The organism is Desulfotomaculum copahuensis (assembly GCF_001655685.1).
Classification (GTDB): Bacteria; Bacillota; Desulfotomaculia; order Desulfotomaculales; family Desulfovirgulaceae; genus Desulfotomaculum_G; species Desulfotomaculum_G copahuensis.
This window is the reverse complement of sequence record NZ_LYVF01000137.1, coordinates 173,014-213,728: the sequence shown is the minus strand read 5'-3', so window position 1 is coordinate 213,728 and position 40,715 is coordinate 173,014. Positions and strand designations below refer to the sequence as shown.

The 40,715-nt window shown below is 56.6% G+C and carries 33 protein-coding genes (1 of these 33 running past the window's edge); 26 read left to right on the top strand and 7 right to left on the bottom strand.

Annotation, left to right across the window (positions count from 1 at the left end; all coding sequences use genetic code 11):
• Together A6M21_RS09090 and A6M21_RS18400 are read left to right on the top strand one after the other, a co-directional pair.
• The coding region (locus A6M21_RS09090; protein WP_066668026.1) for a sigma factor-like helix-turn-helix DNA-binding protein at positions 1-342 on the top strand (342 nt) is incomplete at its 5' end.
• A gap of 149 nt (positions 343-491) precedes the next feature.
• Entirely contained in the window at positions 492-839 is a 348-nt protein-coding gene (locus A6M21_RS18400; RefSeq protein ID WP_151191870.1) for a hypothetical protein, read from the top strand.
• A gap of 91 nt (positions 840-930) precedes the next feature.
• Here the strand turns inward: A6M21_RS18400 and A6M21_RS09085 are convergent, their stop codons facing one another.
• Positions 931-1,971, bottom strand: coding sequence for a DUF4179 domain-containing protein (locus A6M21_RS09085; RefSeq protein WP_066667969.1), 1,041 nt, complete (start codon positions 1,969-1,971; stop codon positions 931-933).
• Positions 1,964-2,521, bottom strand: a complete 558-nt coding sequence (locus tag A6M21_RS09080; protein WP_066667967.1) for an RNA polymerase sigma factor — start codon at positions 2,519-2,521, stop codon at positions 1,964-1,966. The genes A6M21_RS09085 and A6M21_RS09080 overlap by 8 nt, the downstream gene beginning before the upstream one ends.
• A 446-nt stretch (positions 2,522-2,967) precedes the next feature.
• Between A6M21_RS09080 and A6M21_RS09075 the strand changes: the two genes are divergently transcribed.
• Positions 2,968-3,300: a nucleotidyltransferase domain-containing protein gene (locus tag A6M21_RS09075; RefSeq protein ID WP_066667966.1), complete on the top strand. Its 333-nt coding sequence runs from the start codon at positions 2,968-2,970 to the stop codon at positions 3,298-3,300.
• Positions 3,297-3,692 carry a HEPN domain-containing protein gene (locus A6M21_RS09070; RefSeq protein ID WP_066667965.1) on the top strand — a complete coding sequence of 132 codons (396 nt, stop codon included), beginning with the start codon at positions 3,297-3,299 and terminating at the stop codon, positions 3,690-3,692. Before A6M21_RS09075 ends, A6M21_RS09070 begins: the two co-directional genes overlap by 4 nt.
• A 107-nt stretch (positions 3,693-3,799) precedes the next feature.
• Here A6M21_RS09070 and A6M21_RS09065 read toward each other — a convergent pair whose 3' ends face one another.
• Positions 3,800-5,185 (bottom strand): alpha/beta hydrolase, encoded by a 1,386-nt coding sequence (locus A6M21_RS09065; protein ID WP_066667963.1) that lies wholly within the window; start codon positions 5,183-5,185, stop codon positions 3,800-3,802.
• A 219-nt stretch (positions 5,186-5,404) separates the two neighbouring features.
• On the opposite strand from A6M21_RS09065, the gene A6M21_RS09060 reads away from it, so the two are divergent.
• From A6M21_RS09060 to glmS, 18 genes are all read left to right on the top strand, one after another.
• Entirely contained in the window at positions 5,405-6,649 is a 1,245-nt protein-coding gene (locus A6M21_RS09060) for an MFS transporter (RefSeq protein WP_066668024.1), read from the top strand.
• Positions 6,650-6,899: 250 nt separating this feature from the next.
• Positions 6,900-8,282 carry an argininosuccinate lyase gene (gene argH / locus A6M21_RS09055; protein ID WP_066667961.1) on the top strand — a complete coding sequence of 461 codons (1,383 nt, stop codon included), beginning with the start codon at positions 6,900-6,902 and terminating at the stop codon, positions 8,280-8,282.
• Positions 8,283-8,322: 40 nt separating this feature from the next.
• Positions 8,323-8,520 (top strand): hypothetical protein, encoded by a 198-nt coding sequence (locus tag A6M21_RS09050; RefSeq protein WP_066667960.1) that lies wholly within the window; start codon positions 8,323-8,325, stop codon positions 8,518-8,520.
• A gap of 648 nt (positions 8,521-9,168) precedes the next feature.
• Positions 9,169-10,050 (top strand): branched-chain-amino-acid transaminase, encoded by an 882-nt coding sequence (gene ilvE / locus A6M21_RS09045; protein WP_066667958.1) that lies wholly within the window; start codon positions 9,169-9,171, stop codon positions 10,048-10,050.
• 34 nt (positions 10,051-10,084) lie between these two features.
• On the top strand, positions 10,085-11,749 hold the full coding sequence (ilvD, locus tag A6M21_RS09040) for a dihydroxy-acid dehydratase (RefSeq protein WP_066667956.1): 1,665 nt from the start codon (positions 10,085-10,087) through the stop codon (positions 11,747-11,749).
• 17 nt (positions 11,750-11,766) lie between these two features.
• Positions 11,767-13,422, top strand: coding sequence for a biosynthetic-type acetolactate synthase large subunit (ilvB, locus tag A6M21_RS09035; RefSeq protein WP_066667954.1), 1,656 nt, complete (start codon positions 11,767-11,769; stop codon positions 13,420-13,422).
• A gap of 68 nt (positions 13,423-13,490) precedes the next feature.
• The gene (ilvN, locus tag A6M21_RS09030) at positions 13,491-14,012 is read left to right on the top strand and encodes an acetolactate synthase small subunit (RefSeq protein ID WP_066667952.1); all 522 of its coding nucleotides are present in this window, start codon (positions 13,491-13,493) and stop codon (positions 14,010-14,012) included.
• The gene (gene ilvC, locus A6M21_RS09025; protein WP_066667950.1) at positions 14,012-15,010 is read left to right on the top strand and encodes a ketol-acid reductoisomerase; all 999 of its coding nucleotides are present in this window, start codon (positions 14,012-14,014) and stop codon (positions 15,008-15,010) included. Before ilvN ends, ilvC begins: the two co-directional genes overlap by 1 nt.
• Before the next feature lie 210 nt (positions 15,011-15,220).
• Positions 15,221-16,888, top strand: coding sequence for a biosynthetic-type acetolactate synthase large subunit (gene ilvB / locus A6M21_RS09020; protein ID WP_066667949.1), 1,668 nt, complete (start codon positions 15,221-15,223; stop codon positions 16,886-16,888).
• Between the two features lie 315 nt (positions 16,889-17,203).
• Positions 17,204-18,736, top strand: a complete 1,533-nt coding sequence (locus tag A6M21_RS09010; RefSeq protein ID WP_066667947.1) for a 2-isopropylmalate synthase — start codon at positions 17,204-17,206, stop codon at positions 18,734-18,736.
• Positions 18,737-18,738: 2 nt separating this feature from the next.
• The gene (leuC, locus tag A6M21_RS09005) at positions 18,739-20,001 is read left to right on the top strand and encodes a 3-isopropylmalate dehydratase large subunit (RefSeq protein WP_066667945.1); all 1,263 of its coding nucleotides are present in this window, start codon (positions 18,739-18,741) and stop codon (positions 19,999-20,001) included.
• Positions 20,002-20,511, top strand: coding sequence for a 3-isopropylmalate dehydratase small subunit (locus A6M21_RS09000; protein ID WP_066667937.1), 510 nt, complete (start codon positions 20,002-20,004; stop codon positions 20,509-20,511).
• A 186-nt stretch (positions 20,512-20,697) separates the two neighbouring features.
• Entirely contained in the window at positions 20,698-21,771 is a 1,074-nt protein-coding gene (gene leuB, locus A6M21_RS08995) for a 3-isopropylmalate dehydrogenase (RefSeq protein WP_066667935.1), read from the top strand.
• Positions 21,772-22,039: 268 nt separating this feature from the next.
• Positions 22,040-23,635, top strand: coding sequence for a citramalate synthase (cimA, locus tag A6M21_RS08990; RefSeq protein WP_066668022.1), 1,596 nt, complete (start codon positions 22,040-22,042; stop codon positions 23,633-23,635).
• Positions 23,636-23,846: 211 nt separating this feature from the next.
• Positions 23,847-24,668, top strand: a complete 822-nt coding sequence (gene cdaA / locus A6M21_RS08985) for a diadenylate cyclase CdaA (protein WP_066667933.1) — start codon at positions 23,847-23,849, stop codon at positions 24,666-24,668.
• Positions 24,669-24,707: 39 nt separating this feature from the next.
• A complete protein-coding gene (locus A6M21_RS08980) occupies positions 24,708-25,694 on the top strand; it encodes a CdaR family protein (RefSeq protein ID WP_066667931.1) in 987 nt (328 codons plus the stop codon).
• Positions 25,695-26,034: 340 nt separating this feature from the next.
• Complete coding sequence (glmM, locus tag A6M21_RS08975; protein WP_066667930.1) at positions 26,035-27,369, top strand: phosphoglucosamine mutase; 1,335 nt, start codon at positions 26,035-26,037, stop codon at positions 27,367-27,369.
• Between the two features lie 731 nt (positions 27,370-28,100).
• Positions 28,101-29,930, top strand: a complete 1,830-nt coding sequence (glmS, locus tag A6M21_RS08970) for a glutamine--fructose-6-phosphate transaminase (isomerizing) (protein WP_066667929.1) — start codon at positions 28,101-28,103, stop codon at positions 29,928-29,930.
• 66 nt (positions 29,931-29,996) lie between these two features.
• On the opposite strand, the gene A6M21_RS08965 is transcribed toward glmS, so the two are convergent.
• Positions 29,997-31,907, bottom strand: coding sequence for a methyl-accepting chemotaxis protein (locus tag A6M21_RS08965; protein WP_066667928.1), 1,911 nt, complete (start codon positions 31,905-31,907; stop codon positions 29,997-29,999).
• Between the two features lie 476 nt (positions 31,908-32,383).
• Here A6M21_RS08965 and A6M21_RS08960 point away from each other — a divergent pair, with 476 nt between their 5' ends.
• The 4 genes from A6M21_RS08960 to A6M21_RS08945 all read left to right on the top strand — a co-directional run bounded on the left by A6M21_RS08960 (position 32,384) and on the right by A6M21_RS08945 (position 38,906).
• Entirely contained in the window at positions 32,384-37,057 is a 4,674-nt protein-coding gene (locus A6M21_RS08960) for an AAA domain-containing protein (protein ID WP_078060529.1), read from the top strand.
• Positions 37,058-37,264: 207 nt separating this feature from the next.
• On the top strand, positions 37,265-37,786 hold the full coding sequence (locus A6M21_RS08955; protein WP_066668020.1) for a nucleotidyltransferase family protein: 522 nt from the start codon (positions 37,265-37,267) through the stop codon (positions 37,784-37,786).
• Entirely contained in the window at positions 37,783-38,196 is a 414-nt protein-coding gene (locus tag A6M21_RS08950; RefSeq protein WP_066667925.1) for a HEPN domain-containing protein, read from the top strand. The genes A6M21_RS08955 and A6M21_RS08950 overlap by 4 nt, the downstream gene beginning before the upstream one ends.
• Before the next feature lie 92 nt (positions 38,197-38,288).
• Positions 38,289-38,906 carry a nitroreductase family protein gene (locus tag A6M21_RS08945; RefSeq protein WP_066668018.1) on the top strand — a complete coding sequence of 206 codons (618 nt, stop codon included), beginning with the start codon at positions 38,289-38,291 and terminating at the stop codon, positions 38,904-38,906.
• A 119-nt stretch (positions 38,907-39,025) separates the two neighbouring features.
• Here the strand turns inward: A6M21_RS08945 and A6M21_RS08940 are convergent, their stop codons facing one another.
• The 3 genes from A6M21_RS08940 to A6M21_RS08930 form a co-directional block, all read right to left on the bottom strand.
• Positions 39,026-39,751 (bottom strand): carbon-nitrogen hydrolase family protein, encoded by a 726-nt coding sequence (locus A6M21_RS08940; protein WP_078060528.1) that lies wholly within the window; start codon positions 39,749-39,751, stop codon positions 39,026-39,028.
• Positions 39,752-39,820: 69 nt separating this feature from the next.
• Complete coding sequence (locus A6M21_RS08935) at positions 39,821-40,285, bottom strand: AAA family ATPase (RefSeq protein ID WP_201721858.1); 465 nt, start codon at positions 40,283-40,285, stop codon at positions 39,821-39,823.
• 268 nt (positions 40,286-40,553) lie between these two features.
• Positions 40,554-40,715: the final stretch of a J domain-containing protein gene (locus tag A6M21_RS08930; RefSeq protein WP_066667922.1), read on the bottom strand. 1,101 nt of this gene lie beyond the right edge of the window; the window shows 162 of its 1,263 coding nt (coding positions 1,102-1,263); the start codon falls outside the window, past its right edge — the gene reads right to left on this strand; its stop codon occupies positions 40,554-40,556.

The following is a 40,715-nucleotide window of genomic DNA, read 5'->3' as shown; positions in this document are numbered from 1 at the left end:
GCCAGGTTGGCTAAAAAGCGTCGTCGGTTGATGGAACATGAACGCTTAATTCTGGATGCTCCGGCTGATGTTTCTGACGGGGAAGTGGTAATGGTGGATACTATTGCCGCCGCGGTCGATGTTGCAGGCGAAGCGGAAGGAGCTGTTTTTATTCAGGATGCCCTCTCGTCGCTGACCCTGCTACAGCGGGAGATTATAACGGCTACGGTCCTGGAAGGCGTTACTGAAAAAGAAACGGCTGTAAGATTAGGGATATCGCAGCAGGCGGTGCACAAGGTAAAGGAACGGGCGTTGAAGAGGTTGAGGAAGCATATTGTCCTGGACGAGCCCACCGGCAGGTAGAGACTCATCCAGGAAGAGGGTAATCGTCCCGGTACCTGAAGGCAGAGAGGATGCTATTATAAACTGCTGACGCCAAATTGGAAATATCAGGGGATAGAACTTATATGAGTAGTTTTACCAAACTTAGTAAAGATGGGAGGTTTTGATCCATGGCTTATTTGTCTTATAATTTTAGTGGTTTGCAGAGTTGGATCTACACTAAAAACAGTTTTGCCGTTTCAACTACGGAAAATGTTAGTGTTGTTCTGGTGCAATACGCGACAGGCTGTGTGCTGGGTAATTGTGCGGTCGATCTGACTTATTCGCTTGTAAAATCTAGTTTAAATTGTGCAGAATGTGATTGCCCTGATTATGGACCTATTGAAGTTAATGGTGAATATAATAGTCAAAGTAATACAATTGTATTTCACAATGTATCACCAGGTACTTATAGGTTGTGCATATACAATAAAAACTATGATACACCAGCAGATGGAAACGGGTATATATATTATTAGATAAATAGGAATGAAGAAGGGGGTGTCAAGCACCCCCTCTTACTACTCAAGTTACTGTTTTTAAAATTAAATAAAGTTTGGTTTGATATTTTTAGTTTAACAAGACTTTTATTTTTTTAGTTGGAAAACCAGAATTAGATGTAGTAGGCACAAGAATAAGATATTTGGGAAAAATCTTTGGTGATTCAAATAGTTCTCGAATTGTTTCAGTTATCATGTCACCGTCAACGTGTTTGTGCATTACATATCCGCTTATAGGTCGAAAGACGTGTCCTTTGTCATCAATTGTTGTCCAACTAAGTTTTTCTTTAATAGGATGGGTTAAAACAGATTCAATTATAGTGCTCGATGGGGCAATTTCTACTTTCTTTATCATAATAGTAGTTTGTCCAATTGTCTCCGCCTTCATTGGTAAAAATACCTTAGTGGCTGTATCTGTATGCTGCCTCGATACAGGAACTGTAAGCAGCCATTGTCCTTGTTGCTTTCCAATCTGATGAATTGCAATCTGTAAGTTAAATGTTTCAGGTAAATCACCACGAGGGTAGATTTCCACGAGACCAACACGACCGTTACCCATCCTTTGTTCCGTCCCTTGTGCAGTGTCATGGATAGGCTTATTGTTGGCAAAAAATTGCATTCCCGGTGAGTCTAGTGGAATAGTCATATCCCCAGGATAATTATTGGGACTGAGGTCGTGTCTGGAAGTTGTCACTTGATATCCAATATCAAGTCTGCCTTGGTCATATAATACATCTGTTATGGTGACGGAAATACCTTTGTCTGTCGCCGTTCGGTTTACTTTTGTGCTAAACCCTTTGTCGATAGCGTTTTGCAGGCCTTTGTCTCCAACAAAATTAAAAATTGCCTTAATAACAGGGATCCGTTCAAGTGTTTTGGCCATGACTGGAGAAACAAAACCAGAGGCAATCAGTAATCCGCCAACTATTAATGCGGCAGCAAAGCCGTAACAGATTTTGCGGATTATTGTATCCCATTGGAGAGGCGTATTAGAGATTGCATTGTTTAGGGATGTGAATTTATAGCTCTGCTTTACTTGTTCCCATGTCTTTTGAGGTACATTAATGCGAGCAGCATCTTCCATCAATGCCTCTCGGAATATGTCAGACATGATGAATACCTCCTTTGGGGTTAATCTTGCTATTAATTTCCCCATTAATTGCTTGTTCAAGAATATATCGCGCACGGTTCAAACGATATTTTAGTTTGCCCCGTGTCCATCCGGCGATTTTGGCAGCCTCGGCTTCTGTACAACCAATGAAATGAACGAGGACGATAGCGGTTCTTTCATCATATGAGAGATGTTTCATCGCCTTGTCAATGATTATTCGATGTTCAGCTTGTAGAATATCGTTATCCTGGTTGGCCAGGCTAACTTCGTCTATGTTAACGGCAGCCTTTCGTTTACGTACTTGGTCTAATGCTGTATTTACTAAAATCCGGTAGAACCAGCTGCGGAATGCATGTGTATTTTGTAAGTGGTGTCGATGTATATAAAGCTTAATAAAAGCATCTTGAGCAGCCTCCTCCGCATCATGAAGATTTCTTAGAATCAGCCAGCAGGTGCGAATAGCTTGATTCCAGGTAAGTTGGAATAATTCTTCGTATGCTTGTTCGTCTTTAAGGCATACTCTCTTGATAATTTCTTCCGGTATTTCCACTTGATTCACTCCCCTCTATAAGTATTGACGATCGAAACAGGGAAATTGTAGGATTTTTATTGAAATATTTTTCAGGGTTTCAGGGATTTCTTTTGTTTTCGTCATTGGGGTTATGTATTAGGACCACGATTAAGGCTTCGGTGCCTTGGGGTGCCGGTACGCGGGCGCCATCAGAAACGGGTGCGGGAAATCATTAGTGGACGGTGTGAGCGTGAGTTGTTTGCTGAAGTGGGTCCCGGTACGGCGGATGTGCTTGGTTGCCGGCGGAAGGACGCCCGGCAGTGGTATAAGGAACCGGCTAGCCAGGCATATGATCGGGCCAAACCGTAGCAAGTGAGCCGGTTGGTGATCAGGGAGGTATGCAAAAAGCCCACCGCATGGATTGCTCCTGCTGACAGGATATGGTATAATCAATTTAATAGCTTCACAAAGGAGCGCAGATTATTATGCCTTATTTAAATTTGTCAGAAGAAAAGGCACTGAACGAATTTTCCTCAAAGGTAAAAGGGGTTCTTGGTAAGAACCTCTATGAGCTTAAACTCTTTGGTTCAAAATCAACCGGCGGCTTTCATACTGAATCAGATATAGATGTCTTGATCATCGTTAATAAAAGAGATGAACAAACTTTAGATGCAATTAGTGATGCTCTCCTGGATGTTGAACTGGAATACAACTCCAGAATTTCCCCCGTGGTTTTAACTATTGTCGAATTCCTGCAAAATCAAAAACATCAAACCCTGTTCTACCATGAAGTGGAGCGAAACGGGGTGACCTTGTGAGCCAGATTGGCGACTTGGCCAATTACCGTCTTAAAAAGGCGCGCGAACACTTAAAATCAGCTGAAATACTTCTGAATAACGGGATATACGGCGACTCGTTAAGCCGCTCGTATTATGCCGTTTTTACCGCTGTCAGGGCGCTTCTGGCGACAAAGCAGCTTGACAGCAAAAAACATAGCGGCGTGATTTCCTTGTTCAACCAGCATTTTGTTAAACCTGGCATCGTCGATCGGTCAATGGGCAAGGAACTAAGCAAGGCCCGGGTGAGAAGAGAGTCATCCGACTATACAGATTTCTACCTCGTGAATAAGGAAGAAGCCGTTAGTCAACTGGAAACCGCCAAAAAATTCATTTTGGCTATCGAAAGCACCTTGGTGAAAGAATCATTGTAAAATAACAAAATTCCACACTATTATTAAGCATTAGCATTGTCATGATTCAAGTTTGACGCTGATGGTGTATCACATAGGCTTCCGGGACACCTTTCCGCCATCCTTTTTTATGGCTGATACCAGATCTGGTTACCATACGAGATGAAGCCGTAAAAACCGAAGGAGCCGGCATCCGGGTACTCTGCAGTGAGCGGGCCGCAGATTTTGGCAGGCTCTCCTCCGGCAGCGTCAATCAGCCAGAGGGAATTGTCTCTTACATACAGGATGTGGCGCCCGTCCCTCGACCAGATGGGTTGGTAGATTCCCCGGCCGGCGGACGGTAAGGGATGCGCTCCAGAACCATCCGCATTCTCTACCCAGAGGGTACGGGATGCCACCCAGGACGCCAGGTCCCGGGCATTATTAAAGCCCCAGACCTGATCGCCGAGGTCCCTGGCGGCCACGAAGGCAATACGCCGGCCATCCGCCGAAAGGGATGGGTCGATAGCTACGCAGCCGGTGGGGTTTGGGAGCTTCTGGACCTGACCCGATTCCATGTTGATCAGCGCCAGGCTCTTATTCGCCCAGATAATCCGCAAACCACCGGTTACCATCAGCAGGCGGCCCTGCGGCGCCAGGGAGAGCCATTGCGGATTAGTAAGTCCGTGGGCCAGGGATTTCGGTTTATCGCTTCCCAACTGGAGACTATAGAGGTTCAATCCGTCAGCTGCCGCGGACAAGCCATGCCAGGGGTCCAACCAGTAAAGCAGGCCTTTGCCGTCAGGCCACCAGCCGGCCCCGGCCAACCATATGCCTGCCCGGGGCGCCACCAGGCGCCGGGTGCCCGCTTGCGGGCGCGGCTGGCCGCCATTGATGCCGATTGTATAAAGGGCGTCGCTGCGGTCTTCCGGGTGCTTGCTATCATACGGCAGGGTGACAGTGTATGCCAATTGCTTGCCGTCCGGCGACCATACCGGGGCGCTCGTAACGACATCCACCAGTTGATAAGGCTTGCCTGTCAGCGGTACCAGCCAGATGCCGTTTTGCCCGCCTACTGCCAGGAGATCGTCTGCAGGCGACCAGGAGAACTGGCAGTAACTACCCGGGATATGGTGGGCCTGGGTTCCGTCCTGTCGTTCCAGCCACACGTCGAACGTCTGCGAATCTGTAGCATGCATGAACGCCAGCCATTTACCGTCGTGAGACCAGGCCGGGTTTTTCGCGGTACCGTCAGCGGTCACTTGCCGGACGGTTCCCGTACGGCCATCCAGCACGTAAAGTAGGCCATCTCGGACGAAGGCCAGGCGGCCCTGTCCTTTGAAGGCCGCAACATTGACATCCGGCGATGCCAGCGGGGTTTTGGATGATGGCGCCTTGCTAACAGATTCAGTCTGATTCATATGGGCTGGTAGAAACCCTGCCAGCCGTACCGGGAGAAGCAGGCTGATCACTGCAACAAGAATGATCACGGCGCTAGCGAAGGCAAGAATCACCTTTTTAGTACCAAGCTTCATCTGTGGTTCTCCTTTTAATTTTCTTTCTCCCTATAAATTAGACGTATGGGAAAGATATTTTGTTCCAGATAAATATTCATTAAGGACGCAGAAACAATATTGCGTCCTTAATGTTCTGATAGTATACTTTTTAGGCTTGTAAAACTTTCGAGGACGAAGATTGACCTTTTGGTCAACGTGAGGTTGTTCGGGCAAGACAGTGAGGGGTGTGATGGGGGCATGGTAGCCAGGCGGTCGCTGGGGAGGCAGTTCGGGTGGCTTTGGGCGGCGTATGCGGTCAGCACGTTCGGCACGTGGCTCGCGTTCGACGCGTTCCCTTTGATCGCGATCCTCGTGCTGCACGCTGGGCCGACCGAGGTGTCAGTGCTGGCCGCGGCCGGGCTGGCGGTGGGGGCGGCGGTGGCGGTGCCGCTCGGCCCGTGGGTGGAGTTCCGACGCAAGCGGCCGGTGATGGTCGCAATGGACCTGACCCGGTTCGCAGCGGTGATGAGCGTCCCCGCCGCGTTCGCGCTCGGCTGGCTTAGTTTCGCCCAACTCCTGGTCGTGTCGGTCATTGTCGCCGCAGCCAACATCGTCTTCAAGGCGGCTAGCGGCGCATACCTGAAGGCGCTCGTGCGGCCGGAGGACCTGCTTGTTGCGAACGGGCGGTTCGAGTCCACGACCTGGACCGCCACCGCGCTCGGACCGCCGCTCGGCGGGGTTGCGATCGGGCTGTTCGGTCCGGTGACGACCGCAGTGGCTGATGCGGTCAGCTACCTGCTCTCGGCGGTAGGGATCCGTGCGATCGGCGGGAGGGAGTCGCGCCCCGTGCGAACCGGTGCACCGCGGATGCGAGCCGGCGACCTGCTCGAAGGGTGGCGGTACATCCTGACTCACCCAGCGCTGCGTCCGCTGTTTTTTAACACGATGCTGGTCAACGGCCTGATCATGGCGACCTCGCCGCTGGTCGCCGTCCTGATGCTCGGCCACCTCGGGTTCGCACCGTGGCAGTACGGCCTCGCGTTTGGAGCGCCCTGTGTCGGCGGCATCATCGGCTCACGACTGGCCCAACGACTCGTCGCGCGGTTCGGGCAGCACAGGGTCATGCTCACCATCGGCGCACTACGCGCGTGCTGGTCGCTCGGGTTGGCCTTCATCCGCCCCGGCGCTGCCGGGATCGTGCTCGTCATCACCGTCCAGCTTGGCTTGGTCACCTGCATGGGCGTGTTCAACCCGGTGTTCGCCAGCTACCGGCTCGAACAAACCGGGACGGACCGGGTTGCCCGCACCTTGTCCGCATGGTCGGTCACCAGCAAAGCCACCATTGCGGCCCTGACCGCCCTGTGGGGCCTGCTGGCCGGCATCACCAGCCCACGCACCGCGATAGCGATCGCCGGTGTCCTCATGCTGGCCACCCCGCTCCTGCTCCCCCGGTACGACTACGCACCACAGCATGAGCGGCAACCGGCCCGGAGCCACACATGACACACTGCAACTCGCCACTGACCCCTGAAGACAGACTGCGGCTGGTCAGTTCGGTGACGGTCTATAACTTATGGCAATTATACCAGCACCTGGTTGATATAAGATCCATTTCAAAGGAAAGACTGTTATCATGTTTGGGTACGGTTTCCCAAGCTACTATGGCGGCAGAGGAATTTGAGGGATTGCTCTTTTCATGTCCGCCGCCGGGTGATATGATCTAGACAAGTTTTCAAGCGAGGTGTTGTGATTAATGAAATTATGGGGAGGCCGTTTTCAAAAAAATACCGATGAACTGGTGGATGATTTCCAGTCATCCATTTCCTTTGACCGGCGCCTGTACCGTTACGACATCCGGGGCAGCATCGCGCACGCCCGCATGCTGGCCCGCCAGGGGATTATCGGCAACGAGGAGGCGGCGCAAATCGTGCGCGGCCTGGAGGATGTGCTGGCCGACATTGAGGCCGGGCGGGTGGAGTTTTCCGTGGCGGCCGAGGACATCCACATGAATGTGGAGCAGTTGCTCACCGCGCGCGTCGGACCGGTGGGCAAGAAGCTGCATACCGCCCGCAGCCGCAACGACCAGGTGGCCCTGGATATCCGCATGTATGTTAAAGATGAAATTGATCAGATCCGGCGCCTGCTCGGCGAACTGCTCACCACCCTGCTGGATCTGGCCGAAGCCCACGTGGATACGGTGATGCCCGGTTACACCCACCTGCAGCGGGCGCAACCGGTCACCCTGGCCCACCACCTGCTGGCCTATGTGCAGATGTTCGGCCGTGATGCGGACCGGCTGCGGGACTGCCGCCGCCGGGCCGATGTGCTCCCCCTGGGGGCCGGTGCGCTGGCCGGCACCACTTTTCCCCTGGATCCCGGCTTTGTGGCGGATCAACTCGGTTTTGCCGCCGTCGCCCAGAACAGCCTGGATGCCGTCAGCGACCGGGATTTCGCCGTGGAGTTCACTGCCGCCGCGGCGCTGATCATGGTGCATTTAAGCCGCTTTTGCGAGGAGATCATCCTCTGGTCTTCCGCCGAGTTCGCCTTCATCGAGCTGGACGACGCCTACAGTACGGGCAGCAGCATGATGCCTCAGAAGAAAAACCCGGACGTGGCCGAGTTGACCCGGGGCAAATCCGGGCGCGTATTCGGCGACCTGATCACTCTTTTGACCATGCTCAAGGGCCTGCCCCTGGCCTATAACAAGGACATGCAGGAGGACAAGGAAACCCTTTTCGACGCGGTGGACACGGTGAAAAAGTGCCTGCTCATCTTCCGGCCGATGGTGGCCACCATGAAAATCCGGCGGGAAAAAATGGCCGCCGCGGCCAGAGGCGGTTTCACCAACGCCACCGACCTGGCCGATTACCTGACCGGCCAGGGGGTGCCCTTCCGGGAGGCGCATGCTTTGGCCGGCCGGCTGGTTTATTACTGCCTGGAACAGGGCAGGTCCCTGGAGGAACTGACCCTGGAGGAATTCCGGCAGTTTGCCCCGGCAGTGGCGGAGGATGTTTACCGGGTCATCGACATCCGGCACTGTGTGGACGCCCGGCGGGTGCTGGGCGGTCCGGCGCCGCAGGCGGTGCGGGAAGCCATTGACCGGGCGCGGGCTATGGTGGCCCAGGTGTGCCGCTGACGCCCCGCCGGGCACCTGTATTTAGATTGCGGTTGTACCCGTGAATTTAGTGCCGGAGTGGCGGCAAATTTTTACCGTGATCATTGTGAAGCGCCAACGGTTAACGGGTACCGGCCGGATTGCGCTCAAAAGTAATCCGGCGGTTGCCGCCGGGCCGGTTTATCTGTTAACGGAACTTGAACCTGTTCTTAACGAAAAATTCCTTGACACTGTTGCATTAAGTCTGTATACTGGATAATAAGTTATTCACCGCACAGGCCATGAAGGGGAACAAGTAACCTGTCTGCCAGGCCGCAGAGAGCCGGGGTAGCTGCAAACCGGTGCCGGTAGAGGTGAAAAGGATCGCCCCGGAGCCGCCCGCTGAAAATGTCCGGATGGGCATTGTGTAGGCCGGGACGGGTTGGTCGACCCGTTATCAAAGCCGTGTCCTGATGGGGACACAAAGGGGCTCCTGCCGCGAGGCGGGGGCAAGCAGGGTGGTACCGCGCGAGGATAAGCCTCTCGTCCCTGGCAGCTTTAGCCGGCTGCCGGGAACGGGAGGTTTTTTGTTTTTATTTATTTCAAATTCAACAAGACGGTTTTTAGAGGGAAGTGTACCTAGGGTTCCGCCTCCGCCGGAGGGACTGGACCAAGCGGTACAGGCCGCCGGGGGCGGTTACACCGTGGGGATAAAAGACCCGAGCGGATAGGTTCCACTCTTGGAATTTATCTGCCGGGTCTTTTCATTTTCACACTGCACAACAGGCCGGGGGGTGAAGTTAATAGTGTCAATTGTAGTGATCCCCCGGGAAGGGGGCAGTAAAGCAGGGCTATAAGCAAAAAGCAGACGGCGTGACGCCATAGAAATGAAAAATCCGTATATACAAAAGATTAAGGAGTGTGGGCAATGGGCTTGATTATTTATCTGAATGGTCAATATGTGCCGGAGGAACAAGCGGTAGTTTCCGTTTTTGACCACGGCCTGCTTTACGGCGATGGCATTTTCGAGGGCATCAGGGCCTACTACAACCACGTGTTCAAGCTGGAGGAGCACCTGGTGCGGCTGTATGAGTCGGCCCGTTCCCTGGGCTTGAACATCCCCATTTCCAAGGCTGAAATGGAGGAAGTGGTGCTGGAAACCTGCCGGCGCAACAACCTGAAAGATGCCTACATTCGTCTGGTGGTTACCCGGGGACGGGGCGATCTGGGACTGGATCCGCGTAACTGCCCAACGCCGACCATTTTCTGTATCGCCGCCTCCATCCAGCTTTATCCCGACGAGCTGTATGAAAGGGGTATGGAACTGGTCACCGTGCCCACACGGCGCAATTTGACCGAAGCCTCCAACCCGCAGATCAAGTCGTTGAACTACCTGAACAATATTTTCGCCAAAATGGAAGCCAGCTTGATGGGCGCGCCGGAAGGGCTGCTGCTCAATCAGGAGGGCTATGTGGCCGAGGCCACCGGCGACAACATTTTCATCATCAAGAACGGCGTGCTGATTACCCCGCCGCCCTTTGCGGGCATCCTGGTGGGTGTGACGCGGAACACGATCATGCAAATCGCCCGGGAGAAAGGTATGCCCGTGGAAGAAAAGCTGTTTACCCGCCACGCTATTTATACGGCAGACGAGTGTTTCCTCACCGGTACGGCGGCCGAGGCCATTCCGGTGGTGAAGCTGGACGGGCGGGAAATCGGCAGCGGCAGGCCGGGTGAAATGACCTGGGAACTGATCCGCGCCTTCCGGGAACTGACCAAAGTGGACGGCCCGCTGATCTTTAAAGATTAGTCGTCCGGACCAAAAACAAGGGAGGTTTTTGACCGTGCGCAGCGACGCCATCAAAAAAGGACTGGAAAAAGCCCCTCACCGCTCCTTGCTCAGGGCGCTGGGTTATGTGGACCAGGAACTGGAGCGGCCGCTGATCGGGGTGGTGAATTCTTTTAACGAAATCGTGCCGGGGCATATGCATTTGAATGAAATTGCCGCCGCGGTCAAGGCCGGCGTGCGCCTGGCCGGCGGCACGCCGGTGGAATTTCCCTGCATCGCCGTTTGCGACGGCATCGCCATGAATCACAGCGGGATGAAATATTCCCTGGCCAGTCGGGAGCTGATCGCCGATTCGGTGGAAGTAATGGCGCAGGCGCACCAGTTTGACGGCCTGGTGCTGGTCACCGCCTGTGACAAGATCGTGCCCGGCATGCTCATGGCCGCCGCCCGGCTGGATATACCGTGCATAGTGGTCAGCGGCGGCCCGATGCTGGCCGGCCGCTACCGGGGGCGGGATGTTTCTTTGAGCAATATGTTTGAAGCGGTGGGTGCGGTCAGGGCCGGGCGCATGAGCGCGGAGGAACTGGCCGGGCTGGAGGATACGGCCTGTCCGGGCTGTGGTTCCTGCGCCGGCATGTTCACCGCCAACTCCATGAACTGCCTCACCGAGGCGATCGGCCTGGCCCTGCCGGGCAACGGCACCATTCCGGCGGTGACGGCCGCCCGGCGCCGGCTGGCCAAGTTGACCGGCATCCGCATTGTGGAGTTGGTGCAGCAGGATGTACGTCCTTCACAAATCCTCACTGCGGCCGCCTTTGAAAACGCCCTGGCGGTGGATATGGCCTTGGGCTGCTCCACCAACACGGTGCTGCACCTGCCGGCCATTGCCCGGGAGGCCGGAGTGGAAATAAACCTGAACATGATCAGTGAAATCAGCGAAAAGACGCCCAACCTGTGCCGCCTGAGCCCGGCGGGACCGCATTTCATGCAGGATCTGGACGAGGCCGGCGGGATCCCGGCCGTGATGACCCAGCTGGCCCGCAAGGGTTTGTTGCATCTGGATGCGCCGGCCGTATCCGGGAAAACAATTGGCGGGCAGATCCAGGGGCGGGAAGTGTTCCGTCCGGAGGTCATCCGCAGTGTTGATGATCCGTACAGCCCCACCGGCGGCATTGCCATTTTGCGGGGCAATCTCGCCCCGGACGGGGCGGTGGTGAAAAAATCCGCGGTGGCCCCGGAAATGCTGGTGCACCGGGGGCCGGCGCGCGTGTTTGACGGTGAGGAAGCGGCTGTGCAGGCCATATTGGGCGGAGCGATTAAGAAGGGCGATGTGATTGTCATCCGCTACGAAGGTCCGCGGGGCGGCCCGGGCATGCGTGAAATGCTCACCCCCACTGCGGTGGTGGCCGGCATGGGGCTGGATAAGGATGTCGCCCTTTTGACCGACGGGCGCTTCTCCGGAGCCACCCGCGGCGCCTCGATCGGCCATATCTCCCCCGAGGCGGCCGACGGCGGTCCGGTGGCGGCGGTGCGGGAAGGGGATCTGATTGAGATTGACATCCCCAATAACCGTATAAACGTAGCATTAAGTGACGAAGAGTTGCAGTCCCGCCTGAACGGCTGGCGACCGCCGGCGCCGCGGGTGACCAGGGGATACCTGGCCCGCTACGCGCAGCAGGTCACTTCGGCCAGCAGCGGGGCGGTATTCAAGCAGTTATGAACCGGAGGTGAGCTGTGGTGAAGAAGTCAGGCGCGCAAATCCTGGTGGACACTTTGCAGGAGCAGGGTGTGGATACCATTTTCGGTTTTCCCGGCGGCTCGGTGCTGCCCATTTACGACGCCCTCTATGACGCCGATATCCGGCATATTTTGACCAGGCACGAGCAGGGGGCGGCTCATGCGGCCGACGGCTATGCGCGTGCCTCCGGCCGGCCCGGGGTTTGCCTGGCCACCTCCGGACCGGGGGCGACCAACCTGGTTACCGGCATTGCCAACGCCTACATGGACTCCGTACCCCTGGTGGCCTTCACCGGCCAGGTGACCACCGGCCTTTTGGGCCGCGATTCCTTTCAGGAGGCGGATATCACCGGTATTACCATGCCGGTGACCAAGCATAACTATATCGTCAAGGATACCCGGGAACTGGCCGGGGTGATCCGGGAGGCTTTTTACATCGCCACCACCGGCCGGCCGGGCCCGGTGCTGGTGGATATACCCAAGGATGTGGCCAGCAACGAGATCGAGTATCAGGATCCCGGTCCGGTGAACCTGCCCGGCTACCACCCGCAGCCGGTGCCGCCGGCGGAGCAGTTGAACCGGGCGGCGGCGGCCATCCTCCGGTCGGAGCGGCCGGTGATCTACGCCGGCGGCGGGGTGGTCAGCTCCGGGGCGCACCGGGAACTGCGCCAACTGGCCGAAATGCTGCTGGCCCCGGTGGCCACCACGCTGATGGGTCTGGGCAGCTTTCCCGGGGATCATCCCCTTTCCCTGGGCATGCCCGGCATGCACGGCAGCAAGTATGCCAACTATGCCTTTTGTGAGTGCGACCTGCTCATTGCGGTGGGCGTACGCTTTGACGACCGGGTGACGGGCAAGATCGATTGCTTCGCCCCGCGGGCGAAAATCCTGCATATAGACATCGACCCGGCGGAAATAGGCAAGAATGTGCGGGTGGATATTCCCCTGGTGGGGGATGTGCGGCAGGTGCTGGCCGCGCTTATTGAGCGTCTGGAAGCCAAACTGCCCGGCGCCTGGCAGGAGAAGATCGACACCTGGAAAAAGGAATATCCGGTTACCTATGAAGAAAACGGCCACCTCAAACCACAGCAGGTGATCCGGGAAATTTACCGGGTGACCGGCGGTCAGGCCAGAATCACGACCGAGGTGGGCCAGCACCAGATGTGGGCGGCCCATTATTATACTTATACCCGGCCGCGCTCCTTCATCTCCTCCGGCGGGCTGGGCACCATGGGCTACGGTTTTCCGGCCGCCATCGGCGTGCAGGTGGCCTGTCCCGGTGAAACGGTCTTTGATATCGCCGGTGACGGCAGCATCCAGATGAACATCCAGGAACTGGCCACGGCGGTGAACTATGAGCTGCCGGTAAACGTGGCCATCATGAACAACGGCTTTCTGGGCATGGTGCGGCAGTGGCAGGAGTTGTTCTACAACCGGCGCTACGCCTACACCGAGCTGGTCAACCCGGATTTTGTCCGGCTGGCCGAAGCATACGGCGCCGCCGGCCGGCGGGTGACCACGGCACGCGAAGTGGCGCCGGCGCTGGAAGAGGCGGTGGCCGCACAAAAACCGGTGATGCTTGACTTTGTCATTGAGCGGGAGGAAAACGTGCTTCCCTTCGTGCCTCCGGGCGAATCACTGGACCACATGCTATAAAAAGCAAGCGGCGGGAATGACTGGCTTTTGGATCAAGTTAATCCCGGCCGGCAAGGAAGGTGTGGATTATGCGTCATACACTGGCCGTGTTGGTGGAAAACAACCCCGGCGTGCTGGCCCGGGTGGCCGGGCTGTTCAGCCGGCGCGGGTACAATATCGACAGCCTGGCGGTGGGCCGCACCGAAAACCCTGCTGTTTCCCGCATGACCATCGTGGTGGAAGGGGACGACCGGGTGCTGGAACAGGTGACCAAGCAACTGCACAAGCTGATCGATGTGATTAAAATAAATGATGTCACCGTGGATGAATATGTGGACCGGGAACTGGTGTTAATAAAGGTGAGCGCCGATTCCGGCCAGCGCGGTGAAATCATGCAGATTGCCGATATCTTCCGGGCGCGCATTGTCGATCTGGGACGGCGCACGATCACCCTGGAATGCACCGGCAACGACGGCAAGATCAATGCTTTTGAGGAGTCCCTGCGCCCCTATGGCATCAAGGAGCTGGTGCGTACCGGCAAAATCGCCATGCTGCGGGGCAACAGGTTCACCAATTTAAATACCAATGGAAACCGGGAGGATGAACAGTAATGGTCAAAGTGTATTACGATCAAGACGCGGATTTGAACGTACTCGGGGGCAAAACCATCGCCATCCTTGGTTACGGCAGCCAGGGCCACGCCCAGGCGCAGAACCTGCGGGACAGCGGCATGAATGTAATCATCGGCCTGCCGGAAACCAGCCGCACCCGCGAGCGCGCCAAAGCCGACGGGTTTGCGGTGTTCACGGCGGATGAAGCGGCGTCCAGGGCGGACATCATCCAGGTGCTGGTACCCGACGAGATCCAGGGCCGGCTGTACCGGGAAGCGATCGCCCCGCATCTGGCCGCCGGTAAGGCGCTGATGTTCTCACACGGTTTCAATATTCATTTCAACCAGATCGTGCCGCCGGCGGATGTGGATGTGTTCATGGTCGCCCCGAAGAGCCCCGGCCATATGGTGCGGCGCATGTATGTGGAAGGGCAGGGCGTGCCTTCGTTGATCGCCGTGTATCAGGATGCCGGCGGACGCGCCCGGGAAATGGCCCTGGCCTATGCCAAAGGCATCGGCAGCACCCGGGCGGGCGTGTTTGAAACCACATTCAAGGAAGAAACGGAAACCGACCTGTTTGGCGAGCAGGCGGTGCTCTGCGGCGGCGTCACCGAGCTGATCAAGGCCGGTTTCGACACCCTGGTGGAGGCCGGCTACGCGCCGGAAATGGCTTATTTCGAATGCCTGCATGAAATGAAGCTAATCGTGGATTTGATCAACGAGGGCGGGCTGGGCCTGATGCGCTATTCGATCAGCAATACCGCCGAATACGGCGATTACATGGTGGGCAAACGCATTGTTAATGAAGACACGCGCCGGGAGATGAAACAGGTTTTAAAGGAAATCCAGAACGGAAAATTCGCCCGGGAATGGATGCTGGAGAACCAGGTCAACCGGCCCATGTTCAACGCCATGCGCCGTCAGGAGGCGGAGCACCCGGTGGAAAAAGTGGGTGCCGAACTGCGCAAAATGATGCCCTGGTTGAAGAAGGACAAATAGTGTCATAACACCTGTTTTGCGACGATTGGATGGCGTGGCTCGCATGGCTAAAGCGGCATACAAATTTCCAACACCGGTTGACTGCGGGACGGTCCGGGGCGGGAGGCAACCGTGCCCCGGTTCTGACCGCAATTGACCGACATAAGGTTACGCTGGTCAAAGGATGATGTTTTTTGACGGACCGTACCCGGTTGAAAGGGGGGAAACGGTATGAAAATGAAAGTGGCGGATGCTTTAATCCGCTGCCTGGAACTGGAAAACGTGCGCATCGTCTTCGGTTATCCGGGCGGGGCGATGCTCCCCGTTTACGATGCCCTTTACCATTCCTCCGGCATCAAACACGTGCTGGTGCGCCACGAGCAGGGGGCCGTGCACGCGGCCGACGGCTACGCGCGAGCCTCCGGCGAGGTGGGGGTGGCCATGGCCACCTCCGGTCCCGGCGCGACCAACCTGGTCACCGGCCTGGCCAACGCCTATATGGATTCCGTGCCCCTGGTGGTATTTACCGGCCAGGTACCCACCAGTCAGGTGGGTACCGATGCTTTCCAGGAAGTGGATATTACGGGCATTACCCTGCCGATCACCAAACATAATTATCTGGTTAAAAACCCGTCTGATTTGCCCCGGGTGGTCAAGAACGCCTTTCACATCGCCTCCACGGGCCGGCCGGGACCGGTGTTGATCGATCTGCCCAAGGATGTGGCCCAGACGGAAATTGATTTCGACTATCCGGAAACGGTCAACCTGCGGGGTTATAAACCGACTTTCCGCGGGCATCCCAACCAGATCAACGAGGCGGCGCGTTTGATTGCCGCCGCCCGGCGCCCGGTTATTTATGCCGGCGGCGGCATCATCAACGCCCGGGCGGGCGGGGAACTGTTGGAACTGGCCGAAAAGATTGCTGCTCCGGTGACCAATACATTCATGGGACTGTCCGGTTTTCCCGGGGATCACCCGTTGTTCCTGGGCATGCTCGGCCTGCACGGCACCCGCTACGCCAATCTGGCCGTAACCGAATGCGATTTGCTGATAGCTCTGGGCGCGCGCTTCGACGACCGGGTGACCGGCCGGCTGGACGCCTTCGCGCCCAATGCCGCCTTGATCCACGTGGATATCGACCCGGCGGAAATCGGCAAAAATGTGCGCATCAACGTACCGATTGTGGGCGATGTCAAACAGGTGCTGCAGGCGCTGCTGCCGCTGGTGGAAAAAACGGACCGGGCAGCCTGGCTGGCGCGGGTGGCGGAATTAAAAAGCGCCTATCCGTTGAGCTACGGGCGGGAGAACGGCCTCAAACCGCAGTATATCATTGAGGAGCTTTACCGCTGCACCGGCGGCGATGCGGTGGTGGCCACCGACGTGGGCCAGCACCAGATGTGGGTGGCCCAGTACTACCCCTTCAAGCGGCCGGGGACGTTGATTTCCTCCGGCGGCCTGGGCACCATGGGCTTCGGCCTGCCGGCGGCGGTGGGCGCCCAACTGGCGCTGCCGGACCGGCAGGTGGTTTTGGTCACCGGCGACGGCAGCATCCAGATGAACATGCAGGAACTGGCCACCGTGCGGGAACAGGAATTGCCCTTGAAGATCATTTTGTTGAACAACCATGCCCTGGGCATGGTACGGCAGTTGCAGGAATATTACTGCGAGGGGCGCTACATGGCGGTGGACTTCAAATTCCACCCCGACTTCATTGCTTTGGCCCGCGCCTATGGCATAGCGGGGTATACGATCAGCGACAGTGCAGAGGTGGCGGAAGTGCTCACCCGGGCGCTGGCCGAACCCGGTCCGGTGCTGGTCAACTGTTTGATCAGTACGGAGGAGAACGTACTGCCCATGGTGCTGCAGGGACAGGGCATCGATCAGGCCGTAAGCAGGTAGCAAGTCCGCATCACAGCGCCATGCAACATTATTATGTGAAAATGGCCACTCTTGAAGGTGGTGGCCGTGCCGGAGCTTTGGAGCGACGAGGCACGGCCGCCAAACTTCGGCCACCAGCCTTTTCATTCATGAGTTGTGTTCAAAAAATCATGGCTATTAGACAGAAACCGGGGAATTTACAGCCCCGGAACACCTTTGCCGGCAGAAAAAAACGGCCGGGATTTACACACATTGACAAGCAGGGCGGCTTGGTCCGAAATATGGGGGCGACGGGGGACCGGCCGCCGGATTTGATTCGCAAAAGGAGGAAGTAAAATGACCCGCCGGATTTATATTTTTGACACCACCCTGCGCGATGGCGAGCAATCCCCCGGGGTCAGCCTGAATACGGGCGAGAAATTGCAAATCGCCCGCCAGTTGGCCCGGTTAGGCGTGGATGTCATTGAAGCGGGCTTTCCCGTCGCCTCCCCGGGTGATTTCGAAGCCGTCCGGGCGATCGCCCGGGAAGTGCGGGGCGTAACCGTGGCCGGTTTGGCGCGTACCAGTTTCCATGATATCGACCGGGCCTGGGAAGCTTTGCGGGAAGCCGAACAGCCGCGCATCCACACTTTTATCGCCACTTCGGATATCCATCTGCAGCATAAATTACGCATGAGCCGGGAACAGGTGATTGAAGCGGCGGCGGCGGCGGTGAGGCGGGCAAAAGGCTATGTGTCCGACGTGGAATTTTCGGCCGAAGACGCCTCGCGCTCCGAACCGGACTTTCTTTGCCGGGTGCTGGAAACGGCCATTGCCGCCGGGGCCACGGTGATCAACATCCCGGATACGGTGGGCTATGCCGTGCCCGGTGAGTTCGCCCGCTTCATCGGGGAAATCCGGCAGCGGGTGGCCGGGATGGAAAAGGTGGTCTTAAGCGTGCACTGCCACGATGATCTGGGCCTGGCGGTGGCCAATTCCCTGGCCGCGGTGGCGGCCGGCGCCGGCCAGGTGGAAGGGGCGATCAACGGCATCGGCGAGCGCGCCGGCAACGTGTCCCTGGAAGAGGTGGTCATGGCCCTGTACACCCGCCGGGACCAGTTCGACTGCACCACCGGCGTGCATACCGAGGAAATTTACCGCACCAGCCGCCTGGTGTCCAATCTGACCGGCATGCCCGTCCAGCCGAACAAGGCCGTGGTGGGCAAGAACGCCTTCGCCCATGAGGCCGGCATCCACCAGGACGGCGTGCTCAAGGAGCGGACCACCTACGAGATTATGAACCCGAAAATGGTGGGGATCAGTCAAAGCAGCCTGGTGCTGGGCAAACACTCCGGCCGCCATGCCTTCCGGGACCGGTTGGCCGAACTGGGTTACGATCTCTCCGGCGACGAACTGAACAAGGCCTTTGGGCGCTTTAAAAACCTGGCCGACAAGAAGAAGGACATCACCGACGCCGACCTGGAGGCAATCGTCGAGGACGAACTGCGGCCGGTGCCGGTGACCTACGGGCTGGATTACCTGCACATTTCCAGCGGCACCACGGTGGTGCCCACGGCCACCGTGGGGTTGAAAAAAGGAGACGAACTGTTGGAGGAAGCCGCCTGCGGCAACGGACCGGTGGACGCCATCTGCCGGGCGGTGGACAAAGTCACCGGTGTGCCCTGCACGCTGGTCAGTTGGGGCATCAACGCGGTAACGGCCGGCAAGGACGCCATCGGCGAGGTAACTTTGAAAATCACTGAAAACGGCGGCAAGCCGTATATCGGCCGCGGCATCAGCACCGACATCCTGGAGGCCAGCGCCAAGGCCTATGTAAACGCGGTAAACAAACTGCTCTGGGAAACCGGCAGAGTGAAAGGTGAGAATTGAGCATGCCCATGACGATTACGGAAAAGATCCTGGCCGCGCACGCCGGCCGGGACGAAGTGTCCCCCGGCGAACTGATCAACGTGAAGGTGGATCTGGCTCTGGGCAACGACATCACCGCTCCGGTGGCAATCAAGGAATTCGGGCGTACCGGCGTGGCGGAAGTGTTCGACCGGGAGCGGGTGGCCCTGGTGCCCGATCACTTTGTGCCCAACAAGGACATCAAGTCGGCGGAGCAGGCCAAACTATTACGGGATTTCGCCCGCCGGCAGGGGCTGACCAACTACTTCGAAGTGGGGCGCATGGGCATCGAACATTGCCTGCTGCCCGAACAGGGCCTGGTCGGGCCGGGGGATCTGGTCATCGGCGCCGATTCACACACCTGCACCTACGGTGCACTGGGCGCCTTTTCCACCGGGGTGGGCAGCACCGATCTGGCTGCGGCCATGGCCCTGGGGGAAACCTGGCTGAAAGTGCCGGAAACGCTGAAATTCGTCTATCACGGGGCACTGCCGGCCTGGGTGGGGGGCAAGGACCTGATTCTATATACCATCGGTCAAACCGGCGTGGACGGTGCTTTGTATATGGCCATGGAATTTACCGGTCCGGCCGTCGCAAGCCTGTCCATGGACGGCCGGCTGACCATGGCCAATATGGCCGTGGAAGCCGGCGCGAAGAACGGCATCGTGCCGCCGGACGAAATCACCCGGCGGTACGTGGAAGGACGGGCCAAGCGGCCGTACCAGTTCTACGCCAGCGATCCCGGTGCCCGTTATGCCCGGGTGTACGAATTTGACGTGAGCAAACTGGAGCCCCAGGTGGCCTTTCCCCACCTGCCCTCAAATGTACGTCCGGTCAGTGAGGCCGGGCGGGTGGAGATCCAGCAGGCGGTAATCGGCTCCTGCACCAACGGCCGCATGGAGGACCTGCGTCTGGCGGCCAAAGTGCTGCAGGGCAAAAAGGTGCATCCGGATGTGCGCCTGATCGTCATTCCCGGTACCCAGGAAATCTACCGGACGGCGCTGAAGGAAGGACTGGTGGAAATCTTCCTGGACGCCGGCGCGGCCGTGAGCACGCCCACCTGCGGCCCCTGCCTGGGCGGCTATATGGGTATCCTGGCCGCCGGCGAGCGCTGCATCGCCACCACCAACCGCAATTTCGTAGGGCGCATGGGGCACCCGCAGAGCGAGGTTTATCTGAGCAATCCGGCGGTGGCCGCGGCTTCCGCCATACTGGGGCGCATTGCCGGCCCGCAGGAGGTGTGTTGAATGAAACTGCAAGGGAAAACATGGAAGTTTGGGGATGACGTGGATACCGACGCGATCATCCCGGCCCGCTACCTGAACACCTCCGAACCGGCGGAACTGGCCGCCCACTGCATGGAAGACGCCGATCCCGCCTTTGCCGGCCGGGTGCGGCCGGGGGAAATGATCGTGGCCGGCAGGAACTTCGGCTGCGGCAGTTCCCGGGAACATGCGCCGATTGCGATCAAGGCGGCCGGCGTTTCGTGTGTGATCGCCGCTACTTTTGCCCGTATTTTCTACCGCAACGCCTTCAACATCGGCCTGCCCATTTTTGAATCGCCGGCAGCGGCGGAAAAAATTCAGGCCGGGGACGAAGTGGCGGTGGATGCGGCGGCCGGTACCATTTACAATCTCACCCGCGGCGAAGAATACCGGGCCACGCCCGTGCCGCCCTTCATGCAGGAGATCATCGCCGCCGGCGGCCTGATCGACTACGTGGCCCGGCGGCTGACCCGGGAAAAGAACGGGATGTAAGGGCAGCAGGCATGAAAGGATGGCGGCTGTACCCCGCCATCCGGTGTCCCGCTCCAGACGGAACATCCGCCCGCTTCCGGGTGAACCCGGCAGTGCTGCATATTGCGTATGATTCGAGGGCAACTATCCGGTACGGCCGGGTTACTTGAAGTTTTTTTGAACATTAATGAAGAGGACTGAACATCCATGTACAAGATCACTGTTTTACCCGGTGACGGCATCGGCCCGGAGGTGACCGCCCAGGCCACCCGGGTGCTGGCGGCCTCCGGCCGGCGTATGGGAGTCGAATTTTGCTTCCGGGAAGCTTTGATTGGCGGCGCCGCCTATGACGCCGCCGGCCATCCGCTGCCGGAGGAAACCCTGGCCCTCTGCCGGGAAGGTGACGCCGTGCTGCTGGGTGCGGTGGGCGGCCCCAAATGGGATCAACTGCCCGTGCACCTGCGCCCCGAGGTGGGCGCCCTGTTGCCGCTGCGCAAAAAACTGGGCGTCTACGCCAACCTGCGGCCGGCGCGTGTTTTTCCCGCGCTGGCCGGCGCCTCCACCCTGAAGCCAGAGGTGGTGTCCGGCCTGGACATTCTGGTGGTGCGGGAACTGACCGGCGGGCTGTATTTCGGCGAGAAGAAGCGGGAGGACATCCCCGGCGGCCAGCGGGTGACCGAGACACTGGTTTACACCACGGAGGAAATCCGGCGTGTGGCCCGGCGGGCCTTCGAACTGGCCGGGAAGCGGCGCAAAAAGCTGACCTCGGTGGATAAGGCCAATGTACTGGAGAGTTCCCGTTTATGGCGGGAGGTGGTCACGGCCATGGCCGTGGACTATCCGGATGTGGCAGTGAACCACATGCTGGTGGACAACTGCGCCATGCAGCTGGTGCGCAACCCGCGCCAGTTCGATGTTTTACTTACAGAAAACCTGTTCGGGGACATTTTGAGCGACCAGGCCGCCCAGCTCACCGGCTCCCTGGGCATGCTGCCCTCGGCCAGCCTGGGCGACGGCACGGCGCTGTATGAACCGATCCACGGTTCGGCGCCGGACATTGCCGGCCGGCAACTGGCCAACCCGGTTGCGGCCATCCTGTCCGGGGCGATGCTGCTACGCTATTCCTGCGGCCTGGAGGAGGGAGCGGCGGCAATTGAAAACGCCGTTACGGCCGTACTGGAGCAGGGCTACCGTACCGCCGACATCATGGAACCGGGCAAACGGCAGGTGGGCACGGCCGAAATGGGTCGCCTGATTGCGGAACTGGTGGGGGAGAAATAAGTGTTCTGCACCGGGTGGCCCGGTCAAATTTTTCAACCGGTTGCCCGCATCCGCCGGAAATGGGGCGTTTCAGTGCGGGTTTGCCGGCCGGGCGCGCTTCCAGGAAGGGCCATCAGCACACCGACGGTGGTCGGGACGGAACAGGAAGCCGGCCGGCGCCGGGGCGTCTTAAAACAAAGTGTGTTCTTATACCGGTGGACGGGTGAAAGCTCCGGCCGGGGGTATACCCGGCAGTACGGATACCACGTATGTTACGGGGGGAGAAATCATGGCGGCAGTGGAAATCTACGACACCACCCTGCGGGACGGCACACAAGGGGAAGGCATTTCTTTTTCCGCTGAGGATAAGGTAAAAATCGCCCTCAAACTGGATAAGATGGGCTTTCATTTTGTGGAGGGCGGCTGGCCCGGCTCCAATCCAAAGGACATGGCCTTTTTCCGGCGCATTAAAAGCTGCCGGCTGGGTCATGCCCGGGTGGCCGCCTTCGGCTGCACCCGCCGGCCGGGCGTGACGGCGGTGGAAGACGCCAACATCCAAAGCGTCCTGGCCGCTGGCGCCCCCGTGGCCACCATTTTCGGCAAAACCTGGGATTTTCATGTCCTGCACGCCCTGGGCACCACGCTGGATGAGAATCTGGCCATGATCAAAGAATCCCTGGCTTTTTTAAAAAGCCGGGGCCTGACGGTGATTTACGACGCCGAGCACTTTTTCGACGGCTTCAAGGCCAACCCGGCTTACGCTCTGGCCACTTTAAAGGCCGCCGCGGCGGGCGGGGCCGCCACCCTGGTGCTGTGCGACACCAATGGCGGCAACCTGCCCGCGGACATCGCCGCCGTGATCCGGCGGGTGCGGGATGAAATCCCCCTGCCGCTGGGCATCCACTGCCATAATGACGGCGAACTGGCGGTGGCCAACACCCTGGCCGCCGTGGAGGCCGGCGCCACCCATGTCCAGGGCACCGTCAACGGCTACGGGGAACGTTGCGGCAATGCCAACCTGTGCTCGATTATTCCCAATCTGACCTTGAAATGCGGGCATGAAACCATTCCCCGGCAGAGTCTGGCCGGGCTGACCGAACTGTCCCGTTACGTCAGCGAACTGGCCAACATGCATCCGTCTTCCCATCAGCCCTTTGTCGGGACGAGCGCTTTTGCCCACAAGGGTGGCGTGCATGTAAGCGCCATTTTAAAGGATACCCGCACTTATGAACACATCGACCCGGCGCTGGTGGGCAACCGCCGGCGGGTGCTGGTGTCGGAACTGAGCGGGCTCTCCAACTTGATGTACAAATACCAGGAATTGAACCTGAACCTGGGCACCAGCAGCGAGGAAAACCGCCGCCTGCTGGAGGAGATCAAGGAACTGGAACATCAGGGGTTTCAGTTCGAGGGGGCGGAGGGCTCCTTTGAACTGCTTCTGCACCGCGCCTACAACCATTACCGGGAGCCGTTCAAACTGGAAAACCTGCGCATCATCATCGAAATGCGGGAAAACAGTCCGGTATATTCCGAGGCGATTATCAAACTGACTGTGGGCGACCGGGTGGTGCACACCGCGGCCGAGGGCAACGGGCCGGTGAACGCGCTGGACAACGCCCTGCGCAAGGCGCTGGAGGAATTCTACCCGGCCATCGCGCGCATGCAGCTCAACGACTACAAGGTGCGTGTGCTGGATGAAAAAGACGGCACCGGCGCGGTGGTGCGTGTGCTCATTGAATCCGGGGACGGGGAGCGTTCCTGGGGCACGGTGGGGGTGTCCCCCAACATCATCGAAGCCAGCTGGCAGGCGCTGGTGGATAGCATCGCCTACGGCCTGCTCAAAAGCGGGAAGGAAACAAAGCCCTGTCAAAGCGGAACGGCATGAACCGTCGCCGGCGGCTTTGCACTGGCCGCTTTGGCCGTTAGTGTGAGTGTAGCCATAAAAATCTGGCAATAAGCCCCCTTCCTGTACAGGGGGTTTTTTCATTTATTAAAAATGGCTTAAAATGCTTGACGGCCCAGGGTTGGTGCTTCATAATGATAAGTTGAGCAATACATAATACTATCCGTGCACACCGCAAAGGAGGATCCGCGGTTTGTTCTGGGAGCAATTAAAAGCCCTGAACCTGGATCTGTTTAACATTACCAGCATAATCGACATTTTGCTGGTTGCCTTTGTTCTATACCGGCTGGCTCTGCTGATCAAAGGTACCCGGGCCGTGCAGCTGATCAAGGGCCTGGCCGTGCTGCTGGTGGCCACCGCGCTGAGCAGCTGGCTGCACCTGTATACCTTTCACTGGCTTTTGCGTCAGACGATGACCGCTCTGGTGGTGGCGCTGCCGATTGTATTCCAGCCCGAACTACGCCGGGCGCTGGAAAAGCTGGGCGGGGGCCGTTTTTTTGCCACCCCGGCGGTTTACATGGCCGAGGACGACCGCTCGCGCACCGTGCAGGAAGTGGTGCGGGCGGCCTGCGTACTTTCCCGCACCCGCACCGGCGCGCTGATGGTGCTGGAACGGACCACCGGTCTGGAAGAATATATGGATACGGGGACCAGGATCGAAGGGCTGGTATCGGCGGAGTTCCTGGTTAATATTTTTGTGCCCAAAACCCCTCTGCACGACGGGGCGGTGATCATCAGGGGCGATCGGGTGATTGCTGCGGCCTGTGTTCTGCCGCTGACCATGAACGCCGACATCGGCAAGGAACTGGGCACCCGCCACCGGGCCGGGATAGGCATTACCGAGGTTTCAGACGCCCTGGCGGTGATTGTCTCCGAGGAAACGGGGACCATTTCCCTGGCGGTGGAAGGCGTGCTGGCCCGGAACCTGGACGAGTCCACCCTGGCCGACCGGTTGAACGGGGCGCTGCAGCTGAAGCAGGGGCGCTCGCTGGCGTTTTTTTGGTTGCGCAAATAGCTGGACGGGGCAAGCTTCGCCTCCGGGAGGTGTAACCGGTTGCGGTTTGAATGGCGGGACTTTTCGATCAAAATACTTTCATTATTCATGGCTCTTTTGCTCTGGGTATATGTGACCAACGAACAAAACCCGCTGGATACCCGTACATTTAACGTCAGTCTGTCCGCCCGCGGACTGCCGGCACAAATATCGGTGGACGGTTTACCTGCCGCTGTATCGGTGCAGGTGCAGGGTACCCGCGGGCAGTTGGTTGGTATCGACGCCGGGGATTTTCAGGCTTCAGTGGATCTTTCCGGGGTGACCGCCGGGGACGACACTGTCGATGTGGCGGTCAATATTCCTCCCGGCCTGCGCCTGTTGCGGGTTTCCCCGGACCGGGTGCGCGTACTGGTGGACCGGATTATTGAAAAACGCATTCCAGTGGTGGTTTCCCTGGACGGCACACCGGCACCCGGTTACAATGCACTGGAGCCCAAAGTTGATCCCGGCACGGTGCTGGCCGGCGGTCCGGCACGGCTGGTGCAGCCGCTGGCCCGGGCCGTGGCGGAAGTAAACATTCAGGCGGCCAGCGGACCGGTGACGCGGGTGGTGACCCTTTCCGGCATTCCGGCCGGGGTGAATATTTCCTCCCGGGTGGCCAAAGTGGAGGTGCCGGTTACCCCCCTGCCTACCAAAACCGTGGCCGTAAAACCACAGATTACCGGTGATCCAGCGCCGGGTTACCAGGTGCGGGACGTGACCGTGCAGCCGGACAATGTGCAGGTTTCGGCGCCAGGCAATGTGCTGGACGGCATTCAAAGCGTTAAAACCGGGGCGCTGGACATCAGCGGGGCGCAGCAGGATGTAACGCAAACGGTGAACCTGCAGGCGCCTGCGGGGGCGGCCGGACTGCGGCCGGACCGGGTGGAGGTGACGGTACACCTGCAGGCGGTGAATCAGGAACCGGGCCAAACCGGCGGGAAACAACCGTCGTCCGGGGGACAGACACCGTCACCTCCACTGTCTCCATCGCCATCCGGGCAGTAGCGGCGGGGGTATGGGCAAGTAAACTCTTGCCGCGATCATGGTGCAGAAGTAAGGAAGTTTTTTTTGTGACGGCAAAAGTTGACGGCGCATATTTAGCTTTTTGGAACGGGTTGCCGGCTCCGGCAGGCGGAAATACCGGGGAATAAGCGGTGGCTAATTTGAAGCCGGCTATTAATGAGCTGATTAAATGCTTCGGTCAGGTGTTTGCCGGGTAACGTAGAGTTTGGCCGGAAGGGGACCTGGTACGGGAAAAGTGGCTCTGTCATACTATGTAGCAAATTGACATCAACCGGAGACGAAGGATATAATATTGCTTGTTTGCCGTGAAAGGAGACTGATTATGGGAGTAATGTTCGGCACGGACGGCGTGCGTGGTGTGGCCAACCGGGAATTGACCCCGGACCTGGCTTTAAAACTGGGCCGCGCCGGCGCCTGTGTGCTTTCCCGCGGACTTTCCGGGTCGCGTTTGGTCATTGGGCGGGATACGCGCATTTCCGGTGATATGCTGGAGGCGGCGCTGGTGGCCGGCATCTGCTCGGCCGGAGTGGATGTATTGAAAGTCGGTGTGATGCCCACACCGGCCATCGCCTATCTCACCCGTGCCCTGGGAGCGAGCGGCGGGGTGGTTATTTCCGCTTCCCACAATCCGGTGGCCGACAACGGCATTAAATTTTTCGGCCCCAGCGGCTACAAACTTTCAGACGAGGTGGAAGAAGAAATCGAGCAACTGGTTACCTGCCCCGGCGGCATCCCGGCGCCGGTGGGGGGAGGGGTGGGCCGCTGTTATGAAATCAGTGATGCGGCCGGCCGTTACACCGGCTTTTTAAAAGAAGCGGCGCCGGGCGGACTGGACGGACTGAAAATAGTGGTGGACTGCGCCAACGGGGCGGCCAGCCGCATCGCCCCGCGCCTGCTGGCCGAACTGGGGGCGGAAGTGGTGCCCATTTTCAGCCTTCCCGACGGCGTAAACATCAACGCGAGCTGCGGCTCCACCAAACCGGCGGCGCTGCAGGCCGCGGTGGTGGAGCACGGCGCCCACCTGGGCCTGGCCCACGACGGTGACGCCGACCGGGTGCTGGCTGTTGATGAGGCGGGCAACCTGGTGGACGGCGACCAGATTATGATGATCTGTGCCCGGGACTTGAAAAGCAAGGGACGGTTGGCCAAAAACACCGTGGTGGTGACGGTGATGAGCAACCTGGGCCTGCATCTGGCGTTGCAGGAAAACGGAATCAATGTGGTCCAGACCAAAGTGGGGGACCGCTATGTGCTGGAGGAATTGCTGCGCACCGGAGCCACCTTCGGCGGGGAACAGAGCGGACATATTCTCTTCCTGGATTATAATACCACCGGTGACGGCCTGCTGACCGGCCTGAAACTGCTGTCCGTGGTCCGGGAAAGCGGCGTCTCCCTGGGGGAACTTGCCGCCGGCATGGAGCGGCTACCCCAGTTGCTGGAGAATGTGCCGGTGGCGGATAAAGAAAAGGTGATCCACCACCCGGAACTGTCCGCGGCCGTCCGGGAACGGGAGGAGTGCCTGGATGGCTACGGACGCATCCTGGTGCGCCCGTCGGGCACCGAACCGCTGGTGCGGGTGATGGCCGAAGGGCGCGACATGGATCAATTGCGTACCATCGTGGGTGAACTGGTTGACCTGATCGGAAAGCTGACATAGCGGCGGCCGGTTGGATGAAGAGGTTGTATGTCGTCTGGAACGCTTGCAAGAACAGCCGGTGAACCTGCTATTTTCCAGTCTGTGCCTTGTTTCCAGGCTTATGGCGGCGTATATTGCCGGGTTGCATGGATGACAGGAGTGCAATATGGTGGTTCGCCTGCGGCTGCGGTTTACAGGGTTGTTATGCCTGGGAGGGAAATGTTCTTTACTCCGGCCGGATGAAGTTATATAATTGGTTCAGCCGGCGTGGCGGCACGGCGGAAAGTTTGCCGCCGGTGCGCACCGCTTGCCGGCTGCGGCGCATATGATGTGGAAAGGGGGAATGCCGCCGGCTGAACGGTTGGACAACTGAATACATAGCGCCAGAACCCGGAGGGGGCAATTCAGCCGGTATTTTTGAACCGGACGGAGTCCCGGTCCGTATACTTATTGAAAATCCCGTCCTGTGCTTTCCAGACGGGAGGCTGATTTCTGTTTTCCGGGTTGACGAGGAGGGAGTGCATCGAAATTTTCGGCGGATGCTCCCCGGTCGGCCACGACCGTCAACGGCATGACAAAACCGGCGGGTAACCGCCGGGACAAAGGTGCCTGGTGGCGACGGGTGAACTGAGGTTTCCGGAACATTGCGCAAGCGCATGCTTAAAGAGCGCTTTAAGAAAATGTTCAGATAGCCGGGGTTTTGTTATGCCCCGGCTTTGCTAGTTTTTAGAAACAAACGGAGGTTTTAATATATGTGTGGTATCGTCGGTTATTTAGGCCCGCGGCGGGCCGTGCCCGTACTGCTGGACGGCCTGGCCAAACTGGAATACCGGGGCTATGATTCCGCCGGCATCGCCGTGGTGGAAGACGGTGTTCTGCAGGTGCACAAACGGGCCGGCCGGCTGGCCGCCCTGGAAGAAAACCTGCAGGGGAGGAGCTTTGGCGCCTGCACCGGCATCGGCCACACCCGCTGGGCCACCCACGGCCGCCCCTCGGACGGTAACGCCCATCCGCATACCGATTGCACGGGCCGTTTTGCGGTGGTGCACAACGGGATCATTGAAAACTACCTCGGCCTGCGGGAATGGTTGATCGAACAGGGGCATACCTTCCGCTCGGAAACGGACACGGAAGTGCTGCCCCACCTGATCGAGCACTTTTACCGGGGCGACCTGGTGCAGGCGGTGCGCCGGGCCGTGGAGCGCATCAACGGCTCCTACGCCATGGTGGTGCTGGCGGCGGCCGAACCGGACCGGTTGGTGGCCGTGCGTCAGGACAGCCCGCTGGTGGTCGGCCTGGGCGAGGGGGAAAACTTCCTGGCCTCGGACATCCCGGCGCTCTTAAATTACACCCGGCGTACGCACATCCTGGCCGACGGCGAGATGGCCGTGGTCACCGCCGGCGGCGTACAGGTATGGGACAGCCGGGGGGAACCGGTAGAAAAGCCGGTTTTCCAGGTCAAATGGGCGGCCGCCCAGGCCGAAAAAAACGGCTTCGATCACTTCATGCTCAAAGAAATCCATGAACAGCCCCGGGCGTTGAAAGACACCTTGAGCGGCCGCCTGGCCGCCGACGGAAGCGGCGTGCAGCTGCCGGAAATCACCCTGGCGCCGGAAAAGATCAAGAGCATTCGCAAAATATTCATCACCGCCTGCGGCACCGCCTACCACGCCGGGCTGGTGGGCAAACAGGTGATTGAAAAACTGGCCCGCATTCCGGTGGAAGTGGATATCGCCTCGGAATTCCGTTACCGGCAGCCGCTGATCGACCAGGACACGCTGGTGCTGGTGATCAGCCAGTCCGGGGAAACCGCGGACACCCTGGCCGCGCTGCGGGAGGCCAAACGACTGGGCGCGGAAGTGGTGGCCGTGACCAACGTGGTGGACAGCTCGATCGCCCGGGAAGCCGATCATGTCCTGTACACCTGGGCCGGCCCGGAGATCGCCGTGGCTTCCACCAAGGCCTACACCACCCAGTTGGTGGCCATGTACTTGATTGCCCTGCACCTGGGTGCCCTCCGGGGTACGGTCAGTCCGGCGGAAACGCGGCAGATCGTGACCGAACTGAAAAAGCTGGGTGACAAGGCACATGTCATCCTGAACAACTGCAAGGCAATCAAAGACTTTGCCGCCGACTGCAGCCGGTGCGAAGACGTCTTCTTCATCGGCCGGGGACTGGACCACGCCGTGGCGCTGGAGGGTTCCCTGAAGCTCAAAGAAATCTCCTACGTGCATGCCGAGGCCTATGCCGCCGGCGAACTGAAACACGGCACGCTGGCCTTGATCGAGGAGGGGGTGCCGGTGGTGGCCCTGACCACCCAGCAGTCCCTGTTTGAAAAAACGGTGAGCAACATCAAGGAAGTGAAGGCCCGGGAGGCCAAAGTGGTGGCCGTGGCCATGGATGGCCTGAAAGAAGTATCGAAAGTGGCCGATCACGTGATCTTCATCCCGAACACCCATCCCATCCTGGCCCCCGTGCTGACGGTGATTCCGCTGCAACTGCTGGCCTACCACACGGCGGTGGCCCGCGGGTGCGACGTCGATCGCCCGCGCAACCTGGCCAAAAGCGTGACGGTGGAGTAGGGGGCCGGAATGGGAAAACGGTATGAACGGCATGGAGCGGGCGTGGCAGTTCCGCCACGCCCGCCGTTATATTTTGTACCGTTCTACTGAATGGGCCATTTGATCCGCAGTTGCGGCCAGCTCTTGCGAAGATGCGCTGTTCTCTTCTATGGTGGCTGATATTTGTTCGGTTGCCGCGGAGATGTTCTGGCTTGCCCGGGATGCATTGGCTGTAAGCTCAACTTGTGTTCTGGCCACCTGATCTATCTGCTTCACCCGCTCGCCAAGTTCGTCAATATTTCGTTTGATCACCTTGAAATTTTCAACAGCCTGCCTACCCAGGAGATCGCTGTTTTCTACCACTTTCAACGCCTCCTGCATATTTTGCCGGATTTCATTGATAACGCCGGCAATTTCGGCTGTCGCTTCCACGGAACGTACAGCCAACTTCCTTACTTCTTCCGCCACGACGGAAAAACCGCGGCCGTGTTCCCTGGCCCTGGCCGCTTCAATGGCGGCATTCAAGGCCAGAAGATTAGTTTGCCCCGCTATTTCATTAATAATATTTAATATGTCATTGACTCTGCCGGCGCTTTTCTCCAAATCCTTTAATTTACCGCCGGCTTCTTCTATACTGCTGAAGTTGGCCTCCAGCGCCTGTTGACCTGAATTGGCGCTTTCCGCCGTGTCCCCGGCCATTAAAGCCATGTCTTTAACGTGCTCAAAAAGCTTTTGCGCCGTGTTGCTGATTTCCTCCGTTGTGTCTGCGATCTGTTGAATTTCAGAAGCCTGGTTCTGGCTGCCGGAAGCGATCTGTTGGGTGGCGGATGAGATCTCTTCCGCTGATGCGGCTACAGTACTTGTCGCTTCACGTATTTGGGACAGCGAAGCGCGTAATTTTTCCAGCATAATATTTAAAGACATACCGATTTCGCCTATTTCGTCATGAGAAGTAATTTTTATCTCTGAGGTAAAATCACCTTCAGCAACCGATTTTAAAGACCCAATAATATTTTTGACCGGCGCCAGACTTTTGTTGGTGATAAACCATAATAGGGAACAAATCACAACAAGGATGAATATACCAATGAACACTGATTTAGTCAGGGTGGCATTGACAGCAGCGGCCACCTCCCGGCTGTCGTCTACGTACATTATTTTCCAGGGGAAGCCGGGGATGGAAGCAAAATAGCCAAAAACAGAAACATTCTGCGTCGGGCTAAAATAGTTCACCTCACCATTCTCCCTGTTTTGAAATTGCGGCCGGAGCGTTCCAAATGCCCGGGAAAATTCATTTTTGCTCAAGCCGGCTTTTTTTAATTGTTCATCCGTTGGGTTGGCCATGCTTAACCCCTGATAGCCGGATTTGGGATGTGCAATAATAGTTCCCCCGTTGTCAAAAATATAGGCGTATCCTTTTTGGCCCACTTTTACCCGGCTGATAAATTGTTGCAGGGAATCAAGATAAACATCAATGCCTATTACACCCTGCAGTTGATCATTTTTAATCACGGGCGAGGCCATGGTAACGCAAATTTTACCGGTGAAAGCGTCAACATAAGGGGCGGTGGTAATAAAATTACCTGCCGTACTGGCCTCCTTATACCAGTCTCTTGTTCTCGGGTCGTAGCCGGGAGGTAATTTTAAGCTGCTGTTGCTTTGTATAAATTTACCATCGCCTTGCCGTCCGAAATACAAGTCGCCGATTATTTGCCTGTTTTTTGCCTCATGAATAATGTACTGTTGCGCCTCAGTGAGGTTTTCCAAATCGAAGTGCTTGAAATCTTCTGCCGTACCGGTAACCAACTCTTTTAAAGGAAGCAGGTTTTGGCTGATCAAATAAGCCGAGTCGCGGCTGCTGTCCAGTTGCTGTTCTTTCATTGTTTGTAAATAAACATGACTTAAATTGGTGGCAAAGTAAAAAGTCAGCACGCCAATCCCCAAAAAAGTAACAACTATTGCTGCCGCTAAAATTTTAAATTGCAACGATTTTTTCATCAGCGTTTCCTCCACTCCATAAGTGAGACCGATTGGATTTCATAATAAAAATCGTTAAGTAAAGTTAAAACTTTAACCAAAAAATAACTTTTACCTTTTTATGGTTAAAAAATCTGATTTTTATATTGGGGAACAGGGCAGCCCTTCCGGGTAGAATGGCGAAGTTCCCGGATGGTGTCCGGCGATCAGCGTAAATTGAATATTTTAACTGTTGTTAGAAGAATAAACAATTTCCTGGTTGCAAAATAATTTGTTGGAAAGCGGCAGGAGACGGCATTATTGCAGGGAAATAAATATTGATTTTATCTGACAACGACCTGTCGCAGGGACTTGATATTGTAAAGTTGCGGGGTGAAAACTCTGTGGCTTTCCAGTGAGAAGATAGTGTCATCGATGGAATAAAAAAGTAATAATCGATGGAATAAAAATGTAATATTGGGAGTGTGCGATTCTTCGTTACTGTCGGGAGGCAAAGAATGATGACTATCGAAAGGGAGCGACTCCTTTCCCTTATCGAATTCGCGCAGCAATCCGCGCGGTTAAGGAGCAAGCCGGCGGCTAACATTGCCCAACATAGGATGTTTGCTTTTTATGAGCATCAGATGCAGGGGCTGCCCGGTATACGGTTGAATGTCAACGGACCGGAAAGTGAGGAAGAAATCTGGCTTTCCGTTGAGCGGTTGTACGAAACGAAGCCGCCGGAAATCACCAGCGCGTTGCTCCGTCCGTGGGTGAGCATGTCTCAAAAACCGGACGAAGAGCCCAGCCTGCTCAAGTCCATCGACGGGTCGGCCCTGCTAACAGCGGACCATCATTCTTCTTACGCCAGTCCACCCGGGAAAGACAAGCGAACACTTGGCGGTGAGACCACCGTCAATCTTTCCGATTATGACCGGGCGGCGCAGGTAAAGGCTCAGTTCGACATCTATCTTGATTCCAGGTGGCGCCCCTGGGCCGGGGAAGAGAACCTCCGCCGCAATACCATCCGGCTTTATTCCCGTCTTTTTACGCTGAAACAGCAGCTTGAGGGCGGTATTGTCGAAGCACAAATCGAACTGGTCTGGGGTGTCGGTATCGGTGTCTGGAAAACCGGTAGCACTACTGTTACTTACCCGCTGGTTGTGCGCCCGGTTGAGATTTCACTCAACCCCACAACGTCCGAAATAGTAATCCAGCCGCGCGATATTGATGCCCGGTTGGAGATCGAATGGTACGCGTCTGCCGGCAATCCGGGCGTTATCGCCCTTGAGAAAGAAGCGAGAGAATTCTTCGGCAAGGCCACGACAACTTTTTCACCATTTGACAGCTCTACGTTCGAGCATTTACTGCACGTGGCTGTAACCAATCTTGGTGAAAATAGCATATACTGGCCGAACGTGGTAACGGCAGGGGACCGTACTTTGCCCAAGGCCGGTGACAAACTTAAGATAACCGACACCTGGGTGCTCTTTGCGCGTCCACGCACCAGCAACCTGTTTCTACAAGACCTGGAAAAGATTAGAAAGGGGGTTGAAAAAACCAACGCTTTTCCACCTGCGGTGGCAGCCATCGTAACCGCACCGGAAACCACAAATCCTGACGTGGAATTGCCGTCCTTCCGTGGTATGTCCATGTCTTATCATGACGGGCGCAGCGCGGGCGGCAAGACGGCGCGGGACATTTATTTTCCGAAGCCGTTCAACGACGAGCAGGTGCGCATTATCCAGTTGCTGGATGTTTACAACGGCGTCGTTGTCCAGGGACCGCCCGGTACCGGCAAGACGCACACCATTGCCAACATCATCTGTCATTACCTGGCCGGGGGCAAAAGGGTGCTGGTGACCTCGATGAAAGATCCGGCTCTGGCCGTGCTGCGGGAACAGTTGCCGGATGAGATCCGCCCTCTCGCCATTTCCTTGCTGACCAGCGAACAGCAAGGTATGAAACAGTTCGAACATGCCATTCAAAAAATCGCCACTGAGGTACAAAGTCTCGACCGCAAGGGTACAGCTCAAGAAATCAAGCATATGGAAGAAACGCTTGATATCCTGCATAGTAAGCTGGCCGGCATCGACCGCAAGATCGGGGAGTGGGCAAAACGTAACCTGGCAAAGATTACATTGGAAACGGAGGAAATCGATCCCCAGGATGCGGCCCGCGAAGTGGTTGAAAACGAGGGACAATTTGATTACATACCCGACGCGCTTGGTGTGGAGCCGGAGTTTGCACCGCAATTTTCTGGTGCGGACATTGTCCGGTTGCGCGAAGCACGGCGCATCTTGGGGCCCGACATTGATTATCTTGACACCTCCCTTCCGCAGTTGGTTGAATTTCCTGATGCCAGTACATTGCTTGTAGTCCACCGCGACCTTTCCCGGTTCGAAGAGTTCAAAAAGCGTATTGATAATGGCGATGTCCCGGCGCTGGCCGATTCAAGCCAGGAAACGCTGGCCTGCGCCCGGCAACTGCTCCTGGAAATTGAAAATTTGCGGAACCAGCGCAATGAGATCAAGCAGGCAGGCTGCTCTTGGACAGACGCCATGCGCCAATGGCTGCTCAGTACAGGCAATGAAGATCTGCTGCAATTGATGGAAAATCTCCGCACCGGGTATGATCAGGTAATTGAGCAGCGCAAGGTGTTTCTGGAGCGGCCGGTTGACACACCGGCCGGCATGGAACTTGATCCCGAATTGGTTGAAGCAGTGGGCAATCTCGCCGGGGGCAAAAGGCCTTTTGGTTTGAAAGGGCTGTTCGGGAAAAATGGACAGAAAAAATTGCTGGATAGCATCCGCATCCTCAGTAATCCACCTGTTGGTGCTGAAGACTGGAGACATGTCGCCGCCTACCTCAACTGGTTGAAATCCCTGCGTGAACTGGCCATACGCTGGAATGCGCTTGCCCGGGAACTTCCTCTTGAAGCTTTGCCGGACGATAAACCGGAAGACGGTCTGGCCGCTGTTCAGGGTTTTGCCCATTATTGTAAGGTTAAAGACATTGTCGCTGCGGAGGGCGCCCTCCGCAGTAAGGCTTTCCTTGTTTTTCCCAACTGGCCGCATGTCCGTGAAGTGGCGGATGATGAAGAACGGTTGTCTGAACTGGAGATGGCGCTTCAGCATCATCTTACGAAAAACCGTTTGGCCAACGTATGGGTCAACAAGGAGCGCATCCAGAAGATCCTGGAGGGCCGGACCGGGCGGGTAGTCGATGATATACGCGGTTTCCTCGCCGGGAGGCTGGGCAATCCGGCGGTTACGGACGCACAGATGCAGGCCGGCTGGACGGCGTTAATGGCGGAACTCTCACGCGTGCTCGGTTTGAGCGTACATCTTGCCGTTGTGCGCGAGGTCTGCGGCAAGGTGGAAGCTTCGGGAGCGCCAAAATATGCCGCAATACTGAAACAGCCGTTCACGGGTACAGTGGATCGCCTGCTTCCGGATAACTGGCGTGCATCCTGGCGGTTGAGGCGTCTGGCGACTTATCTTGAGTCGGTTGATGTTCAGGAAAATTTAAAAAATCTCGCTAAAGAACGCCGTAACGTCGAAAGTGACTTGTCCCGGACCTACCGTGACTTGGTGGTGAAGCGTACGTGGCTTAAACTGGCTGAGAATGCCACCCCCAGCATCCGGTCAGCCTTGCAGGCCTATCTCGTCGCCATTAAAGCCGCTAAAGGCACGGGCAAGCGCGCGGTGCGCTACCGGCAAGATGCCCGCATGGCAGCTGCTCAAGCTAATCCCGCAGTGCCATGCTGGATCATGCCCCACTACCGGGTGTCGGAATCACTGCCTGCGGAACTCGGTTGCTTTGACCTTGTCATTATCGACGAAGCATCGCAGTCTGATCTTACTGCTTTGCCCGCTCTCTTACGGGCAAAGAAAGTGCTGATAGTCGGTGATGACAAGCAGGTATCGCCTGATGGAATAGGTCTGGAGGAGGAGAAAGTGCGCAGGCTCATGACCCGTTTCCTCGGCAATCAGGTGGAAACTTACCGGGCGCAGATGTCTCCCGAGCGTTCCATTTACGACCTGTTCAAAGTGGTGTTTGCCGGGAGCGCGGTGATGCTGAAAGAGCATTTCCGGAGCGTCGGACCGATTATTGAGTATTCCAAGCGTGAATTTTACAATCACGAACTGCGGCCGCTACGCCTTCCAAAAGCCTCCGAACGTCTCGATCCGCCCCTTGTCGACGTGCTGGTTGAAGACGGGTACCGCGAAGGCGACGTCAACAAGCCTGAGGCGCGCTTCATCATCGAAGAAGTTAAGGCGATTGTTGCCGATCCGGACATGGAAGGGCGGTCGATCGGCGTCGTCTCACTGCTTGCCGACAAGCAGGCCCGGCTGATCTGGGAATGGCTGACCGGCGAACTTGAGCCGGGAGTTATTGAACGTCACCGTATCACTTGTGGCGATGCACGCACGTTTCAAGGCAAAGAACGCGACATCATGTTTCTCTCCATGGTATCAGCGCCCAACAACATTGGGATAGCGTTATCCCGCGATACATTCGCTCAGCGTTTCAATGTGGCCGCTTCACGGGCAAGGGACCGCATGTACCTGGTGCGTTCAGTGAGCCTGGAGGACTTGAGCAATGCCGACCGGTTGCGCCGCAGTCTGATTGCCCATTTCACTGCACCTTTCGCGCAGGACGAGGTTCGCCTGGCGGACCTGCGCAAGCTTTGCGAGTCGCCATTCGAACGCGAGTTGTATGACGAACTCACGCAGCGCGGCTACCGGGTGATACCGCAAGTAAAGGTGGGCCATTACCGCATCGACATGGTGGTGGAGGGGCATAACGACGCCCGGCTGGCGGTGGAATGCGACGGCGACAAGTATCACGGCGCGGACAAATGGGTGGAGGATATGAATCGTCAGCGAATCCTTGAACGCGCCGGTTGGGTGTTCTGGCGCTGTTTCGCCTCCGCCTTCATCCGTCGGCGGCAGGAGATACTGGACGATCTATTGAATACATTGGCCGGGCTCGGTATAGAACCAATCGGGGCCGAAGGAGCGCCGGAGAGCATGCATACCGAGCACAGGGTTGTATCTTCCCTATTAAAAGAAAAAACGGGTGAAAGAGGTACTTTGCTTCCATTTACGGGCACAGAGCGAGTCAGGAGCAGGAGAGGGCTTGTTTCGGTTAACGAACCGGTTAACTCGTATGATCGATGCCGGTAAAAAGGCGCCCGGTTTTACCTGAATTTTGATTGGGTCTGACGTTGGCTTGCCGGCGTTCAGATACTATGTATTAATTATTGCTTTTTCTGGTTTTCAGGGGAAAAATAAAGAACAAGGCATCTAAGGAAAAAAGAATGCTGTCAGGTTGCTGTCAGGTGCGAAGCGGCATCCGGTGTTCGTCTTAATGATCATTTTGGGGTGATGGTGATGAATGAAAATTTATCTATAAAATTAAAGACATTTTCCATGCGTCACCGGCAGTATATTATCGCCATCCTGAATGAAATTGCCGATTATTATGGAGATAGTCTTCTTGGATGCGCCATTTTCGGCTCCTATGCCCGTTATGAAAACCGTAAAAATTCAGACCTGGATCTGTTGATTATTTTGAAAAAGGCTCCCGGCTTTAGCTGCCGGATCAAAGATTTTGTGGAGAACGTGGAAATGAAACATGAACCTCTGGCTCAGGAGATCTATGAACAGGATGAAATTCTTTGTGATCTTTCGCCATACATCCTGACCAGGGAAGAGGCCTTAAAAATTCAGCCTGTATATTACGATTTGGTTCAAGATCATTTAATAATTTACGATCCGGACAGCTTGATCAGGTATATAATTAATTCCACGCAACATATCCTGCAACAGGCCGAAGCGGGTAAAGTACGTCGTGCCAACACCTGGGAGTGGCAAACGGCCAAAATAGGCTTTCCGGGAGGGATGAATCTTTGAAAAAAGATGAGCTGACCGCCGCCTACCTGACAAAAGCGGAAGTCCGCTTTAAAGCGCTTGGCTTCTACAAGGAAAACGGTGCCTATTCCGATGTCGTCCGGGAAGCTCAAGAGCTGGTTGAGCTTTTGTTAAAAGCAGTATTAAGGACCATCGGGGTGGAAGTGCCCAAAATCCATGATGTGGGCCGGGTGCTGGAAAAACACCGCCGGCTTTTGCCTCCTGCACTGAATAATTCATTGGATGAAATAAAGCGGATTTCCAAACGGCTGCGTAAAGAAAGGGAACTCAGCTTTTATGGCGCTGAAGATTTTATCCCCACGGAAGAGTATGATTCGACGGATGCGGATATGGCTATTAAAGATGCGGAATTTGTTCTCTGTACGGTCAGAAGCGCCCTGACGGGCCGTTAATTCAGTGCTGGCCTGTGTGGCTGGCACCGGTAATGCACTTGCTCCCCGGACAGGCAGCTCATGGAGCAACAATCGTATTGGAGGTAAAAAAAGTGGAATTTCAGGAGTTGCTGCTAAAGCGTAAAAGCATTCGCAAGTTTAAGCCGGACCCGGTTCCGGATGAATATATCACCGGGTTGCTGGAAGCGGCGAGACTGGCTCCTTCGGGGACAAACATTCAGCCCTGGCGTTTTGTCGTCGTGAAAAGCCGGGAGATGCGGGAAAAGCTTGGGGCCTGTACATACGGACTTAAATTCGTTGCCCGGGCTCCGGTAACCATTGTCTGTTGTGCCGATTTAAACGCCCTGACGGCCAGGGAAAAGCGTATGGCGGAACTAAGGGAAGCGGGGGCTTTTCTGGATAGCGGGCTGGATGATGAACATTTTCAAAAATATGCCCGGGCGCGGGCGAGGTCACGGGATGGCGAAGCGGCAAAAGCATATGCCTCCTTGAACGTAGCCATTGCCATTGAGCATATAGCCCTGCGGGCTGCTGATCTGGGGTTGGGCAGTTGCTGGGTCATGATGTTCAGGCAGGGAGAAGTGAAGGAGTTGCTGCACCTGGGCGAAAACATCCTGGTTGTGGCCCTGCTGCCGGTGGGGTTCCCGGATCAGGACCCGCCGTTCCGGCCCCGGTTGCCGTTGAGTGAGTTACTGCTCAAGGAAGTATGATCAGCTGTAAATTAAGTATGTTTTTTCCGGCTTTTTCAAGGTGTCCGGCATGTTTTGCCGGATTCCCTTAATTACTCCGGCATTTTCCGCTGTCGCTTTGCGGCGTAAGGCCAGCTTTCTTAATCCGGTTTAAATTCACAGGCGAGGATTGTTTCTGATGTTTCATCTCCCATAACGACCAGACTGCCATCCGGGCCGGCAATCAGGCTGTTGCCCAGACTGACCATGCCCAGATGGCAGCCCACGGCGTTGGCCAGCAGCACATAAAAATGGTTTTCCACCGCCCGGGCGATGGGCAGGGCACGGTTCTTCGGCAGCTTCCAGCGGGCCTCGGCTGGATTGTAATAGTGGGCCGCCAGGATAAATATTGCTTCCGCCCCGGCTGCAGCTAGGCTGCGGGCCAGTTCCGGGGAATTCTGGTCGCGGCAGATGATCAGGCCGAATTTGTGATTTTTAAAGTTAAAAACCAGCGGGCTGGTGCCCGGTGAAAAATATTCGGTTTCAATTTCAGTCAGGTGCATCTTACGGTAGTTAAAGTTGGAGCCGTCAGGAAGAAATATGGAGGCGGTGTTAAACAATTTTTCGCCGCAAAATTCCGCCCGGCCGAAAATTATGCCCAGGTTTAGCTCCCGGGCCGCCCGGGCAATGCGGGCCAGGGAAGCGGCCAGTTCATTATTGAAACCGGGCCGGCCGAGGGTTTCTGGATTATATCCCGTCAGACACATTTCCGGGCAGGCCAGTATTTCTATCCCCTTGCGTGCCGCCTCATCAGCCAGTTGTAAAATAGCGGTCTCATTATTTTGGAGACTGTCCGTAATAAACATCTGGGCTATACCTATGCGCAAAGTAATCCCCCACGTCTGCATGTACTTATTTCAATGCGGTGCGAGCGACAAGAACCGCCAGATCCTTGATCATCCCAGAACACCCCCGGCAAAAAGAACACTCAGGTTGGTTTCTCCCCGCCATTCTCTAAGCGCCGGGTGTTTGTTGCCCGGAACAATATCCGTGGCCCCGTTGGCAGTTCTGGCAAAGCAAAGGATATTATCCGCCCCGGCCTGGCTTAAAATAACAGGAGAATGGGTAGCCAGGAGAATTTGTGCATTATAAACGGACGACAGGGACTGAAACATGGCTTCAACTGCCCGGGGATGAATACCGTTTTCCGGTTCTTCAATCAAATAAATTCCTTTAAAATCTGGAAGGTAAGCGGGCAAAGTGAGCGCCAGGAGGCGCAGCGTGCCGTCGGATGCCATCCATGACGGGACGCTTAAACCGTCGCGATAAACCAGTACCAGATAACAGTGTTTGTCGTCGGGAGTATAAAAATTTCCGTATTTTAACCAATGTCCGGGGAATAAGGAATTCCCTGACGGCAAAATATTTCTTGGAAACCGGCAGGAGACGGCAATGCTGCAGGAAAATAAATGTTGATTTTATCTGACATCGATTGGTTCATGGACTTGGTATTATAAAGTTGCGGGGTTAAAACCCTGTTGCTTTTCAGTTGGCTGGATAACTGATGGGAGTACCGGCAAACTTGTTATCAAAGACAGGAGTGTTCCTTTCATGCCTTCACATGGGTTTATCGCGATATCACTGGTTCACTTTTTGGTAGCCGTTAGAAAATCGTTTCCGGGATATTCCTTACCGTAATTTTCTTCTGGATTCGCGGTTGAGATGCGCGGTTCTTTCTCTGAACATTTGCTCCCAGTCTTCCTGAAAGTAACGGTAGGTAAGAGGATATTTTCTTTTTAAATAGTTAATGCTTTCGGCTAACATTTCGTCATTGTAAAGGTCTTTTCCGGG

Bases quoted from the DNA above. Each gene is read 5' to 3' on its own strand.
- glmS (WP_066667929.1), top strand. From the start codon at position 28,101: ATGTGTGGTATCGTCGGTTATTTAGGCCCGCGGCGGGCCGTGCCCGTA.
- A6M21_RS09060 (WP_066668024.1), top strand. From the start codon at position 5,405: ATGGTAGCCAGGCGGTCGCTGGGGAGGCAGTTCGGGTGGCTTTGGGCG.
- A6M21_RS09085 (WP_066667969.1), bottom strand. From the start codon at position 1,971: ATGTCTGACATATTCCGAGAGGCATTGATGGAAGATGCTGCTCGCATT.
- A6M21_RS09010 (WP_066667947.1), top strand. From the start codon at position 17,204: ATGACCCGCCGGATTTATATTTTTGACACCACCCTGCGCGATGGCGAG.
- A6M21_RS09075 (WP_066667966.1), top strand. From the start codon at position 2,968: ATGCCTTATTTAAATTTGTCAGAAGAAAAGGCACTGAACGAATTTTCC.
- ilvC (WP_066667950.1), top strand. From the start codon at position 14,012: ATGGTCAAAGTGTATTACGATCAAGACGCGGATTTGAACGTACTCGGG.
- ilvN (WP_066667952.1), top strand. From the start codon at position 13,491: ATGCGTCATACACTGGCCGTGTTGGTGGAAAACAACCCCGGCGTGCTG.
- ilvE (WP_066667958.1), top strand. From the start codon at position 9,169: ATGGGCTTGATTATTTATCTGAATGGTCAATATGTGCCGGAGGAACAA.
- A6M21_RS09065 (WP_066667963.1), bottom strand. From the start codon at position 5,185: ATGAAGCTTGGTACTAAAAAGGTGATTCTTGCCTTCGCTAGCGCCGTG.
- A6M21_RS09000 (WP_066667937.1), top strand. From the start codon at position 20,002: ATGAAACTGCAAGGGAAAACATGGAAGTTTGGGGATGACGTGGATACC.
- A6M21_RS08960 (WP_078060529.1), top strand. From the start codon at position 32,384: ATGATGACTATCGAAAGGGAGCGACTCCTTTCCCTTATCGAATTCGCG.
- A6M21_RS08965 (WP_066667928.1), bottom strand. From the start codon at position 31,907: ATGAAAAAATCGTTGCAATTTAAAATTTTAGCGGCAGCAATAGTTGTT.
- A6M21_RS18400 (WP_151191870.1), top strand. From the start codon at position 492: ATGGCTTATTTGTCTTATAATTTTAGTGGTTTGCAGAGTTGGATCTAC.
- A6M21_RS08955 (WP_066668020.1), top strand. From the start codon at position 37,265: ATGAATGAAAATTTATCTATAAAATTAAAGACATTTTCCATGCGTCAC.
- cimA (WP_066668022.1), top strand. From the start codon at position 22,040: ATGGCGGCAGTGGAAATCTACGACACCACCCTGCGGGACGGCACACAA.
- leuB (WP_066667935.1), top strand. From the start codon at position 20,698: ATGTACAAGATCACTGTTTTACCCGGTGACGGCATCGGCCCGGAGGTG.
- argH (WP_066667961.1), top strand. From the start codon at position 6,900: ATGAAATTATGGGGAGGCCGTTTTCAAAAAAATACCGATGAACTGGTG.
- ilvB (WP_066667949.1), top strand. From the start codon at position 15,221: ATGAAAATGAAAGTGGCGGATGCTTTAATCCGCTGCCTGGAACTGGAA.
- leuC (WP_066667945.1), top strand. From the start codon at position 18,739: ATGCCCATGACGATTACGGAAAAGATCCTGGCCGCGCACGCCGGCCGG.
- glmM (WP_066667930.1), top strand. From the start codon at position 26,035: ATGGGAGTAATGTTCGGCACGGACGGCGTGCGTGGTGTGGCCAACCGG.